This window comes from Streptomyces sp. NPDC026575, from assembly GCF_055567415.1.
Genome location: NZ_JBVHQM010000030.1, coordinates 1 through 57671, shown reverse-complemented (window position 1 = coordinate 57671; position 57671 = coordinate 1). Strand labels below are relative to the sequence as shown.

Annotated in this window: 42 protein-coding genes and 4 pseudogenes (1 of these 46 running past the window's edge); 15 read left to right on the top strand and 31 right to left on the bottom strand. The window is 68.7% G+C overall.

Annotated features, from left to right (window positions below; all coding sequences use genetic code 11):
• The 14 genes and pseudogenes from ACZ4NB_RS31935 to ACZ4NB_RS31870 form a co-directional block, all read right to left on the bottom strand.
• A protein-coding gene (locus ACZ4NB_RS31935; protein ID WP_467666528.1) for a serine hydrolase domain-containing protein crosses the window boundary here: on the bottom strand, positions 1 to 422 show its 5' portion. 772 nt of this gene lie to the left of the window's left edge; only the first 422 of its 1194 coding nucleotides appear in the window; its start codon is at positions 420 to 422; its stop codon lies beyond the left edge, outside the window.
• A 20-nt stretch (positions 423 to 442) separates the two neighbouring features.
• Positions 443 to 1663, bottom strand: a complete 1221-nt coding sequence (locus tag ACZ4NB_RS31930; protein WP_467666527.1) for a cytochrome P450 family protein — start codon at positions 1661 to 1663, stop codon at positions 443 to 445.
• Complete coding sequence (locus tag ACZ4NB_RS31925; RefSeq protein ID WP_467666526.1) at positions 1656 to 6266, bottom strand: beta-ketoacyl synthase N-terminal-like domain-containing protein; 4611 nt, start codon at positions 6264 to 6266, stop codon at positions 1656 to 1658. The genes ACZ4NB_RS31930 and ACZ4NB_RS31925 overlap by 8 nt, the downstream gene beginning before the upstream one ends.
• Before the next feature lie 36 nt (positions 6267 to 6302).
• Positions 6303 to 12221, bottom strand: coding sequence for an SDR family NAD(P)-dependent oxidoreductase (locus ACZ4NB_RS31920; protein ID WP_467666525.1), 5919 nt, complete (start codon positions 12219 to 12221; stop codon positions 6303 to 6305).
• 9 nt (positions 12222 to 12230) lie between these two features.
• Complete coding sequence (locus tag ACZ4NB_RS31915) at positions 12231 to 13841, bottom strand: PfaD family polyunsaturated fatty acid/polyketide biosynthesis protein (RefSeq protein ID WP_467666561.1); 1611 nt, start codon at positions 13839 to 13841, stop codon at positions 12231 to 12233.
• Between the two features lie 166 nt (positions 13842 to 14007).
• A complete protein-coding gene (locus tag ACZ4NB_RS31910) occupies positions 14008 to 15609 on the bottom strand; it encodes an acyl-CoA carboxylase subunit beta (RefSeq protein ID WP_467666524.1) in 1602 nt (533 codons plus the stop codon).
• Positions 15610 to 16546: 937 nt separating this feature from the next.
• Positions 16547 to 18002 (bottom strand): annotated as a pseudogene (locus tag ACZ4NB_RS31905) (UvrD-helicase domain-containing protein).
• A 212-nt stretch (positions 18003 to 18214) separates the two neighbouring features.
• On the bottom strand, positions 18215 to 18913 hold the full coding sequence (locus ACZ4NB_RS31900; protein WP_467666560.1) for a DUF5655 domain-containing protein: 699 nt from the start codon (positions 18911 to 18913) through the stop codon (positions 18215 to 18217).
• 566 nt (positions 18914 to 19479) lie between these two features.
• On the bottom strand, positions 19480 to 19962 hold the full coding sequence (locus ACZ4NB_RS31895) for a WapI family immunity protein (RefSeq protein WP_467666523.1): 483 nt from the start codon (positions 19960 to 19962) through the stop codon (positions 19480 to 19482).
• Positions 19963 to 20017: 55 nt separating this feature from the next.
• Entirely contained in the window at positions 20018 to 20386 is a 369-nt protein-coding gene (locus ACZ4NB_RS31890; RefSeq protein ID WP_467666559.1) for an ISL3 family transposase, read from the bottom strand.
• Entirely contained in the window at positions 20362 to 21300 is a 939-nt protein-coding gene (locus tag ACZ4NB_RS31885; protein WP_467666522.1) for an ISL3 family transposase, read from the bottom strand. Before ACZ4NB_RS31885 ends, ACZ4NB_RS31890 begins: the two co-directional genes overlap by 25 nt.
• A 97-nt stretch (positions 21301 to 21397) precedes the next feature.
• A pseudogene (locus ACZ4NB_RS31880) lies at positions 21398 to 21643 on the bottom strand (transposase family protein); the annotation flags it as partial.
• Positions 21644 to 21925: 282 nt separating this feature from the next.
• Complete coding sequence (locus ACZ4NB_RS31875) at positions 21926 to 22318, bottom strand: hypothetical protein (RefSeq protein ID WP_467666521.1); 393 nt, start codon at positions 22316 to 22318, stop codon at positions 21926 to 21928.
• 2 nt (positions 22319 to 22320) lie between these two features.
• A complete protein-coding gene (locus ACZ4NB_RS31870; RefSeq protein WP_467666520.1) occupies positions 22321 to 25701 on the bottom strand; it encodes a CHAT domain-containing tetratricopeptide repeat protein in 3381 nt (1126 codons plus the stop codon).
• 632 nt (positions 25702 to 26333) lie between these two features.
• Between ACZ4NB_RS31870 and ACZ4NB_RS31865 the strand changes: the two are divergent.
• Positions 26334 to 27100, top strand: a pseudogene (locus ACZ4NB_RS31865) (transposase).
• Between the two features lie 1667 nt (positions 27101 to 28767).
• On the opposite strand, the gene ACZ4NB_RS31860 reads toward ACZ4NB_RS31865, so the two are convergent.
• Positions 28768 to 29061, bottom strand: coding sequence for a DUF1330 domain-containing protein (locus ACZ4NB_RS31860; RefSeq protein WP_467666519.1), 294 nt, complete (start codon positions 29059 to 29061; stop codon positions 28768 to 28770).
• Between the two features lie 189 nt (positions 29062 to 29250).
• Between ACZ4NB_RS31860 and ACZ4NB_RS31855 the strand changes: the two genes are divergently transcribed.
• Positions 29251 to 29733: a winged helix-turn-helix transcriptional regulator gene (locus tag ACZ4NB_RS31855; protein WP_467666518.1), complete on the top strand. Its 483-nt coding sequence runs from the start codon at positions 29251 to 29253 to the stop codon at positions 29731 to 29733.
• A gap of 35 nt (positions 29734 to 29768) precedes the next feature.
• Positions 29769 to 30206 (top strand): hypothetical protein, encoded by a 438-nt coding sequence (locus ACZ4NB_RS31850; protein WP_467666517.1) that lies wholly within the window; start codon positions 29769 to 29771, stop codon positions 30204 to 30206.
• 40 nt (positions 30207 to 30246) lie between these two features.
• Here ACZ4NB_RS31850 and ACZ4NB_RS31845 read toward each other — a convergent pair whose 3' ends face one another.
• The 4 genes from ACZ4NB_RS31845 to ACZ4NB_RS31830 all read right to left on the bottom strand — a co-directional run bounded on the left by ACZ4NB_RS31845 (position 30247) and on the right by ACZ4NB_RS31830 (position 35100).
• Complete coding sequence (locus ACZ4NB_RS31845) at positions 30247 to 30600, bottom strand: hypothetical protein (RefSeq protein WP_467666516.1); 354 nt, start codon at positions 30598 to 30600, stop codon at positions 30247 to 30249.
• Between the two features lie 539 nt (positions 30601 to 31139).
• Positions 31140 to 32264, bottom strand: coding sequence for an alkene reductase (locus ACZ4NB_RS31840; protein WP_467666515.1), 1125 nt, complete (start codon positions 32262 to 32264; stop codon positions 31140 to 31142).
• Between the two features lie 303 nt (positions 32265 to 32567).
• A complete protein-coding gene (gene asnB / locus ACZ4NB_RS31835; protein ID WP_467666514.1) occupies positions 32568 to 34430 on the bottom strand; it encodes an asparagine synthase (glutamine-hydrolyzing) in 1863 nt (620 codons plus the stop codon).
• Positions 34431 to 34659: 229 nt separating this feature from the next.
• Complete coding sequence (locus ACZ4NB_RS31830) at positions 34660 to 35100, bottom strand: nuclear transport factor 2 family protein (RefSeq protein WP_467666513.1); 441 nt, start codon at positions 35098 to 35100, stop codon at positions 34660 to 34662.
• 126 nt (positions 35101 to 35226) lie between these two features.
• Here ACZ4NB_RS31830 and ACZ4NB_RS31825 point away from each other — a divergent pair.
• Positions 35227 to 35463: pseudogene (locus tag ACZ4NB_RS31825) on the top strand (PadR family transcriptional regulator); the annotation flags it as partial.
• A 174-nt stretch (positions 35464 to 35637) separates the two neighbouring features.
• On the opposite strand, the gene ACZ4NB_RS31820 reads toward ACZ4NB_RS31825, so the two are convergent.
• The gene (locus ACZ4NB_RS31820) at positions 35638 to 36039 is read right to left on the bottom strand and encodes a winged helix-turn-helix transcriptional regulator (RefSeq protein WP_467666512.1); all 402 of its coding nucleotides are present in this window, start codon (positions 36037 to 36039) and stop codon (positions 35638 to 35640) included.
• Positions 36040 to 36103: 64 nt separating this feature from the next.
• Here ACZ4NB_RS31820 and ACZ4NB_RS31815 point away from each other — a divergent pair, with 64 nt between their 5' ends.
• A complete protein-coding gene (locus ACZ4NB_RS31815; protein WP_467666511.1) occupies positions 36104 to 36859 on the top strand; it encodes an NADPH-dependent F420 reductase in 756 nt (251 codons plus the stop codon).
• A gap of 78 nt (positions 36860 to 36937) precedes the next feature.
• Here ACZ4NB_RS31815 and ACZ4NB_RS31810 read toward each other — a convergent pair whose 3' ends face one another.
• From ACZ4NB_RS31810 to ACZ4NB_RS31800, 3 genes are all read right to left on the bottom strand, one after another.
• Entirely contained in the window at positions 36938 to 37837 is a 900-nt protein-coding gene (locus ACZ4NB_RS31810) for a zinc metalloprotease (RefSeq protein ID WP_467666510.1), read from the bottom strand.
• A 234-nt stretch (positions 37838 to 38071) separates the two neighbouring features.
• Positions 38072 to 38890, bottom strand: coding sequence for a hypothetical protein (locus ACZ4NB_RS31805; protein WP_467666509.1), 819 nt, complete (start codon positions 38888 to 38890; stop codon positions 38072 to 38074).
• A gap of 575 nt (positions 38891 to 39465) precedes the next feature.
• Positions 39466 to 40125, bottom strand: coding sequence for a TetR/AcrR family transcriptional regulator (locus ACZ4NB_RS31800; RefSeq protein ID WP_467666508.1), 660 nt, complete (start codon positions 40123 to 40125; stop codon positions 39466 to 39468).
• 187 nt (positions 40126 to 40312) lie between these two features.
• Between ACZ4NB_RS31800 and ACZ4NB_RS31795 the strand changes: the two genes are divergently transcribed.
• The 5 genes from ACZ4NB_RS31795 (at position 40313) to ACZ4NB_RS31775 (ending at position 45613) form a co-directional block, all read left to right on the top strand.
• Positions 40313 to 41431 carry a serine hydrolase domain-containing protein gene (locus tag ACZ4NB_RS31795; RefSeq protein WP_467666507.1) on the top strand — a complete coding sequence of 373 codons (1119 nt, stop codon included), beginning with the start codon at positions 40313 to 40315 and terminating at the stop codon, positions 41429 to 41431.
• A gap of 127 nt (positions 41432 to 41558) precedes the next feature.
• Positions 41559 to 41828, top strand: a complete 270-nt coding sequence (locus ACZ4NB_RS31790; protein WP_467666506.1) for a hypothetical protein — start codon at positions 41559 to 41561, stop codon at positions 41826 to 41828.
• 237 nt (positions 41829 to 42065) lie between these two features.
• Positions 42066 to 42737 carry a sensor domain-containing protein gene (locus tag ACZ4NB_RS31785; protein ID WP_467666505.1) on the top strand — a complete coding sequence of 224 codons (672 nt, stop codon included), beginning with the start codon at positions 42066 to 42068 and terminating at the stop codon, positions 42735 to 42737.
• Positions 42734 to 44551 (top strand): DNA/RNA non-specific endonuclease, encoded by a 1818-nt coding sequence (locus tag ACZ4NB_RS31780; protein WP_467666504.1) that lies wholly within the window; start codon positions 42734 to 42736, stop codon positions 44549 to 44551. Before ACZ4NB_RS31785 ends, ACZ4NB_RS31780 begins: the two co-directional genes overlap by 4 nt.
• A 24-nt stretch (positions 44552 to 44575) precedes the next feature.
• The gene (locus ACZ4NB_RS31775; protein WP_467666503.1) at positions 44576 to 45613 is read left to right on the top strand and encodes a hypothetical protein; all 1038 of its coding nucleotides are present in this window, start codon (positions 44576 to 44578) and stop codon (positions 45611 to 45613) included.
• A 45-nt stretch (positions 45614 to 45658) separates the two neighbouring features.
• Here the strand turns inward: ACZ4NB_RS31775 and ACZ4NB_RS31770 are convergent, their stop codons facing one another.
• From ACZ4NB_RS31770 to ACZ4NB_RS31760, 3 genes are all read right to left on the bottom strand, one after another.
• Positions 45659 to 46726 carry a radical SAM protein gene (locus ACZ4NB_RS31770; protein WP_467666502.1) on the bottom strand — a complete coding sequence of 356 codons (1068 nt, stop codon included), beginning with the start codon at positions 46724 to 46726 and terminating at the stop codon, positions 45659 to 45661.
• A 108-nt stretch (positions 46727 to 46834) separates the two neighbouring features.
• Positions 46835 to 47032, bottom strand: coding sequence for a hypothetical protein (locus ACZ4NB_RS31765; protein ID WP_467666501.1), 198 nt, complete (start codon positions 47030 to 47032; stop codon positions 46835 to 46837).
• A 207-nt stretch (positions 47033 to 47239) separates the two neighbouring features.
• On the bottom strand, positions 47240 to 48217 hold the full coding sequence (locus tag ACZ4NB_RS31760) for a quinone oxidoreductase family protein (protein WP_467666500.1): 978 nt from the start codon (positions 48215 to 48217) through the stop codon (positions 47240 to 47242).
• Between the two features lie 88 nt (positions 48218 to 48305).
• On the opposite strand from ACZ4NB_RS31760, the gene ACZ4NB_RS31755 reads away from it, so the two are divergent.
• The 3 genes from ACZ4NB_RS31755 (at position 48306) to ACZ4NB_RS31745 (ending at position 50813) form a co-directional block, all read left to right on the top strand.
• Positions 48306 to 48650, top strand: coding sequence for an ArsR/SmtB family transcription factor (locus ACZ4NB_RS31755; protein WP_467666499.1), 345 nt, complete (start codon positions 48306 to 48308; stop codon positions 48648 to 48650).
• Between the two features lie 737 nt (positions 48651 to 49387).
• Positions 49388 to 50092 carry a hypothetical protein gene (locus ACZ4NB_RS31750; protein WP_467666498.1) on the top strand — a complete coding sequence of 235 codons (705 nt, stop codon included), beginning with the start codon at positions 49388 to 49390 and terminating at the stop codon, positions 50090 to 50092.
• Positions 50093 to 50210: 118 nt separating this feature from the next.
• Positions 50211 to 50813, top strand: coding sequence for a hypothetical protein (locus tag ACZ4NB_RS31745; protein WP_467666497.1), 603 nt, complete (start codon positions 50211 to 50213; stop codon positions 50811 to 50813).
• 236 nt (positions 50814 to 51049) lie between these two features.
• Here ACZ4NB_RS31745 and ACZ4NB_RS31740 read toward each other — a convergent pair whose 3' ends face one another.
• On the bottom strand, positions 51050 to 51787 hold the full coding sequence (locus ACZ4NB_RS31740) for a DUF6193 family natural product biosynthesis protein (protein WP_467666496.1): 738 nt from the start codon (positions 51785 to 51787) through the stop codon (positions 51050 to 51052).
• A gap of 274 nt (positions 51788 to 52061) precedes the next feature.
• Here ACZ4NB_RS31740 and ACZ4NB_RS31735 point away from each other — a divergent pair, with 274 nt between their 5' ends.
• Positions 52062 to 52886: a M55 family metallopeptidase gene (locus ACZ4NB_RS31735; protein ID WP_467666495.1), complete on the top strand. Its 825-nt coding sequence runs from the start codon at positions 52062 to 52064 to the stop codon at positions 52884 to 52886.
• 82 nt (positions 52887 to 52968) lie between these two features.
• Here ACZ4NB_RS31735 and ACZ4NB_RS31730 read toward each other — a convergent pair whose 3' ends face one another.
• Both ACZ4NB_RS31730 and ACZ4NB_RS31725 read right to left on the bottom strand, forming a co-directional pair.
• On the bottom strand, positions 52969 to 53709 hold the full coding sequence (locus tag ACZ4NB_RS31730; RefSeq protein WP_467666494.1) for a (2Fe-2S)-binding protein: 741 nt from the start codon (positions 53707 to 53709) through the stop codon (positions 52969 to 52971).
• Between the two features lie 168 nt (positions 53710 to 53877).
• Positions 53878 to 54456 carry a TetR/AcrR family transcriptional regulator gene (locus ACZ4NB_RS31725; protein ID WP_467666493.1) on the bottom strand — a complete coding sequence of 193 codons (579 nt, stop codon included), beginning with the start codon at positions 54454 to 54456 and terminating at the stop codon, positions 53878 to 53880.
• A gap of 69 nt (positions 54457 to 54525) precedes the next feature.
• Here ACZ4NB_RS31725 and ACZ4NB_RS31720 point away from each other — a divergent pair, with 69 nt between their 5' ends.
• Entirely contained in the window at positions 54526 to 55899 is a 1374-nt protein-coding gene (locus tag ACZ4NB_RS31720; RefSeq protein WP_467666492.1) for an alpha/beta hydrolase, read from the top strand.
• Positions 55900 to 56034: 135 nt separating this feature from the next.
• On the opposite strand, the gene ACZ4NB_RS31715 is transcribed toward ACZ4NB_RS31720, so the two are convergent.
• The gene (locus ACZ4NB_RS31715; RefSeq protein WP_467666558.1) at positions 56035 to 56310 is read right to left on the bottom strand and encodes a WCX domain-containing protein; all 276 of its coding nucleotides are present in this window, start codon (positions 56308 to 56310) and stop codon (positions 56035 to 56037) included.
• Between the two features lie 357 nt (positions 56311 to 56667).
• Positions 56668 to 57423 (bottom strand): glycosyltransferase family 2 protein, encoded by a 756-nt coding sequence (locus tag ACZ4NB_RS31710; RefSeq protein ID WP_467666491.1) that lies wholly within the window; start codon positions 57421 to 57423, stop codon positions 56668 to 56670.
• Between the last annotated feature and the right edge of the window lie 248 nt (positions 57424 to 57671).

Sequence of the window (57671 nt, the reverse complement as noted above, 5' to 3'; positions counted from 1 at the left end):
CCCGTGAGCATGTCCAGGACCGGCTCGCGCTCAATTTGGTCGGACAGGGTCACGGGCCGGGGGAAGACGGGAATGCCCGCGCGGTGTGAGAGTGCGGTGGTGAGGGTGATCCTGGCCTTGCCCGCGGCGCCGAACTCCGGCCAGTGCTCGGTGACTGGGGCGTCCAGGTCGAGCACGCCGCGCTGCGCGGTTATCAGGGTCACGGCGGCCAGCACGGCCTTGGTCACCGAGGTCAGGGCGACGAGTGTGTCGTGCCGCCACGGCGTGCCGGAGACCGGGTCGGCTACCCCGCCGTAGAGATCGGCCACCGGTTGACCCCGGTGGTATACGCACAGGCCGGCTCCTGCCTCTGCGCCCGTCTCGAAGTGTCGCTGGAAGACCGCGCGCACCTCATCGAAGCCCGGTTCGGTGGTGCCGTGCACGGCAGTGGTGATCGACGTGTTCATCGCTCCCCTTCGTCTGTGCACAGCACCGGAAGCCGTTCGAGGCCGCGCATGAGCAGGCCAGGTCGTATGGTCAGTTCCTCGGGAGCCACGGCAAGGCGTAAGCCCGGCAGTCGATGCAGCAAGGTCTCGAAGGCAATCCGTCCCTCCAGACGTGCCAGCGGAGCCCCGAGGCAGTAATGCGCACCGTGTCCGAACGCCAGGTGCCCGGTGGCATCACGGCGGATGTCCAGGTCGTCTGGGCAGGGGAATCGCGTCGGATCGTGCCCCGCCGCGCCGAGCACGACGTATACGGTGTGGCCCTGCTCGATCCGCACTCCGCCGATGTCGATGTCCTCCTTGGCGAATCGCGGGGTGGCCACCTCCAGTGAGCCCGCGAGGCGCAGGAACTCCTCGACGGCTCCGGGGACAAGGGCTGGGTCCGCCCGTAGTTCGGTCATTTGTCTGGGCTCGGTGAGTAACGCGGCCATGCCGTTCCCGACCAGGTTGACGGTGGTGTCGTGCCCGGCGACCAGGAGCAGAAAGCCCATCGAGACCACGTCCTCGACGCTGAGCTCGCCTTGGCGGTAGGAGTCGCCGAGCGCGGAGTACAGCGTTCCGTCGGGCTTGGCGAGTTTGCGCTCCAAGAGGTCGGATAGGTAGCGGCGCATCGATCCCGCGGCGTCGAGCACGGCTTGGGCGTCGGCCTGTTCGCTGGCCACCAGGACGGCCGACCAGGCCCGGAACGCCGCACGGTCCTCGAAGGGCACGCCCAGTAGAAGGCAGATGACCTGCAGTGCCATGGGGAATGCGAAGTCGTCGATCAGGTCACCGCGGCCCTCGGCTACGAGACCGTCGATCAGCTCGTCGGCGATCTGCTGGATTGTTGGCCGCATGTGCCGCACCCTGCCGGCCGTGAACTCGCGCTGTACGGTGGCTCGTAGTCGGGTGTGCTCCGGTGCGTCCAGAGTGAGCAGGTTGCGGAAGAGCGGACGTGAGTGGTCGCCCTCGCGCTGCGGTTGCCGCTCGTGCCAGGAGGGTCCGCCATACGCGGAGTTTTTCGACAGCCTCGGGTCGCTCAGCAGTGTCCGCGCGTGCTCGTAGTCGGTGACGAACCAGCCGGGCGCCCCGTTGGGCACATCGAGCCAGCGTAGGCCGCCGTCATCCCTGATCTCGTCGTACAGCCGGTATGGGCAGCGTTTGAACTCCCTGTCGAACACCGGGATGACGGCGTCATTCACTGGCTGGCTCCTTCGAGTGGTCCGGTGGCACCAGATGGATGCCGGCCCGCCTGACGTGGAATGCGGGCAATCCGTCGGCGACGCACAACAGGTCCGCGTAGACGGTGGGTTCGGGCCCGTTGATGACCTCACTTACGAACACCTGATAGGTCAGTGAACGGGTGTCTGGGGTGACCTGCCCCCTGCAGCGCAGGTCGTAGGGGATCCCCGGCACCGGTTCGAAGTGCCAGCCGTCGCGGTCCACGGTGTGGCCCAGTGCGGCAAGGTAGAAAGCAAGCGCCTGCAGGCCGGCCTCGAACATCAGGGTGCCTGGCATGCACGGGTCATTGAGGAAGTGCCCGGCGAAGTACCAGTCGTCGGCGGCTACGGTCGTCTTTGCGCAAAGGTAGCCCCGACCCCACGGCCCGCCTCGCGGGTCGAACTCGCTGACTTCGTGTAGTAGTTGCAGGTTGCCGCCTGGCAGGTGGGGCGTGGCTCGGTGCGTCTTGGTCGGTTCCCATCCCGGTCCGAAGCAGTCGGCTGGACGGCCCTCGGTGAATGCGCGCAGCGCGTCCCGGTCGAAGTTGCGGAGCTCGGTGGGGACCGTGGGCGGGTCGAGTCGCGCGGGTGGTGGCGGGTGGGCTTCGGGGGTCCAGGTGATGCCGCCGGAGCCGTCCAGTTCCTCGGTGGTGAAGTGCCCGGCTTGGCCTTCGCTCAGGGTGAGCCGGAGTCGGTTGCCGGTGTAGCAGTCGTAGCGGAAGAAAAGCAGCCGTACTCCGTCGTGTTCCACGTGCCGGTCGATGCTGATCTCGTATCGCAGTCGTTCGCCGGGGGTCGGTAGCGGGCCATGGAAGGTGACCCGGCAGCCGAGGAGCCGGTACACCCGGTCTTGCGGGTTGTCCAGGTCCACGCCGAGCCAGCTGATCAGCAGCAGGTCCGCCTGCCCGGCCTCGACGAAGGGTCCGGGTGCCATCCGGCCGGCCGGATCGAGGTACCACGCGTTAGCGGTCACGTCGGTCTCAGTGTGGATCGAGCCGGTGCCCATGCTGCCCTGTTCCCCCTCGATCCGGGTGACCCGGTCGGCCAGCAGCATCGGGGGACCCGGCATCCGTGTTTGCCGCGGCCGATCGTCCTGAACGGCGAAGGCCGGGCCGAAAAGGTCAGAGATGCGGCCTGAGGCCAGATGCTCCAGGTCCTTTCGGGTCCACACCGGGCGGTCGCCTCGCGGGGCGGGTGCGGGGAGGCCGATGTGCACGGGCGCCTTGGCTTGGGAGCCGGCCATCGATGCCAGCGCGCTCGCGCGGCCGGTGAGGAACCGCCGGTGCGTCTCGGCCTGCACGCCGAGGTATGTACGGTGTGCGGCGCAGAGCGTGTCGTGGAACGCGGCCAAGGGGGACGGAGGTGGGCCAATGAGCACCGGCTCAGGTACCGCAGCGGGCGCGCCGGTCTGGGAGAGGCTGGACTCGGGCAGTGTTTCGGGCCTGGTGACCTTGGGGAGTTCGGGCGCACGTGGCATCCGCGCCGCTTCGGGCCGGATTCCGGGCAGGAGTAAGGGCTTCTGGGTCAGCGGAAGTGTGATAACTGGTTTCGGCGCCTTGTTGAACAGCGCGCGGTGGTCGACTTCGACACCGGCTGCCATCAACTCGGCCACGGCGGTGCGCAGTTGTCCAAGGGGGTTCACCGGCGAGTCCAGCGCAATGGCGATGTGTTCGCGCCCGGCCAGGGTCCGGCTGATCCAGCCCGTGCACAGGCCCTGCGGCCCGTGTTCGATGAACACACGGGCACCGTCCGCCCAGGCGTTGTCGATCGTGCGCACCCAGTCCAGGGAACTCACGGCCTGTGTTGCGACCGCTTGTGCGGCCGTGTCGGGGTCGGGCTCGGTGTAATGGTCACCGGTGGCACCACGGTAGAAGCGGATCCCGGGCAGGGGGCTCGTGGGCAGGCGGTGCACATCGGTCAGCCGCTCACGGGCTGCGGCCAGCTCGGGGACGTGCGCTGCGATGTCGTAGCTCAAGGGCATGCCGGTGGTACCGAGCCTGTGCAGTGCGGCTTCGCAGGCCTTAGGGTCCCCGCCGATCACGCACACGCCCGGTGCGTTACGGGCCATCAGGTGTGCGCGCGGTCCGAGTGCCCCGAGCACTCGGTCGGCGTCCGCCAGTACGACGTACGCGCCCCAGGCGCCCGGTCTTCCCCAGGCGTCGGCAAGTACGCGGTGTGCGCCGGTGATCCCGTCCCGGAACAGTCCGTCGGCGCGCGCCCTTTCGATCAGTGCCGAGAGGTCTGGCCAAACGCCTAAGGCAGCCAGCGCACTGACCTCGCCGGAGGAGTATCCGATCGCGGCGGACGGCCTGATGCCGAGTAGGTCACGAGTGAGCCTGGTGTGCAGGGTGGCGAGCGCGCTCACCCCGTGGATCTGGCCCAGAACATCCGTGGCGGCGTCCGGCGCCGCGCCCAGGACCGGGAACGCCTTGGCCAGCTCGCACCCCATGCCGGGGTAGGCGGCCGAGCCGTTGGTGTACACGAACGCGATCTCGCCGCGGACCGGCTCGTCCCGGTACGCCACGCCGTTCGGGCGGGTCCCCTCGCCTGCCAGCCAGTCGCGGGCAGCCGCGCGGTCGGCCCCCACCACGGCCAGTCTCGCTGGGCCCGCGCCCGGTTCGTCGGCGTCGAGGGCGGCCAGCACGCCGTCCCGGTCTGCACCGGCGAACACCGAGACCTCGGTGTCGTCCAAGGCATCGGTCAGGGACGCGAGGCGTACGTCCGCGGGAAGCGGGCGTGCAGTGTCGCCGTCCCGCACGGCGTCTGCGAGCCTCTTGAGGACGACGACGTGTCCGGCCCAGTCACCCACGAGAGCTGCGTCCGCCTCACCGTTGCGCAGAGCGCGCTCGGCCAGGCTGAGCGCGACTCGCCCGGAGTCATTGTCGTAGACCACCAGGCCCTGGCCGCCCAGATCGCACTGGGCGTTGATGCGATGCGCCAGCAGGTTCGGCATGGTGCCGAGTACGGCCGCCAGATCGAAGGGCCCCGCGCAGGCGTCACGGATCTCGGCCACCCGTTCTGCGGGCACGTCCGGGCCGAGCCTGCCGGGCAGCCGCCAGCGCAGGCCGTAGCGGGCCACTTCTTCGTCGTCGGTACCGCCGATCACGACCATCGTGCGCTCGCGGGGCAGTGCGACGCGTTGGACCGCCCGTCGCGCGGCGGCGAGCAGGCGTCGCTGTGCCGTTGTCGCCCTGGCCAGGTCGTTGGGCGGCACGGCCAATCCGGCCGGAGAGAGCTCTGTACGGTCCCCCGTCGTTGCGGCGCTGCTGACGACTGCCAGCAGTGCCGGAGGCGGGGGCAACGGAGCAGGGGTGGGGTGGTCTGTTTCCGTGAAGGCGTCGACCACGAGATGGGCGTTGGTTCCTCCGAAGCCGAAGGCGCTGACCGCTGCCCGGCGTTGGCCCGGCCACTCCTCGGCCTCGGTCAGTGGCCGTAGCGGCGTGCCACGCAGGATGTCCAGAGGTTCGCTCACACCCAGCGTCGGCGGCCGGACGGCGGCGCGCAGGGCGCCGAGGACCTTCATGAGGCCGGCGAGTCCGCCGACGGCGAGCGGGTGGCCCAGATTGGACTTCACCGAACCGATGGGCAGATCCGTGGCGCCGGAGAACATCCGGACCGAGCTTCGGGCCTCCACCAGATCGCCCACCGGGGTGCCGGTGGCGTGGCACTCCAGTAGGGAGACCGATTCCGGGGCGACCCCGGCTTCGGCGTACGCCGCCCGCATGGCTCTTAGCTGGCCTTCCTCGCCGGGGGCCAGCGGCCCACCGGTCCGGCCGTCGTTGGACAGCCCGATGCCTCGAATGACGCCGAGCACCTCAGCGCCTTCGCGCAGGGCATCGGACAGACGCATCAGCGCCACGGCCGCGGCACCCTCGGCGGGCACCAGCCCATCGGCGGACCGGTCGAGCGGACGGCTCGTTCCCTGGGCGCTGAGCGCGGACAGCGCGTGGAAGGCGTTGTGCACCAGCAGGTTGTCCGCACGGTTCACGGCAGCGGCCAGCATCAGGTCGGCGCTGCCGTCTCGCAGCCGGTCCATGGCTGCCTTGACTGCGACCAGCCCGGATGCGCATGCGGAGTCCAGCGCGAACCCGCCGAGGCCCAGGTCCAGTTCCGCAGCGGCGAATCGCGCTGGCAGGGTGGCGAAATGCCGGTTCCGCTCGTCACCCGGCGGCGGCTCGGGCAGGGCCAGCTCCTTCCGCAGGGGTGCGAGCAGCCAGTCCTCGGCGAGTGCCGCGGCGCTCGCCGAGGGGTAGGCCAGCGTTCCGAGGACGAGACCGGCTCTGGGCTGCGGTCCCGAACGCCCGGATTCGGCGAGTGCCTCCCGCAGCACATGCAGCACCCACTGCGTCAAAGGGTCCAGGGTGGACGGCGGCGCTTCGAAGCCCTGTACGTATCCGCCGACCCGTGGGCCTTGGACCCCCTGTACGGCGTGTGAGTCCTCGTGCCCGTTGAGCCTCCACCTGTGTTCGGGCACCCGGGTGATCGCACACCGTCCGGCGAGTACTGCGTCCCACAGCTGCGTGGGGTCTAGAGCGCCTGGCAGGACGCAGGCATGGCCGACGATCGCAATCGGTTCGGCGGGCACGGCGTTTCCCGTGGCCACAGTCTCCTCCAGTCCAGTTCAGGCGGGGCGGGTGACGAGTTCGACGTCGAGCAGCTCGGCTGCCACGGCGCCGTCCGCGTCGATCAGCGCGATGTCGCATGTGGCAAGTGGGGCAGCGACGCGGCCGGCCCTCAGCACGGCATGCAGCGGACCGGACAGCGGTCCCGGCCGGTGTATCCGTACCTGTCCGACAGCCATCGGCAGCGTCGGCTCGCCGATCACTTCCTGCGCCCACAGCAGCGCCAGTTGCAGGCAGCCGTCGAGGGCGGCCGGGTCGAGCCGCCAGTGCTGGTCCGGCCAGTCCAGCTCGCGCAACCCCCGTACATCGGCCGTAGCACCGGTCATACCCACCCGTGCCTGGTCGCCCAGCACGTGAAAACGCGGTCCGTGGAAGAGCGGTTCACCGTCGTAGCAGACCTCCCGGGGAGCCAGCCCGGGAGATGCGGTCCAGGTCCCGGCAGCCGAGTCCGTTCCCGTACGGGCACGGAAGTGCACGTCCTCGCCGCAGCGCAGCTCCAGTGCGTCCTCTGTCGCCCGCAGTCGCAGCTGGTGGCCGTCAGCCTGCAGCTCGGGCAGCGGAAGGGCCTTGAGCACGCGGAACTCGGTCAGGGTGTCAGCCCCGGCGAGGCGGATGAGCCATTCCAGCGCGAATACGACGGGCAGCACCGGACGGCCGCCGACCTCGTGGTCGGCCAACTGAGACAGGCAACACGCGTCGACGTGGACCAGGCCCTCCGAGCGTCGGCCGGCCGCCGCGCCGAGTCCGCGCCCGGCTTCGATGACGACGCGGACCGGACCCGCCGTGGCAACCTCCTCGGCCAGCGCGCGTGCGCCTGCGTCCAGACTGATGGTGCGGATGCCGGCCTGGGCGAACCGCTCGGCGAGGTCCTCGTTGACCATGCCGCCTTCCCACGGGCCCCAGGCGACAGAACGCACAAGCGCCTGGGGGCGGCGCGCCTGCTCTGCGACGAGGGCATGGTCGAGAACCGTGTTGGCCATCGCGTAGTCGCTCTGTCCTGCATTGCCGAAAACCCCGGCGACAGAGGAGAACCCGAGCACCATGCTCAGCGGGTCGTTCTCTGTGGCTCTCAGCAGTGTGGCCAGGCCGAGCACCTTGGGCCCGAGCACCGCCCTGGCCTGCTGCTCGTCCTTGTCGGAGATCTTGCCGTCGGCGAGTACGCCCGCGCCGTGTACGAGAGCGGTCACCGGTCCCCAGTTGGCCCTCACCCATGCCAGTTCGGCCTCGACTGCGGACGTGTCCTGGATGTCCACGGCGGCGTAACGGACCTGTGCCCCGCACACGGTGATCCGGTCCAGGGTTCGGCGGATCTCTCGGGTCGCGAGGATCTGCTTGGCTTCCGAGATCGGAGCGGCGGCGCCCCGCTCGGCCAGCAGCCGTACCAGCTCCCGCTTGTCGGCAGCCCCGGAGAGGCCGGCGGGCTCCTCGGTAAGCTGTGTGCGACCCAGGAGCAGCAATTTCGGCTGGTAGGTCTCGGCCAGCTCGCAGACCGCTGCGGCGGTGATCCCCCGCCCGCCGCCGGTCACGACGACCACCGATTCGGGGCCCAGGCACGCCGGGGTCGGTTGCCTTTCGGCAGCATCGACACGCGGTACGAGCCTGGTGCCATCCGCCCTCAGGCCGACCTCGGGGTCACTGCCGCCGTTGAGCAGCTCGGACACCACTCGTGCAGCCGTCTCCTGCGGCGGCCGGCCCGCCGCGTCGCAGTCGATCGCCTTGACCGAGACCATTGGCCATTCGTGTGCGGCGGTCCGGGCGAGCCCGGCAAGTCCGGCCGTCCATGCCCGCTCCGGTGCCGCGCCGGTGAGACCGAAGTCACCGCCGGTGTCCTGAACGGTGACGAACAGCCGCGCCTGCGGCCCGGCGAGTGCCTTCGCCGCGGCGAGCGCCGCCACGTTCAGGTCCACCGCCGCCTGTGGTGACGAGGGCTGGGACAAGCCGAGGAACAACACCGCGGATGCGTCGTCCGGCACCTCCCTCGCGGCGACCGCACGCACTCCGGCCGTGGCTAACTCAGTTACCACGAACTCCGCCACACCAGTGTCGTCCTCGATGACGGCGACAAGGCCGTCACCCAGGCCATCGAGGGCGAGGCCAGGCGCGGGTGCGGCCTCGGCAATCAGCTCACTGCGCGTCAGAGATTCCGGCGCGGGCGAGTCAGCCAACTCGGGTGCTGGCGATAACTCCGAGACCTCTGTCCCCGCGTCAGACTCCGCTCCAGCAACACCCTCATACGCTTCGGTGATCTCCGCGATCGTACGCAGCCGGTGCAGCTCCACATCGACAGGGCCCAACTGCCCCGATACCGATGCGAAAATCTCCACCCGCTTGATCGAATCGATACCGAGATCAGCCTCAAGGCTCATCTCAGGCGTAATGATGTCCACGGGGTAACCCGTACGCTCCGCGACCGCCGCACAAATGACCGCCGCAACATCACCACCGGCGGAAGGCGAGTCGGCCAACTCGGGTGCTGCCGATAACTCCGAGACCTCTGTCCCCGCGTCAGACTCCGCTCCAGCAACACCCTCATACGCTTCGGTGATCTCCGCGATCGTACGCAGCCGATGCAGCTCCACATCGACAGGGCCCAACTGCCCCGATACCGACGCGAAAATCTCCACCCGCTTGATCGAATCGATACCGAGATCAGCCTCAAGGCTCATCTCAGGCGTAATGATGTCGACGGGGTAACCCGTACGCTCCGCGACCGCCGCACAAATGACCGCCGCAACATCACCACCGGCGGAAGGCGCATGCTCAGGCGGCGCCTCCGGCGCGGACTGGGTCACCCGTTCGGGACGCTCCGCAGGCTTCGGGCGTACCACCGGCTCGGGAGCGACAGCTGGTTCCGAAGTAATGGTCCCGGACAAGCCGTTGCGCGGTTCGTGCTGGCTGGTCTGCTCCAACGCCAGCTGAGCTGTAAGGACGGCCGGTGCATCCGCCGCTTGCACCGCATACTCGTCCGGAGACCGACCGAGCAGAGCGGCGAGCGAGGACTCGGCCACCCGGAGGAACTCCACGTGCGAGGTCGCGAGCTGGCGCTGGAACTCCGTGTGGACTTCGGCGGTCTGCCGCTGCACTTCCTGTGCGGCACGCAGGACAGCGTCCTGTCCCTGTACAGCCGGCACGCTCTCAGGCGCCGGCTCTGGGGCAGGCGCCGACTCTGAAGCGGCGGCCGCTGTCACGGGATGCGCCGGCTGCTCCAGGGGGTAGGGCTGGCGGTGGTTCTTACCGTTGATCTGCACAGTCGCCTTCCCGGTCGGTTGTTTCTCGGTAGGGGCAGGCCCTGCCAGGGCCGCCCCGTCGAACGGCACGCCCCGCACCGCCAGCTGAGCCAGCCCGTCGAGCAGCCCGCGTAGTCCCGTCCGCCCGGGCGGGTCGAGCGGGATGGCGGCCGCGTCGGTGACGGTCAACCGCACCAGCCCGCTGAGCCGTGCTCCGGAGCCGACCTCGATGAAGGTGCGTACGCCTGCCGAGCGCATCGCGAGGGTCATCTCCCGGAAGCGCACGGGCGCGGCCAGGTGCCGGGCTGCCCGGGCCGCGATGTCGGCGGGTTCAGCTGGATACGTTTCGGCGTCGGTGTTGGCGTAGACGGGCCGGGTCGGCGCCGAGATCTGGAGTTGTTCCAGGAATTCATGCAGTCCGTCGGCGGCGGGGGCGACCAGAGGGCTGTGGAAGGCGGTTGCCACACGCAGCGGTTTGGCCTGCAGGCCACGACCGGAGAAGCGTTTCTTCAGAGTGTCAAGCGCCTGCGCCGTGCCGGCGACGACCACCTGCTCGGGGGCGTTGTCGTTCACCAGCCAAGCGCGTACGTCCACCTCGGCGAGCGCGGCGGCAACCTCGGCATAGCCGGCCGGGATCGCCAGCATTCCGGCGGGTTCCGTCGCCGCATCCCGCATCAGCTCGCCTCGCCGACGTGCCAGCCGCAGTAGGTCGTCCGCGTCTAGTGTGCCGGCCGCGTGAAGTGCGACCAGTTCGCCGAAGCTGTGGCCCGCGAAACAGTCCGCATTAAGCCCCAGTTCATCCAGTATTGCGAGCATCGACAGGCTGTGCGCGGCGAGGGCGGGCTGTGCCCACTCCGCCTCCGCGAGCCGCTCCCGCTGCATGTCACTGATCGGCCCCGCCGGAGAGGCCACGGTGTGTAAGGGAACCTCGCCGAGTGTAAGCTCTGCAGCCCGGTCCCATACCTGCCGCGCGGCCCCGAACCAGCAGGCCAGGTCCGCGCCCATCCCGGGATACTGCGCACCCTGCCCGGGGAACAGGAATGCCACGCCACCAGGATCGGTGGGACCGCACGCGTACCAGCAGCCCTGTGGCAGGCCAAATGGCTGGTCGGGCTGCTGGTTGATCCGGTCCGCGGCGAGGGCTTTGAGCGGTGAGGGATCACCGTCGTGCACGAGGGATAGCCGAGCATGGTGCCGTGGATCGAAGCCGGTGTCAGCGCCCGACCGCAGCGCCCTCACCAGCTCACCGGGGGTCGGCGCGCTCAGCAGCGCAAGTTGCCACGGCCTGGGCACACCGCGGGCGGGCGAGGCATATTCCTCCAGTGTGACGTGGAAGTCGCTGCCTCCGAAGCCGAAACCGGATACCGACGCGCGCCGTGGATGGTCCCCAGCCCTGATCCATGGCCTGGTCTCTGTATTGAGGTAGAAGGGGCTGTCCGTCACCGCGAGCTCTGGGTGGGGCCGGTCCGCCTTGAGCGTCGGCGGCAGTACCCGGTGGTGCAGCGCCAGCGCGGTCTTCACCAAACTCGCCGCACCCGCAGCGTACTTGGTATGACCGATCTGCGACTTGACCGAGCCGAGTGCACACCATTGCCGGTCTGTGCGACCGGACTGGTCGAAGATCTCGCGCAGTGCGGCGAATTCGGCGGCGTCTCCAGCCTTCGTACCGGTGCCGTGCGCTTCGACGAGCTCGACTGTCTCTGGACCGTAACCCGCGCGCTCATAGGCCCTGCGCAGGGCGCGGACCTGGCCCTCGGGGCGCGGCGCGTAGATCGCGCCGCCGTGTCCGTCGGAAGAGCTGCCCACGCCGCGAACCACCGCATAGATCCGGTCATTGTCGCGTTCCGCGTCGGACAGCCGCTTGAGGACCACCATGGCCAGCCCCTCGCCGAGCACCGTGCCGTCGGCCGCCTCAGAGAACGGACGGCAATCGCCGGTCTTCGACAGCGCCGGGGTCTTTGAGAAGCACAGAAACATCGTCGGGTCGTTCATCGTGTCGACCCCACCAGTGAGCACGAGGTCCGACCGGCCGGTCTGCAGCTCGGTGACGGCTGCGTTGAGCGCAGCCAGTGAGCTAGCACAGGCAGCGTCGACGGTCAGATTGGTGCCGTGCAGGTCGAACCGGTTCGCGATCCGTCCAGCAACTACGTTGCTGAGCACGCCAGGGAAGGTGTCCTCCTGCCACGGCACGAACTGTTCGGCGATCGACTCGCAGATCTTGTGCGCGGTTTCGTCGTCGATGCCGTGGGTGCGCAAGGCGTTCAGCCACAGCGGCCGCTGGAGCCGCCCGGCCATGTGGTTCATCAGTTCCAGGGAGCCGCAGCCGAGCAGGACCCCGGCCCGTTCGCGGTTCGCGTCGGACAGTTTGGCCATGCCGTAGTCGGCGAGTGCCTGTTCTGCCACGACCAGGGCGAGCAGCTGCGTGGTGTCGATGGCGCTCAATGAGTGCGGTGGTATGCCGAAGGCGATCGGGTCAAAGTCGACATCTGGGATGAAGGCGCCACGTCGCGCGTACGTCCGGTCCGCGGCGGCCGGGTCGGGGTCGTGGTGGTCGGCGAGCAGCCAGCGGTCCGCCGGCACCTCAGTGATCAGATCCTTCCGTGCGAGTACGTTTGTCCAGAACGCGCCCGCGTCCGTCGCGCCGGGCACCACGGCGCCAATACCGACGATGGCGATGGGGGTGTCGGTCATCTCGCTTCCTTACGTCAACGGTCGTGGAGCGAAGCGGAACGCCGCCGCGGGTACCTGGACGCCGTAGCTGCGCAATTGCTGGGCCCGGGTCACCACGCTGGCTCCTTCCATCAGGTTTCGGGCGATCTGTACGACGGAGCAGCCATCGCTGCCGTCGAGGAACGAGCCCGCACGCCACTGGTTGAATGCGCCGATCGCGGGACCGCACCAGATCTGGAAATCGGAACGCCGCTCTGCGACGCCAGTGGTTGCCCAGCCTCCGGCCCGGCCCAGGTAGGACCGGAACACCAGCGCCATCCGGTGCTTCGGGTCACGCTCCGCCTTGGCCAGCTCACGCGGGTCACGCGCCGCCCAGAATTCGGTGGTGTCCGCCCAGACCTCATCGAGCGGCTGGCCGAAGACCTCGCGTTCGAGCTTGTTCCTCAGGCCGGCGGCGAGTTGGTCGAGCCCCTCGTGGTCACGGTAGGTCTGGTGCAGTAGGTCTGCACGCGAGGCGAACAACGTTCCCCGGCGGAGCACTTGTACCCGTACGCCCATCTCGAACATGTCGGCCGCCGGGGCCATGGTCACATCAGCCACGCCGGCGTCACTGAGCAGTTGTCGGGCGGCGGTGGAGGTGCCCGCCTCGGCGGCGATCTGGTTGATGGAGCCGGTGACGACGTAGTCTGCGCCCGCGGCGAACGCGGAAGCTACCGCGGTGGGGGTGCCGAGTCCTCCCGCCGCGCCGATCCGGATCGGGCGGTCGTATCCGAACTGCTGCACGGCCCGGTCCCGGAGTGCCTGCACCACTGGGAGAAGAGCGCCGAGCGGGCGGTTGTCGGTGTGGCCGCCACTGTCGGACTCCACGGTGATGTCCTCGGCCACCGGGATCCGCGCGGCCAACGCGGCCTCTTGCTCGGACAGTTCGCCGCGTTCGACCAGAGTGCGCACCAGTTCCGGCGGGCTGGGAGCAAGGAACCGCTCGGCCACCTCGGGCCGGGACAACTTGGCGATCACGCGACGGGGGCGGACCATGTTGCCCTGCGGGTCGAGCCTGATTCCGGCGACGGCGACGCGTACGGCAGCCGGTGTCAGGCCCAGGTAGGCAGAGAGCGACACGCAGGGTACGTCGCGTGCCACCAAGAGCCTGGCGGTGCGGTCCTCGGCGTCCGGCTCGGCGGGCGAATGTAGCAGGTTGACACCCCAGTTCCGCCGGCCGGCGAGACGCCTGCCGAGTTCCGTCACGGCGTGCTCGACATCCGTCGGGCCAAGGCCGCCCGCGCCAAACAGCGACAACATCTCCGCTTCGGCCATGGCTGCAACCATGTCCACGGAGGAGATGCCATGCGCCATCTCCCCTGCGATGTACGGGAAACGGACGCCGTGCGCCTCGGTGAAACTGCGGTTGCCCAGCCATTCCGGGTACAACGGTGGCAGCGTGCCGTGCCAACGCAGGTCACCGAGGCCGTCGTGCCGCACCTCACCGCCGGTGGCCACGCCGAGCGGGCCACCGTCCGACTGACTCACGATGTGCAAGTGCTCCCGGGCCCGCCGGGTTGCGGTGGCAATGCCCGCCGCGTCGAAAGCGACGGATCCCGCAGACCACCTCGCTGGTGTCTGTTGAGGCAGCAATGTGACGATGTTGGACAAGTACGCCTCCATGAGGTGAGCGAAGAGGGCTCGCCGCACACGGCGGGGCCGCACTGCATAGTCGGATGTGAGAGTCGGCGGCTCTTCGCGATCCGCGGCACACTTGTGTCCCGTCAGTCGCGGGAGCAGTGGCGCGCGAGCGGTCCGCCGGATGCGGCTATAGAGGGATGTTCCCGTGCCGCCGACGGGGTGGATCGGATTCGCGTTTGCTGAACAGTGCCCGAAGGGCCCTGGATACCTGGATCCGTGTCTCACTGGGCATGATGACCCCATCGATGTAGCCGCGTTCGGCTGCTGCGTATGGGTTCATGAGCTTCTGCTCGTACTCGGCGATGAGCTGCCGCCGCAGTTCCGGCGCGCTGTCCCCCGCTTCGGACAGCTGTTTGCGGTGCAGTACCTCCACCGCAGCGTCACCACCCATCACCGCGATTTGCGCCGTGGGCCAAGCGATGTTGATGTCCGCGCCGAGATGTTTGGATCCCATCACCGCGTAGGCTCCTCCGTACGCCTTGCGCAGCACGACAGTCAACAACGGGACGGTGGCCTCGGCGTAGGCGTGCAGAAGTTTGGCGCCACGGCGGATGATGCCATCGCGTTCCTGGCCGACGCCGGGCATGTACCCGGGCACGTCGACGAAGGTGAGGACGGGGATGTTGAATGCGTCGCAGAAACGCACGAACCTCGCCGCCTTCTCGCTGGCGTCGATGTCGAGCGTCCCCGCCCGGTGCATAGGCTGATTAGCCACCACGCCCACTGCATGCCCGTCCATCCTGGCTAGGCCGCAGATTATGTTGGGCGCGAATAGAGCGTGGACTTCAAGCAACTCACCATCATCCACCACCCGCGCAATGACCTCGCGCACGTCGTAGCCCTGCCGGGGGGAGTCAGGGATTATTGAATTGAGCACCAAGTCATCAGCGGTGACCTCAGGGTAGCCGGCGGGTTCCAGTGCCGGCGGTCGACTATAGCTATTCGAGGGGAGATATGACAGCAGGTTCTGGATCCAGTTCAGTGCATCCTTCTCATCCTCTGCAACGTAGTGGCAGTTCCCGGAGACGGCCGCGTTCTGCTGCGGGCCGCCCAATTCCTCTCTACTGACTGATTCTCCTGTGACCGAGCGGAGCACGTCGGGACCGGTGACGAACATATAGGAGGACCTGTCCACCATGACTACGAAATCCATCAGCGCGGGGGAATACACCGCGCCGCCCGCGCACGGGCCGGCAATCAACGCGATTTGCGGTACGACACCGGATGCCAGCGAGTTCCTGCGACCGAGCTCGGCGTAGTAGGCAAGGGAGGCTACGCCCTCCTGAATCCGCGCGCCGCCGGATTCGTTGATACTGATCACAGGGCAGCCGATTTTGGTTGCCTGATCCATAGCTTTGAGTATCTTGCGGCCGTGGGTCTCACCCATGCTTCCACCGAGCACAGTGAAGTCCTGGGAGATCACACAGACCTCGCGACCGTCGACCAGGCCGGTGCCGGTGATCACCCCGTCACCGTAAGGGCCTGGCCCGGAGGCCCCGTTACCGTGTCGTGCGAGCTGGTCGAACTCGTCGAAGGAGTCCGGATCCAGTAGATTTTCGATTCGTTCCCGAGCGCTGAGCTTTCCGGCAGCACGGCGTTTCTCCATGCTTCTCGCTGACCCGGCTTCCAATGCGGCTCTGGTCCGCGCTTCAAGGTCAGTCGATGCCAGTGCGGTTCGAGAGACCGCGCTTGATAAGTCAGGCATCCAAACAACTCCCCCGTCTTTCATACGAATTCTTCATAGTGCAGTGATCTACAGCGTCAGGTCAGCACACTGGACAGACATGGGCGAACCAAGCACTCCGAGTTGACTAACAAAAACTTCCCTTCAGCTCGGACGACTGCGCACTCTGGCGCACGTTTCCCGTTCACCTAGCCGAAAACCTGCCAGCAGGTCGAGAATGCGCGCATCGCGTCCTGATCACGGTGCCATGGAACTTGATGGCATGCACACGAGTCAAGGAACTTCGAGCTGCCCCGGCTCTCGGCGACTCGAATCAAGCCGCGCTTTCGTGCACCATGCGTAGTCGGCTCGGCAGATGGGACCGCCGCGACCAGCGGGGGCGCGCCCCTCGGCCATGCACATCACGACGGGGAGCGTCGATTTTCGGAAGGAAAACAAACCAGGCTGTCATGTTCGCCGTTACGAGGTGCGCGCTGCAGAGCAAGGAAGCGGGCGAGGCAGGAAGAGACCGGCCTGCACGACAGTGAGTAAAGTGAGATTAATGGTCTCGCCAAGCATTTCCCAGGACACCTACACCCCGGGAGGAACATCACACGGTTCTCCAAGACGTGGAGCTGTTCAAACGAGGTCGAACTCTGCCACTGGAAGAACCTGGGATCACATAAGCCAAGCGGGAGTTCATCAGCGGCAAGATGACCGCAGCCAGCCTTCAGCCCTGGACTCCATGCTGGCCCCGCACAGCCGCCAGCTTGAGGATCCGTCCGCGCGACAACCGGATGTTCACCCCCGACCCACCAGTCACGCAGACGGGTTGACTTCAGCATTGAGCGGCGTCTGGTACCCGCTCAAGGGCTCCCTCCTGGCTCATCCGCCACTGCGATGCCAAGGCCCGCCGCCCCATTCCTCCGAGCCTTTCGCCGATCGAGTTCCGGTGAAGACGAGCCGCATCTGGCATGCCAGTTGGGGGCCGCGATGCTGGGCGTCAAGAGTCCGGGGCAGCCGGGTTGGGAGGTCGGATTCCATCGGGGTGGTGGTCGATCCAGGCGAGGCCGCCGATGTCGAGGCGGGTGCGGGTTCGGGTGACGGCGACGTAGGCGAGGCGGGCTTCAGCGTCGTCGATCGGGTGAGGAATGGGGCGGCCGGAGTCGTCCTGCTGGTTGCTGTCGCGGGGCGGTATTCGCGGCCTTTGGCCTTGTGCGCGGTCGAGACAGTGATCTGTGCCTGGTCTTCGTGGGTGAGTTGGTTGACTGCGGCGAGGATGGCGTCCGTACCGTGTTGGTCGACGAGGTCGACCAGTGGCTGCAGGTCACGGCCTGCTGGGTCATGGCCGGCGTAGTCCTGCAGGTCCCCCCAGGAGGTGAACAGTACGAGTTCGGGATGGTTTGTGCGGCGGCCTTCCTTGAGGTCGCGGGCGGCCAGGGCCAGAGCGCGCAGGCTCTCCCCTCCCCCGACCAGGGCGACTCTGTAGTCGGCGGCCAGGAGTTGGACTACTTCGGTGATGGCTCCGACGTTGGTGCGGCACAGCACGGCATCGGGCTGTGCGACGAGGCCGAGTTCGGTGGGGACTTGAGGGCTGCCTTGCAGCCGGATCGGTGCGTCGGCGATCGCAAGCCAGCGGTTGGCTTCGTCGGCGAGGCGGGGGCCGAAGCGGAAGGATTTCGACAGGGCCAGGGCGGTGCCGTCGAATCCGGTCATGACGTCTTTGGCGCCTCGCCACTGGTAGATGGCCTGGGCGGAGTCGCCGACCATAACGAGCTGGGCGTGGCTGCGCTGGTTGTTGAAGATCTGCTCGACGACGGGGTTGGTGTCCTGGGCCTCGTCCAGGAGAAGGAAGTCGGCCGCGATTTTCGGATCTGTGAGGGACCAGATCTTGAGGTAGTGATCGTGCTCGAAACGAACCTTGCCGTCATCGGGGCCCTGAAGGTCGGCCCATGTTTTGCGGGCGAAGCGTGCAATGAACTGGGCCAGTTGGTTGTGCAGGGGCTGGTCCTCGAGGCCACGGAGGCGGGGGACGTGGCGGTGGGTGATCGTGGAGTCGGCGGAGTGGCAGAAGCGGGTGACGGTGCGCAGGACGGCGTTGGACAGGGTGCGTTGTGACATCTCGCGTTCGCCGATGCGGACGGGTTTGGTGACGCCCATGTCTTGCCGGTCTGCCAGGCGGGACGGCGGGGGGCGTTCAGGCGGCGGGTGTAGCGGTGGCCGATGACGGCGAAGGCCAGGGCGTGGGCGGTTTTGCAGGTGACGGTGGTGGGGAAGCGGGTGCTGGCGTCGCGGGCGATCGCCCGGTTGTAGGCGAAGTAGCGGCCGCGGCGTTTGGTTCCCTGGGCGAGCAGGGCGAGGGGGGTTGTCTTCCCTGTGCCGGCCCCGGCTTGGAGGGCGAGGTGATCACCAGCGTGAAAGTGGTCGGCAGCAGCAGTTTGTTCGTCGGTGGGATTCAGCACGTGGATTCCGTATGTGCGAGGTGGGACATCCGGGAGCATGGATTGTGGTCGTTGTGATGCGGCGCAGTCCGCCTTCGGTGGCGCGCGGCGTGCGGAGGAAAGGCCGGCCCACCTCCTGGGCCGGCCGATGGCGGTTAGGGGTGTCGTATCAATGCGCTACTGATCCAGGTCGTGTGACTGGTCGTAGACGCTGTGAACCGCCCCGGCAATCACGCCGCCGCGTAGCTCGCTCGGAAAAGATCCTGCGCCCGCTCCACGTCTCGCGGCGTACGCAGTTGCACCTCCAGATCACCCGTCCCGTGGTGACCGAGACCGGACACGTCACGGGTGAAACCCGGAACGAGGTCGACGTCCTGCGGGTCGACCTTCAGGTAGACCAGCAGCTTGCTGCGCTGCGGCAGGCAGAGGCAGGCGAAGTTCCGCAACCGCTGATACGCCCGGTACTGCTTGCGCTCGACGCGGTTCACGCCGTCCCCGAGCCCGAGCAGTGCCTCGTCGACAGCATCCGCCACCTCCACCATCGACGCGCCCTGGACGTCGGCCGCTCCCCGGGCAACCGCCTGGCGGCGCGCCCGACGTACTACCTGCATGCCGCCGCTCACAGACGCCACGGTCTCAAGGCCGAGCAGGTCGCTGCCGAAGAGTCGGTAGCGGACCAGATCGATCGACCGCCGGTGCTCGCGCACTGCATGCACGTCGTAGCGCGTGAAGTCGCCGGCGATACAGATCAGGCGAGGGCCGCTCCACAGGACCTGGGACGCGGCCGTCACCCCGAGCCGGTCGCGGACCACGTGCTCGAACTCGGCGCGATGGTCCATCAGCCATGCCAGGTAGAACAGGCCCTGGTTGATGACGCCGGCATCGACGCCGCGCTTGTACTCGACTTTACCGACTGCAGGAGCTCGGATACCGGCTCTGAACTGCGACGATTCATAGACTACATGTCCGTGACGGTGGATGAGTGCCGTTTGGTGTCGCTCATCCGAGTGACTGTCAGGGAGGCCGGGTGCGGCTGTCGGTTGGGGTGCCGGTCGAGGGCCGCCGCGTCTCCGGATGGATGGTGGTGCCTGGAGATCCGCGTTCTTGAGGCGACCGGCAGAGGAGTGTGCGTCCCTGCGGACTAGGTGCATGAGGTAGTGGCAGGAAATCGCTATCCGGGGCGGGGCGTGCTGTGGGCGAGGTCCTGGGTGGCGCGTTGTGCGGCGGCTACTTCCTCACCGGACGTAGCGCCGCCTCCAAGGCCCGCGTCCTGCGCCGGGGGACGAAAGTTGATTCGTCGCGCCGACTGGCGAGTTGGCTCACGATCCGATCCGGCACTATGTCGCGGCTCGTGAGCGGGGTGGCTGGCTGGTCTTCGGCAACGGAGAGCAGGTCGCCGTGGTGTCGGACCGGCTGCAGGAAGGGCGAACTGATGAGGATCTGCGAAATTGGCTGTGGCGGATATTTCGTGATGCCCGCTGTCACACGATGCTGGTCAGCGGGGCGGGAAGGACGCCAGAGCAAGATCCCACTGCTCAGCGGCGTGAAGCAGAGCATCCTTATCCACCCGTACCTCCACGGCGTACTGGTAAATGCCCGTGCTCTCGGCGCCCTGCTGCCATGGGGGTGCAGCCTCCAAGGACAGGTGAACGCGAATCACCGCCACGCCCTCGATTTGATCGGCGAGGCTGAAGGCGAGGACCGGCTCGACGAACCAGGTGTCCGGACACAACTCGCCTTCGGTGTCCCGACCGGTCGCGGGCACTGTGCCAGCGGCCACCGCGCGCAGCCAGGCGGTCACCTCACGGGCCTCGTCGGTCAGCAGACATGGGTCAGTGAACGACCAACTGCCCTCGTGAGTCGTCACCTTTCCACCGATGACCAGCCAGTTGTCGTCGTATGAGTCTCCCGGGGCGGCGGGGAACTGGTAGCGCAGAGGCCAGAGCTCGACGCTGCTCGCATGATCACTCAAAAGCACTGTCGCAGGATGTCACATGCAGCCTGATAACCCCAGGTCAGGAGACTGTCCCGGGTCATGGAGGCTGAGCGAGGACGAGGGTCCGCAGGAGCGCGAAGGAGGCCCGGACGTATGACCGGCGTTTGATCAGCTTGATGCGTGTGACCTGGCCTTCGACGGCGCCGGAGCTCCAGGGCAGGGTGAGGCCGTTGACAACAGCGTCCCAGTCGTTCTGGAGGAAAGCGGCGAAGCCCTGGACTGGTGAGGGGCCCTGGTCGAGAGCTCGGGTCATCCAGCTTGTGAGGTTCTGGCCTCGGCGTTCTCGGGCGATGGCGCTGAACTCGTGGGCAAGGTCGCGGGCGGTGGCCAGGTCCGGGCAGGCGTCCAGGATGCTGTCGAGCTGGTCGCGCTGGCTGTCGGTCAGGGTGTCGGGGTGGCGCATGATCCAGGTGGTGATCCGGCGTGGCTGGGAATCGGCCGTGCGGGTTCGGGGGTGGCGGTGCCGGCGCGGAGGGTAGCGATGTACTTGGTGACCACGACGCGGCTGCCGCGGTAGCCGCGTTCACGGATCTCCCGGAAGAGGGCGGAGGCGTTGGTCGCGCCGCCGCGGAAGCGGTGTTGCAGGTAGGGCTTGAAGCGGTTGATGTGGCCGTTGGGGCGGCGTTCGCGAGCCGAGGCGAGGATCTGGTCGAGGTCGGTGGTGAGATAGTGGCGGACGGTCTTGCGGTCCCGGCCCAGGCGGTCGGCGATTCGACTGACCGTCCAGCCGCGTTCGCGCAGTTGGTGGATCTCGCTGTGCCATTGGCGGACGCGGGCCAGGAGCTGGCCGTCCGGTGGGTCGCTCGGATCGGGTGGTCCGATCAGCGCGGCCAAGGACGCCGGGTCTGAAGGCTCCTGCGGCTGGTCCGTCTCGGCGTCTTTACGCAGGCAGACGCGGTGTTGGTGGGCGGTTCGTTCGACGGCGCGGGCCAGCGAGTGGAGCAAGTGCCACCTGTCTGCGACCTGGATCGCGTTGGGTGCCGCGCGGGCGGCGGCCTGGCTGAAGGTGCTTGACCGGTCCCGGCAGATGACCTCGATCTCGGGGTGGTCGGCGAGCCAGGAGATGACGGTGTCCGCGGTGCGGTCGGGCAGGAGGTCGATGGGCCGGCGTGTTTCGACGTCGATGAGGACGGTGCCGTAGGTGGCGCCCTTGCGGAACGCGAACTCGTCGATCCCTAGCACCCTGACCTGGGCGGACGCTGGGTCCGGAAGTCGCCAGAGTTCCCCGAGAATCACGTCCCGGCTCGTCCGCACCGGCAGGTAGCCGGCGAGCCGGGCACCGGCCCGGCCGCCGACGGCCAGCCCGATCGCCTGCACCATCCGGGCCAGGGCCGTCGTCCGACGTCCGGTACCGCGCGGTCAGGCTCGGCACCTGTTCCGCCATCGTCCGGCGGGAGCACAGGCCGTTGTCGCAGAAGAACCGGCGGACCCGCAGACGCAGCAACACCCGCCGACCGCCCAGCGGACGGTCGGCCAGGCGCCTCATGTACGTGCTGTGCACGCGTAAGGCGGTCACACCGCACGAGGGACATGCCCCCGCCGGCTGCCGAGCATGCAGATCAATCCGTACCGCATCCCCAACAACGCCCACCGCGTCGATGACCAGCCCCTCAACGTCAGGCCACACCAGATCCCAGAACTGTTCGTCCCCCACGAACACCATGCTGATGAAGGGACATTGCCGGGCACGACGGATGTTTGGAACTGGCCTTCACGAAATATCCGTCACAGCCGCGAAATTCCCCAGGCGCGATCGGGTTCCCCACTTGCTGACTAGGTCAACGGTGTGGGGAGGGTGGGGATCGGTAGAGCGTGCGTGGGCCCCGCCGACCTCCGGTCGGCGGGGCTCGATGGTTGACGGCGAACCAGGTGTCCAGGTCGGGGAGCCCGTCGCAGCGAGGGCACTTCGCGGCCAGCGTCCGGTTCCCCGAGAGCCTCCCGACAATTACGAGTGCAGGGGCTCGTCGTGCTCCTCTGGGTGGTCGAGCTGAGCGGTATTCAGGGTCTCGGTGACAACAATGTGGATGACCTGTTCGAGGTCGGCGCGGCTCATGGCCAGGGCCGTTCCGTCTGCGGTGTCCAGCCGGCTCGTCACGTCACGCTCCACGGCATCGGGCTCTGGCGCGTGACCGCGGGGCTTCAGATCGTTGTAAATCTGCCAGGTCAGGCTCGCAACGCTCACGACGAGGGAAGCGAGCGAGACGACGTCAACGTACTGGTCCGGGCGTCTGGTGGCGCCTCCCTGCAGGGCTTCCTCTACGTCATACGTTAGGCCGGGGTAGCGGTCCCGCAGGCGCCTCGCGGCGACCCGGGCCCCCCGGATCGTCGTAACATCCATGGTCACTCCTCTTCGAACGATGGTGGTGCGAGGTCCTCGACGTGGCGACGCACAGTGGGCGGCAACGGATCTCCTGTGACGGATCGCCAGACCTCCTCCAGAGGCCCGATCCCCAACACGTCGGCCAGCCGCACGAGATGTACGGGCGCCGGCCCGGAATCCGGGTGCGGGAAGTCGTCGAAGAGAGTCACGGCCCGCACCGTCCATGCCAGCGCTTCGCGCAGCTGACCGCGTCTTTCGGTCAGGAGACCGAGTGCCCCGTAGGTGTGGGCCATGCCCTGCAGGTCAGCGAGGGCTTCCCTGATGATGAGCGCCTTTTGGTACCCGATTTCGGCTGCTTCCAGCTCTCCCCGGTGCGCTGCGACGACGCCGAGGTGGTGGTAGGTACGGGCCATGCCGGGCTGGTCGCCGAGGTGCGTTTGGATGGTGAGGGCCTCGTAGTACCAGTCTTCGGCCTCGTCGAGGTCGTCCCGGGCACGGGCGAGCATTCCCAGCTGATGGTAGGCAGCGGCCATGCCCGGCCGGTCGCCCAGGTCCTTCTCGAGCCAGAGGACCTCGCGGAACAAGTTTTCGGCCTCCTCTACACGGCCTTGCTCGTGAACCAGCTGACCCAGCTGATGACAGGTGAGGGCCATGCCCGACCGGTCACTGAGGGCTATTTCGATCTTGAGGGCGTCGCGATACCACTCTTCGGCCTCGTCGAGCGCGCCTGCGCCGTGAGCGATGACGCCCAGCTGGTGGCAGCAGACGGCGAGATCCGAATCCCGACGGGGAGACGCGGGTTGGTGAGTCAACCTCTCACGGAGCTCGAGGTACGTGTCTTCGGCTTGGTCGAGCTGGCTGGCCATGATCTGCCGGCCGGTGTGGGAGCCGACTGCGAATCGCCACAGCCCACCGGCAGGGGTGTCCAGGTCGAGCGAGGTGCCATCGCCTGCGTCGAGGGCACCAAGGACACGGTCGGTCCAGGCCCGTGCTTCCTCGGTGAGTCCCTGGAGCTCGCAGTACGTCGCCAGCGGTGCGACGAGCGCCTGGGCCGCCTCCCATTGTTCGTGGTCGAGGGCGTGGCCGAGGAGTGCGCCCATGGTCCGCCGCTGGTGGCCGAGGAGGGCGACGGCGAGCTCGGCCTTTCCTGCGCGGATGTGCCTGTGGAACCAGGCGCCGAACCCGCCGTAGGCCATCAGCAGCGCGTGGGTGGCTGCGGGGCGTGTGCCGGGTTCCTCGGCGCGCCAGCGGGCGCCCAGGTAGGAGGGAAGGGCGGGGTGGACGCGATAGAGACTCGCACCCCAGCCGTTCGCCAGGCCCGCCCGCTCCACCTTCACCAGCAGCCCCACCCGGGCCGCCCGTGCCAGCAGCTCGTCCCAGTCCTGTGCCGTGCGTCCGCGGAAGCGTTCGGGGACCTCCGGCTCGTCCGAGAACAACCCCAGCACCAGACAGGAGGCGACGTCGTGGACAAGGGCGAGGACGACGAGTGCGCGCTGGTCCGCGGACGGAAGGCAGTTGAAGGAGTAGCCGATGCTCGCGGACAGGGAGAGGGTCCGGCCGCCCCTGTCGGGGCCGGGGAGGGGGGCGGACCCCTGGAGGCCGTTGAGGAGTGCGCGGGGTTCGGTGGTGTCCAGGTGGGGCAGGACCAGGCGCATGCTGAGCGGGTGGCCGTCCAGCCACTGCAGGAGCTCCCCGAAGTCCCGTGTCTCCCGGCGTCGGTGGGCGAGGGGGTAGCGGGCAAGGATCTTGTCGGCGTACTGATGTGCCTCTTCGGGCTCCAGTCCGGGCACCGCGACCCGGCACACGTCCCCCAACCAGTCCTCCTCGGTGCGGCTGGTGACGATGACCGCACTGCGGCCGCCTGCGGCGACACGCCCGAGGAACTCGCGCAGTTCGTCCCGCTCATGGTCGGTCAGCGGCGGGGTGGCCTGGGCAGGGTCGGGCATCGAGTGCGCGGACTCGATGTTGTCCAGGATCAGCAGCAGCTGACGGGTCCGCATGGCGTCCTCGACGGCGATCCGGCGCCCATCGGGGTTCAACTTCGCGAAGTCGGTGCCGATCGACTGCAGCCCGATGGCATTGATCACCCCGTCGAGACCGGATGTGGCAACGCCGGGTTCGAAGGAGTGCCAGATCACGCCGTCGGGATCGTCCACAGAGTCGGTGTCGCGGACCCATCGCCCGAATGCTTTCGCGAGTTCAGTCTTGCCGACACCGGCAGGCCCGTGGAGGACGACGACACGTTCCAGTCGGGTGGCGGTTTCCAGGGTGTGGAACAGGGTGTCGCGCCCGACGAACTCGTGCTCCGCCGACATGTCCTCGTCCCCGCCCCGGGACTCGCCGGTCTCGCGAGCGGGACTGCGGGTGCGGAGGTTCGGGAAACGTGCCTCGCCGCGGGCGTACAGGACGGGAACCATCCAGTCGGCCAGCGGCACCGGCCCCCTCGGGGAGGGCCTGCCGTTGGCGCTCGCGAGTTGCGCGCGCCCCGCCGTGACGGCCTCCGCGACACTGCCCCCGGAGAGCAGGCGTTCGTAGAACGCCGTCATGAACTCTGCGGCCGCGACAGCGTAGACGCTGTAGGCCATCGCCACGACGGCTGTGGTGCCCTCCTTGAGCAGCCGGGTGGCGACGGCGGCTTCCACCCGGGAACCCACCACCGCAGATTGGCAGGCGTTGAGGACGACCATGGACACTTGCGCCTGCCCGAGGACCCGGGCTATCTGACCAGCGGTTACCAGATGCTGGCCGCCGGCGACACCTTCGAACACGAGCATGCCCTCGGGGTCGGGACCATCTCCGGAGTCGCTGCGGCCCGCGACACCTGCATCGGGGGCCTCACCGAAGACGCCGTGGCCGTCGAAGTGCACGATCTGGAAGGGCTCACCGGCGTCGCGAGCCTCGCTGAGGACTTCCTCGAGGCGCCGCAGCGTGGGCGGACGCAGCACGACCAAGTCGACTGTGCCACGGACGGCCTCCAGGCACCGCAACAGCGGCCGGGCAATCATCCGGTAGGCCACGTCGTTCGGCCCGGCCGGCCGGGAGATCACCATCAGGACTCGCAGGCGTGAGCCGGAAGCTCGTCTCGCTTCGACGGTGGCGGGAAGACTGCGCAGGATCGCCACTTTGTCCAGCGCGACCGGAGTGGGCCTGGCGGGGTCGGCCATGAGCTCCCAGGGCAGCCCCAGCGGTCCGGCTGCCGCGGAGGTGATCACGATTTCGAGTGGCCCGCCTCGGGCCCGGGCCCGAACGTAGGCGTCACGGGCCGGACCGACGCCGAATGCGGCCGCGAAGATCTTGGCGCCCCACTGCGGCAGCCGAGCTTCCACTTCTCGTCCGCGGTCGGTGTAGACACCGAAAGGGGTGTGCAGGTACTGCTCCAGGTACCAGCGCAGCTCTTCCAAGTCGTGCTCGTCCAGAGGCCATGCGAACGGAGCCGACGGGGCGACTTCCGTTGAGTTCGGCTCCCCCGCCGGCCACTCCCGCACCGCAACCCGACCGTCACCGTCCAGATCGATCAGCAGACGCCCCGCCACAAGCCGCCCCCAGAGACCAGGAGTGACCCCCAAGGCACCCCATACCGAGCTAAAGAATAGACATCAGGCTGCCCAACTGTCCGGGAAACGGGACCGTAAGATCGCGTCCTACGTGCCTCGCCGGGTCTGTAACTGATCGTTTCAGAATGAGATCGGCGTGTCGGCCGGAGTCGGTGATCTTCGTTGGCAGAGTCTGCGGGGGATCTGAGGATCTTGTCCCTGATGACCCGTGGAAGCGCATAGCCCGATCCGACGGGCCTCAGGAAGTCAGGGGGCGCACACACCACGGCGTCCTAACCCATTTCCTTCAACTGCATGGCCAGCGCCACCACTGGCTGGACTTCTCCACGTGACCCGATCGTGGACAACAGAAAACGCATCTCGCTCCCGTCTCGCGCCAGACCCCCGGCGCGCGGGAAGCGATTTTCGCCCCTTATGGGGGCCTTGTGGCAAGGCCCCCTGTCCGCTATATGTTTAAAATGGCAACAGCCGATCTTGGTGTGACTGGTGTGATCACGGCGTTGGAGCCGTCCTGGATAGCCCCGTTCACCGGGATAAGCCCGCGGTGCTTCGCCAAGTTGGTGACCTCAATGCAGCGCGAGCAAGCGACCGACGTGCGTCGCGGACGGCCGTGGAGCCTGTCACTGGAGGACCGCATCCTGTTGGTCGCAGCGTACGGCGCACGAACTTGACGATGCGCCAACTGGCACCGCTCTTCGGGATCTCCAAGTCGGCCGCCGATCGAATCATCGATCACCTCGGGCCGATGCTCGCCGTGCAACCACGCAGGCGGTTCCGTAAGGACACCCTCCTCATCGTCGACGGCACGCTGGTACCCACTCGGGACCACACCGTCGCTGAGCAGTCGAAGAACTACCGCTATTCCACAGCCCACCAGGTCGTCATCGACGCCGACACCTGTCTGGTCGTGGTGGTCGGCCGGCCCGTACCGGGCAACCGACACGACTCGCGTGGCTGGGAAGAGTCCGGCGCCAAGGCCGCCGTCGGCAACACGATGACCATCGCCGACGGCCGCTATCAGGGCACCGGACTGGTCATTCCGCACCGCCGCCGCAAGGACGAAGAACTCCCGGACTGGAAAGTGGAACACAATCGGTCCCACAAGCAGGTTCGCGCCCGCGTCGAACACGCCTTCGCCCGGATGAAGACCTGGAAGATCCTTCGTGACTGCCGCCTGAAAGGCGACGGCGTGCACACCGCCATGCTCGGCATCGCCCGGCTGCACAACCTTGCCCTCACGGGGTGACCCCCGCCCCATACGAGGCCGAAGAGACCCAAGGCAGGCGGCTCGCCACCTCCCCGGATCGGGAATGCTCCCGAAAACCTTTCGACACCGCCCGAGACCAACCGGCAACACACCTCTGGCCTGGGCAAATACGCCCCGCCTCACAGATGCGCTCAAGTTACTGGAGAATAGCCAGCCACAGACTACGGGAGCAATGCGTGGGAGGCGGGATCAACGGCAATGACGTCGATGCGGGGAGGATCTGATCGACATTGTCGCCTCGGAGACCGCCACAGATCACCCTGCAAGTTCAGCGGTATCCAGCCTCGTCGCCCGACGGTATCCGCCATCCGCTAATCGGCGTCGGGGCCCTCATTGGAAGCGGGGACCTCGATCGCGACGGGCATGCAAGCATCTCCCGCCAGCATGACGCTTCTCTTGCGCCACCCCAGCACGTCACCCTCAGCCGTTGTGTCTTCGACGACATTCCCTGGACACCGAACAAAACTCAGGACAGACGTTTACATCGGGGCCAACTGTAAAGGTCGAGCCTGCTCAACCGCTCAGACATGCGAGGCTGCCCGCTCCCCGATTCAAGGCGTGAGACCATGGAATTGACATGCCATCACTTTTATCTGACGAACCGTCAGCTAAGTCAGCATTGAGCCAGCATGCACCCTGCCAGAGATGGTGACAGGTGGCGACACATGCACATGCGTCAATCCGCCCTGCACCACCTCTGACCTGCATAGATGCTGGCCAACCCGCTACTCCCGCAACCTTGCCCCAAACCCGGCACCAATGGAAGCCGAAGAGGCACCGCGCTCAGCACATAGCCAGACCGCCGTGCCCACGCACGTTCAGCGGTTCCCGGCCCCTCCCCACGCCTCGCTGATCCTCATCACGCGCCGGCGACCAGACTCCAGGGCCCTTCTTGGCGCTGCCGCCGCCATGGCCTGGCAATCAGGTAGCTGACGCCAAGTTCCGGACCATGCACGGACCGACGCTCCACAGACGGCCACTACAGCAGCCTTTACAGCAGGCCAGCACCACTATGAGCGCTGTACCACCAGCAGACGAAGAACCTGCTGGTGAGCCACTCGCCGAAGAAGCTGGGGTTCTTCTAGGTCCGCGAGAAAAGGCGCCTGAACTGGGCTTTTGCCCGTCAGGCGCCTTTCGCTCGGGCTACTCAGAGCGGAGACCGGTTTGCGTCATAACGGCCAAAATGTCGAGGAACGCGAGAGTCGAGTTGCCTCGGCCGATGCCGAGCATGGCCCGCGCCCAGACCGCCGCGGCCCCCTGGCAACGTCCTGCGCACCGCCGCCCATCTGGCCGCCGACCACGGCCCCTTCGACTACCTCGAAGGACGCTTCACCCGAGCCCTGATCCGCACCACCCTGTCCCGCCTGTGCCGCCCGGAGACACGGTCCGCTTCTCCAACATCGCGACCTCTAACCCGTACGCCGCCCTGATGACCCGCATCGGCCGCTGGAACCACGTGGAACGCACCCCCGCCGACATCGAGGCCGACGTCCGAGCCGCAGCGCCGCCGGGAAGGAACCGTCGCCGGACCGGACATCACCGCCGATGCCACCGGCCTGACGCTTTTCGCGACGGTGTGGCGCGCTGACGAGCCAGGGTGATCCCCGCAGCCGGCATCGTGTTCCTCCCCGACGCGGCATCGGTCGTCAGTCGAGGCCTTCGACGATGCGGAAGTCGCGCTCGACGGCGTCAGCAAGTACGGCCAGCGCCTCCTGGTAGGCCGCACTCTCGCGTGCGGCGACCGCCTGTTCGAAGCTGTCGAACTCGATCAGGACGGTGCGCTCGGCGATTCCGGCGTCGTGTGCGACGACCCGGCTGCCGAGGGAGAGCGTCCGCCCGCCCGCGGCCTCGATGGCTGGACCGGTCAGCTTGTCGTAGGCAGCCACCTTCTCGGGGTCTGCGATGGTGCGGTAGACGCTGACCCAGTAGCCCTTGGCCACGGTACCTCCTGTGTTCGGAATTGATGATCAGAAGCATGCTCAGATCCATGGCCGGCGCGCTGTGGGTCAGCGAGCCGACGGAGACGGCGTCGAAGTCGGACGGCTTCGATCAACCGGCTGGGGCTGCGATCGGATTGGTCTCGGGTGAGCGCCGGCGGGCGAGGACGAGCCAGATTTCCGAAGCGGTCGATGATGCTAGCGTGTCGGAATTCGAAGCGTCAATCCTGGAGGGCTGGACATCCCGACATGGCAACACCCAGACCTGGCAATCCTGTTCGCGGCTCGACCACCGGCCGCCCCCTCATGGCCGCACTCGATCTGTTCGGGCGGCGGTGGAGTCTGCGCATCCTGTGGGAGCTTCGCGCGGGTCCGCTTGGATTCCGCCCCTTGCAGAAGCGGTGCGACGACATGTCCTCCAGCGTGATGCGGCAGCGCCTGACCGAACTGCTGGATGCCCAGGTGATTCACCAACTACCGGACAGCCGCTACGAGCTCACCCCGCTGGGACAGGAGGTGCTCCACACCCTGGACCCCCTCGCCCGCTGGGCGGAACGCTGGGCGGCCACGATCGACCCGCAAGGGACGGACCACACCGGCGACCAGTCCGCCAGCCACGTCTCACATCCGGGCACCGTGGGCGACGGGACGCCGAAGAGGGACTCCGCGGACTGACGCCCCGCCCCGCCCCGCCTCGGATCGGAGGCGGGGTGGGACCGTCGGGTGGCGAAATCGCCCCCGAACTCGTGCTCTTCACCACCTGGAACGCCCTGCGCGAGTACACCGAACACGATCCGGTGGGCCGTGACCTGCGGCCCTTCGTCAACCTGATCGATGAGCACGGGCCAGATGCCATCCTCCAAGCCGTCGACCGGCTCGTCCCTGAGACCGCATCCCAGGCCATCTTCTCCACCGCGCACAAGGCCAAGGGCCGCGAATGGGCCCGGGGGCGCATCGCCTGCGACGTCACCCCGCCTGCCGAAACCGACGAGGTCAACGCCCAGGGCCTGCCTCTTCCCAAGCCCGTTGACGAGGCGGAGGCTCGCCTGGCCTACGGGGCCGTCACACGAGCCCGCCACCACCTCGATGCCACTGGGTTGGCGTGGATCAACAAACATCCCGACAATCCAGAAATGGCGGTGTCCTGAGGCGACGTCACTGCTCGTGGGGCATGACGTCGGCCGCGTTTCAGCAGCCGCCGACCGCAGTCCTCATGGGCGTTGAGATCCAGGCAGCGCGGCACAAGTAGACGCTGAGCGCACGGTCGGCATCGCGAAGTCTGTGAACGAGCGGGGTCATCGACTCTCGCGCTTCGCAGGGATCCGCAGCCCGGAGCAACCGCGTCGCGATCTGCAGAACCGCGCCCGTTGCCAGGGAGGCGGTCGGCGGCGCGGTGCAGGGCTTGGAGGTGTTCTTCTTCCCGGCGGTGTCGAGCAGGGGCTGGGCCTGCGCGGTGCGGGAAGCATGCTCGGCGTCGAGCACGGCGGCCAGGCACGATGTGCCTGCGTACGGGCGGGCTTCGGGCCAGGTCCGGAAGATCATGGCGACCGTCGCGCGCAGATCGGCGAAGTAGTAGGCGACAGGGACCGACGCCCCCGCGCAAGTCGGTCGCCGAGGACCTCGGGGTCAACACCGAGACGCTGCGCAACTGGATCCGCGCCGCTGACGGACGCCGCCCCGGCGCCCACTCGTTGAACCGCTGCGAGTTCGTTGAGGACCACCAGCGCCGCTACGGCCGCAGGCGTGACCAGGAGCATGAGCGCCGTCGGGAGCTCGGCGGCCTCTTCAACGAGCCGTCAACTGCACTTCCCCAAGTCGCATAACCCTGTGTCCAGACTCCGGGGTCAAGGTCCCTGCGGTCACCTTCAAGTCCGCCGCCACACGCGAATTCGGCGCCCCGCTGCGCACGTCGGAATGATGCGTGCCCGCTCGGCGAGACGGGGCTCTACCGCCCCATCCACCCAGCGCGACAACTCAGCTAACTCATGGCCGGACAGCCTGACTTCAACGGCACGAGGGCCCCGAGGCATGAAAACAGGCTACGGACTTGAGCCCGCGATTTCTGGCGCATCACACCGGCCTCAAGCCGTCCGGAGGAAGGGGTAGTCGGTGTAGCCCTCGGCACCCTGTGTGTAGAACAGTTCCGGCCGCAGCTCGTTCTCGGGATGCCCGCCCTGCCAGCGCTCGACCAGGTCGGGGTTGGCTATCAGGGCCCGGCCCACGACCACGGCGTCGGCGTGGTCGGCCTCGATCCGCTGCATCGCCTCCTCACGGGTGGTCTGCCGAAGGAAGGCGCTGTTGACGATCAGCTTGCCGTCGAAGCGCTGTCGCAGCTCCTGCACCAGCTCGCCGCCCGGCTCTCTGTGCAGGACGGACAGGTAGGCCAGGCCCAGCGGGCGCAGCTGGTCCACCAGGGTGCCGTAGGTGGCCAGGACGTCATCCCGGTCGGTCTCGAAGACACCCTGGCGGAGGATCTCGGAGGTCATCTCCGGCGAGATCCGCAGCCCGACCCGCTCGGCACCCACGGCCTCGGCGACCGCCGTGGCCACCTCGACGACGAAGCGAGCCCGGTTCTCGGGGGAGCCGCCGTACTCATCGGTGCGCTGGTTGGCCCCCGGGTAGAGGAACTGGTGCAGCAGGTAGCCGTTGGCGCCGTGGAGTTCCACGCCGTCCGCTCCCGCCTCGACGGCCCGGCGGGCCGCTGCGACGAAGCACTCCAGGGCCTCCCGGATCTCGGCGGTGGTCATCGCTTCCGGCACGGGGAAGGGCTGCTCGCCCTTCTCCGTGAACGGAGTGTTGGCGTCGATGGCGATCGCGCTGGGGGCGAGGATGCGGCGGCCGCCGTTGATGTCGGGGTGTGTGGCGCGGCCGGCGTGCTGGATCTGCATGACGATGTGACAGCCCTCGGCGTGCACCGCCTCGAACACCTTCTGCCAGCCGGCCGCCTGCTCGTCGGTGGCGATGCCCGGCCCGCCGACCCATCCCTGCGACGCATGGTCGGGGAAGGTGCCCTCGGTGATGATCATTCCGACGCTCGCCCGCTGCCGGTAGTACTCGACCATCAGGTCCCCGGGGATGCCGGAGGAACCGGCCCGCACCCGGGTCAGCGGTGCCATGACGATGCGGTTGGCGAGCGTCATCTTCCCGAGGGAGACCGGGGAGAAAAGCGATGGAGCAGGCGAGAGTTCAGATGTGCTGACAGACATGGGTCTCCTTGCGGGATTCGGCGGATATCGGGATGAAGGTCATCCGTCCCTCCGTTGGAGCGGGTCGCGCGCACTTCGCGCAGCAGGATCGGTGCGAAGACCAGGAAAAGGGCGATGACGGGCAGGTTGATCAGGAAGACCGAGCCCCACCAGAACCGTTCGAGCAGGAATCCCCCGGTCGAGGGACTGGTCTCGCGCGGCTCACCGGGGCGGCCCAGGCTCACCGATGCCCAATTCGCCGTTCTGGAATGCGAGGTGGCCAAGGGTGCGCGTGCGTGGTCGGGTGCGCGTGCGTGGTGGGGTTCAGAGGCTGATTGCGGGCGCGGTCCTTCGCAGCCACAGGTCGAGCGAGAGGACGAGCTCGATGGCTGAGCGTCCGGTGTTCACGTGCTCGCCCTCGGGTGGGGAAACGGCGCGGCGGACGGCGTCCCGGTCGAGGAGCTGATGCACCGGGGCCGTGGAGTCGGAGACGACGTCCGCAAGGTTCCGGCGGAGTTCCGACATGTAGGCGGGGCTCTGCGTGACGGCGTAACTGGCCTTCTTGCGCTGGATGATGGCGTCGGGCACCAAGTCCCGCGCGGCCAGGCGGAGCAGGCTCTTCTCGCGCCCGTCGAAGCTCTTCATCGACCAGGGGATGTTGAACGCGTACTCCACGAGCCGGTGGTCGCAGAACGGCACGCGCACTTCGAGGCCGACGGCCATGCTCATCCTGTCCTTCCGGTCGAGCATCTCCGGAAGCCAGCGGGTGATGTGCATATGGCCGATCTCCCGCATTCTGCGTTCCAGGCGGCTTTCGCCCGGCAGCTTGGGCACCTCGGCCAGCGCTTCTTGGTAGGAGTTCTTGGCGTGCGCTTCCATGTCGAGGTCGGCCCGCAGCTCCGGCGAGAGCAGGGTGAGGCGACTGGTGGCGGGATCCGCCAGGCTGAAGGTTTCGAGGCCCGCCCACGGGAACTGCGCGGCGTTCACGGCCTCGGGCCGGTGGAACCACGGGTAACCGCCGAAGAATTCGTCGGCGCCCTCGCCGGAGAGGGCGACGGTCGACTTGCCCCGGATGGCTCGGAACAGCAGGTACAGGGAGGTGTCGAGATCGCCCCAGCCGGCCGGGACGTCGCGGGCGGCCGCGACGGCCGCACGGGTGCGCGGGTCCATTAGCTCGGCGTCATTCAGGACGAGGTCTGCATGGTCCGCGCCGACCTGGGCGGCGAGCAGCCGGGCGTACGGAGCGTCGGGCTCTCCGCGCAGTTCCGATGCCTCGAACTCCGCCTCGCTTTCGAAGTCCACAGCGAAGGACGGGATACGGGCGCCCTGCGCCTGCATCGCGCGGGCCGCGATGGACGTGATGAGACTGGAGTCCAGGCCGCCGGAGAGCAGGACGCACTGCGGTACGTCGGCGACGAGCTGCCTGCGGGTGGCGTCCTCCAGAAGGCCGCGGACCGTTGCGGCCGTGGCGTCCAGGCTGTCGGTGTGTTCCTGTGCGGTGAGCGACCAGTACCGGTGGACCCGGCTCCCGGTGTCACGAATGCGTACGAACGTGCCCGGTTCGACCTCGTGCAGATGTGCGTAAGGGGTCCTTCCTGGCGTCCTGGTCAGCGAGAAGATCTCGCGCAGGCCGTCGATGCCGACGTCGCGACGGACGTCAGGGTGCGCGAGGACGGCTTTGGGCTCGGAGCCGAACAGCGCGCCCGCCGGAGTCGGTTGCCAGTAGAGGGGCTTGACTCCGAGCCGGTCGCGCACCAGCAGCAGTTCTTCCTTCCGCCCGTCCCACAGGGCGAAGGCGAACATGCCGTTGAGACGTTCGACGAACGCGTCACCCCACTGTAGGTACGCGCACAGGACGACTTCGGTGTCGCTCCTCGTCTCGAAACGATGTCCCTGCTGTGTGAGCTCGGTGCGCAGTTCCTGAAAGTTGTAGATCTCGCCGCTGTACGAGAGCGCGACCGTGGCCGCGGCGCCGTGGCCGGCGACGTCGCGCCGCATGGGCTGATGGCCGCCGGGCAGATCGATGATCGCCAGGCGCCGGTGCCCCAGGAGGGCGTGCCGGCCCTGCCAGATGTCACCGGCGTCCGGCCCCCGGCAGCTCATCGTCTCGGTCATCGCGGCCACGGCCGTTCGGTCCGCCGCCCCGAGGTCCCGGTCGAATCGAACTAACCCGGCGACACCACACATGACTTGTCCTTCCGTAAGGCGAGTACTAGATCCTCAAGAGGATGTGGCCTGCACCGGCAACCGGGCAGGTGTGGATCCGAGCGTGGGCTCGGAGCTGAACAGGGTGCCGCGGTGACCGGTGTGGGACCGGGCCTCGTACGCCGGACCGGCCAGTCGTCGGCGCGCCCGGCGCCGCACCGGCCAGTCGTTGGCGTGCCCGGCGCCGCACCGGCCCGCGGCCGATCCCGCGCTACTGGGCGGCCGGCCCCGGCACGAGCCCCGCCTCCGCCAGCCCGGCGAGCACCGCCTCGCTCAGCGCCTGCGCGGCGGACAGCGGCCGGACAAAGACGCTGAACTCCTTGACCCGGCCGTCGTCCCCGAAGTGAAGCTGATCGATCCCGTGGATCTCCTCGCCGCCCACGGTGCCGCGGAAGACCAGCACCTCCGAGGGAGCCTCGGTGCCATCGGCGCTCGTCGCAGCGGCGCCGGTGTACTGGGCGACGTAACGGAAGTCCTCGAAGGTGCGCATCAGGACACCGAAGAGGCCGAGGATCGCCTGCTTGTCCTCAAGGGGCTTGGACTTCGCGAGGCTGTAGAGGCGCATGTCGTCGGCGAACAGGTCCTCCAGGGCCGCGAGGTCGCTCTGTTCGATGGCGACTCGGAAAGCCTCGGCGGTGGTCTTGGCGGTCACAGCTCATCCCCCAGGTACGGACGCGTACTACCCATGAATATGGCTACTCCCGTTGAGGAATATCATCACCGCAGGCTCCGGCAGCAGAAGATCGCAGGTTCCTGCAACAGCGGAGCAGGGTGGCCGATGGCGCTACGGCATGTGGTGCCGGCGGCGATGCTCGAAGGGGAGCTGAGCGGCTACGAGTTGGCGAAGTCCTCCGACCTCGGAGTGGCCGACTTCTGGCGCGCGCGGCCCCAGCAGGTCTATGCGGAGCCGACCCGGCTGGAGAAGGACGGGCTGATCGCCGGACGCGAAGTGCTCCAGGAGGCACGGCCCGACAAGCGGCTGTTCGAGGTGACGGATGCCGGTCTCGTGGAGCTGGTGAATCCGATACGCGCTGTGCGGCGGTCCCGGCAAAGCGTCGGGGTGCCCTGGTCGGCGCTCGCTGCCGAGGTGCGCCATCTGCGCCGAGGGGTAGCGCTCGCCCGCCGCGGCCCCGGCCGGTCCCCCTGATCGGTCGGGTTCGGGCTGCGCACGGGAACCACCGGACCGTCCTCAGGGGCGGCCGAAGCGGTCCTGGGCCGCCAGGACGGTGTCCGCGTGGGCCGCGGCCCACGCACCCAGCGCCCGGATCGGGGCGAGCAGGGCGGCGCCGGCCTCGGTGAGGGAGTAGTCGACGCGGGGCGGGGCCTCGGCGTAACGGCGGCGCTCCACCAGGCCGTTGTACTCCAGCCGCCGCAGTGCCTCGTTCAGCACTTTGGGGCTGATCCCGCCGATCCGGGCCAGCAGGGCGCGCGGCCGCATCGGGCCCCCCTCGCCGAGGACGAAGACCACCACGCTGTCCCAGCGGTTGGCCAGCACCTCGAAGGCGATCCGGGCCCGGCAGTCCGCCGCGAACGGATCCCCGCCCAGGTCGTCCGTCCCATCCGGCTCTCGCTGCTCTCCGAGCTCTCCCATGCGGACATCCTGCCCTGCCGATACCTACCGAGCGGTGCGCATCGGACCGCCTAGCGTCCCCGGCATGACATCCCACAACGCACACGATGCCCACGATGCACACCACGCACACGACGTGAACAGCACGATGACGAGCAGGCCGAGGCGCATCGGCATTCTCGGTACGGGCGCCATGGCCGCGGCACTGGGCGGGGCCTGGGTACGGGCCGGACACGAGGTCATCGTGGGTGGCCGGAACACCGCGGCAGCGGCCAGGATCACGGCCGGTATCGGTGCCGCCGGCAACGGCAGCCTGGCCGAGGCGGCGCGGTTCGGCGAGGCGGTACTGGTCGCCGTACCCGCGGACGTCGCACCGCAGGTGGCCAGTGAGCTGGCCCCGGCCCTCGCCGGACGGACCCTGCTCGACTGCACGGTGCCGATGGTCCCCGCCACCGACGGGCCCGCCCTGACCACGGCCGGCGGCACGGACTCTGTCGCCGCACGCCTCGCGGTCGCCGCACCGGAAGCCCACGTCGCCAAGGTCTTCGGCCTCCCGCACGAGAGCATCTGGACCCTGCCCCGGCCGGCCTTCGAGGGTGCGCCGCTGGCCGTACCCTTCTGCGCGGACGCCCCGCCCGCCGCCGCGCTGACGGCAGAGCTGATCGCGTCGATGGGCTGCACCCCGCTGCCCTGCGGCGGTCTGCGACGCGCGGCGCTGCTGGAGGCGGTCGCGGTCTTCGCGATCGGGGTGTGGTGGTCCGGCGGCGAGGCCCGCCACGCCTTCCCCGCCCCCGCGCTCGCCCCCGGCGCCGTCGACGACGACGAGCCCCGAGGACTCTGATGGGGCTCGTCGAATCCGACCACGGTTACGCGATCCGGCGCCTTGCTCGGCCGCTGTCCGGTCCGGGCTGCCTGCCCGTCAGCCACCGCCGTTGAAGGACGACCGGGCGCTGTCGAGGGTGGCCTCCATGCGGGCCACCTGGCCCTTGGTGAACATGAACATGGCCTTGTCGTCGGTGTAGTCCATGTAGTTGACGAACATGTCGCCGTGGGGCCCGTTGCTGCAGGACAGCCGAGGGAAGGTCGGCGTCTGGAAGTTGGGACCGCTGGAGTTCGGGGTGTCCGCGACGAGGTCGCTGCCATTGCAGCCGCCGTCGTCGTCGCCCCAGATGTGCAGCAGGTTGAGCCAGTGCCCCACCTCGTGGGTCGCCGTACGCCCGCCGTTGAAGGGAGCGGAGGCGGTGCCGGTCGTGCCGAAGAACCGGTGGCCGATGACCACCCCGTCGGTCTTCGCGGGACCACCCGGGAGCTGGGCATAGCCGAGTACCTCGTTGGGGTCCGCGGGGTCGAAGATGCGCGGACAGACCCAGAGGTTGAGGTAGCGGTCGGCGGGCCAGGCGTCGTGGCCGCCGCTCGACGCGCCCTTGACGGCGTTGGTGCGTATGTTGAATTTCGTGCTCTGGGTCTGTGTGCGGGTGATGCCGTCGGTGGGCTGTCCCTGCGGATCCAGCGTGGCGAGGTGGAACTCGATGCGGCTGTCGGCCACGAGCGGTTTCCAGACGTCCGGGACCCGGTCGATATCCGGATTGAGGGCCCGGAAGTCCTGGTTCAGCACGTCGATCTGGCTGGTGACCTGGTCCGCACCGATGTTCTCTGCGGCAGTGTGGAACACCACGTGCACAACGACCGGGATACGGGTCAGGCCGACCCGTGCCGTTGACTCGGCGCCGGTCTCATAGGCGAAGGCTTGATTCTCGATCTGGACACGGTTCGCGGCGTATGCCGGGTTCTCGGCCATCAGCAGGTGGTGTACCGGCATTGTCCCGCAACCTCGGCGCACGGGGGCGGTGGTCGCATCATTCTCAGACAATTGGCACCTCCAGGTTCGGCCGCTGGGCGCGGCTGCGGCCGGTGAGGCATTACCGAATTCCGGCGGGAAGCCAAGGCGACAGGAAGGCGACAGGAATGACCCCGGAAATGGGGACGAGGAATGGACTCGGTCCACTAAAAGGTTAGCATTTCTTGCGAATCGGGGCAAAAGATGCTCCCGCCGCTACCGGGTCAGGTACGCGCGGGCAAGGACGGTGAGAACACTGCGGGTCTTCGACATCTGAGGCGAGGGGGACGGGAGGCCCAGGTCCAGGAGGGCCCGTTCCAGCAGGGCCTGTGCGCCCGAGGCTTCCGCGGGATGCGCCCGGAGCGACAGCTCCAGGAATCGCAGGTCGGGGCCGACGCTCCAGAATTCCGCGGTGAGCGGGTGGATCAGATCGCGACGGGAGGGCTTCCATTTGACGGCCTGGACCGGGCCGAGCGGCACGACGTCCGCCAGTTCGTCGTCGGTGACCTCGACGCTCGCCAACAGCGCTTTCTGGTCTCGGGTCAGCCTGGGCCGACGCGAGTTCCCGGCGCCTCCGCCACCGTCCCCGTTCCCGACGGTGGGCCGGTCGAAGTCGTCTTCCACCTTCAGTGACGCCGCCCAGGCGCGGTTGCGGCCGGCCCAGTCCTCCTCGATCTTGAACTCCCAGTCCTTCCCGTCACGACTCGCCCGCCAGTCGGCAGGCAGTACGTCCGGGACGCACGGCCGCAGTTTCACGGTCAGGTCGTCCGCATCGCCCTTCTCGGACTTCCGTAGCCGAATGACAACTCCCGCCTCCGACAGGGGGAGACGGATATCGTCACCGTTCGTCCACGGTTTGTCCCAGAAGTAGATCGCGAGGCCCTTTCCGTCATCGGCCTCCAGCCCGAGTAACCGGCATGCGGACTCGGCCGCCTCGCCAGGAATCATGATCTTGACTTCGATATCGGCGTTCTTCAGTGCATCCGCCATATTCCCTTTATCGCACGGGGATACCCGGGGTGCATCCTTGCCCATTCGAGAAAAAGCACGGGCACGCCCGCCCCGGCGCGGGACCGGGACGGACGTCGGGGCAGGGCTGTCGATCGGCTTCGTGTGCACGGCGATGGCCTCCTCGATGGTGTCGTAGCTCAGTACGTGGCGGAGGGGGCGAAGGTCTCCTCCCGGACGACGTCGGTCTGTTCGTCGACGCGGACCGGCCACGCCGCATCAGCTTGCCGCCCTGCTCTGTTGCATCGACGCGTCGGCGACCGTCACCTCGGGGCACAGGACAGCCTTGATCTGGCCTCCTCCGCCGCTCTCCGTCCATGGTCATGACTCCATGGGCGTTCACCAGGTGCAGGACGGAGCGGGAGAGCCGGTCGAGCCGGGGTTATCGCCGACACTCCCGAGCCAGTCGGCTAAGGGCTGTCCCGTAATCCCTGGTGGATCAGCGGACGGCGTCAGATGCGGTGCATCGCAAGGCGGAGGGGCGTCCGGATACTGGGCGTATCCGGGCGTTCCGACAACGCGGCGAGGTGCCGTAGCTGTCGTCGTGCGCCCGCCAGGGATTGCGGGACAGCCCTTAGGTGTGCTGTCCGATGGGTCAGGTCCTAGCTCGGGCGGATTGCGGCCTCGATGTGGGCGAGTTGGGCAGCGAGGATCTCTTCGAACGCGGCGCGGCGGTCCGCCCCGAGGGGGCGAACGTCGCGGGCGAAGTGGGCCAGGGCCGGGAAGTGTGCGGGGTCGGCGCCGAGTACCGCGACGCGAAACAGCTCCATGCCCTGTTCGTGCTCTCCGGGCGTGACGGTACTGACCCCAGCTTCGGAGGCGATCAACGCGGCGATGAGGACCGCGATCCGGTGGTAGCGCGCCGGGATCTCCTCGTCGGGCAGCCCCGACGCGCGCAGAGCCTGCAGCACCTCTTCCATGACCAGCCGGGAACCGGTGCCGCTTGACGCGTAGCGTCCCCAGACCGCGGCGAGCTGGGGCTGCCGGCCGAATGCCTCCCTCACCCGCAGGGCAAGGGCCGTGATGCGCTGCTTCCAGTCGCCCTCGGGGCGGTGGCCGTCCATGGCAGCCAGGAGGATCCGGTCGGCGACCGCCCGCAGCAGTTCGGTCTTGCTGCGGAAGTGCCGGTAGAGGCTGGAGGAATCGGTCCCGAGCACCGCGGCGAGCTTGCGCACGCTGAACGAATCGGCGTCGCCCGTGCGCAGCAACTCCGCCGCCGCATCAAGGATCTCCTCGGTCGACCAGCGCCTTCTGCCTGCCATCTCACCCCTCTCGCCGAGGCTCAGTCTAACCTATGCACTTGGTGTTGCACGCACCGCGTGCATAATGAGTCGTGAGAGTGCCGAACGGCCCCGGCAGCAGGCGGGCCGGCGTGCCACTCGTGCCCTGTGACCCGGGTCAGGCGGCCGGCGTGCAGCTCGCCCCGGGGACTACGAAAGGACGCATGTCGTGAGGAACCCGCTGGATCCCGCGGAGCTGAACGCCGCCATGGAGAACGTCCACCGCGCCGGAATGCCGGGCCTGTTCGCCGAGGTGCGCGACGGCGACCAGGTCTGGCGCGGCGCCGCCGGGGTCGCCGATGTCGCCACCGGTCGCTGCGTCACCGCCGACATGCGGCACCGCGTCGGCAGCATCACCAAGACCTTCACCGCCGCCGCGGTTCTGCGGCTGGTCGAGAGTGGGCAGGTCGGTCTCGACACGCCGATCGGCCGGTACCTTCCGCGGCTGGTTCCCGGAGAGCGCGGTGACGCGATCACTGTCCGGATGCTGCTCAACCACACAAGTGGCTTCCCCGAGTACCTCCCGTACGCCTACGCCTCCCTCAGGGCGTACCCCGTCATCGCGGACACCCGACCCCAGAGCCTGGACGACCACCGGTTCACGCGGTTCGACCCCACCGAACTGATCGAGATGGGGGTCACCGCACCTGCCGTCGGCGCCCCGGGCGGTACACCGGGGGTGTACTCCAACACCAACTACCTGCTGCTCGGCCAACTCCTGGAGGAGGTGACCGGCACCACGGCCGAGCAGTACATCACCCGGAACGTCATCGAACGTGCCGGTCTCCGCGACACCGGATTTCCCTCCGGACTGTGCGTCGACGGGCCGCACTCGCAGATCTACGAGGCGTGGTTCGGCATGATCGACCCGCCGCGCGACTACAGCGTCTACGACATGTCATGGGTGGGGCCCACGGCCTCGTTGATATCGACCGTCACGGACCTCAACCGCTTCTTCGGCATGCTGCTGGCCGGCGAGATCGTCAGCCCGGCGTCGCTGGCGCAGATGCAACGCACCGTCCCCGTCGTCTCCCAAGAGGGAAAGACGATCGACTACGGACTCGGCCTGCACCCGATGGAGTCTCCAGGGCAGGGCACCTTCTGGGGCCACGGCGGCACGGTCTGGGGTGCTGGAGCACTAGCCATGATCCGTGCCGACGGCAAGCGGCAGATGGCCGTCGCGGTGAACCTGCAGAGGTGGAACAGGCTCGACTGCTTGGGCAAGCCGCAGCCCCATCCCATCGACGACGCGCTTGCGGCTCTGTACCGCGTAGCGATGTACGGCTGACCAGAACGGAAAGGGTCGCCTTGGCCGAACCGGCAAGTATGCCGAGACGGGAGAGTGGAGAGCGCAGCAGGGATGACCGCAGCACGTTCGGCACGGCGACGCCGCAGGCTCCCGACGGGCGACGGCCATGACAGGCGGCGAAACTGCCCCGACGGCCTTGCTGCTGACCGGTACTGAGATCACCCGGTACCTCGACCTCGACGCCGCGCTGGTCGCCCACACGCTGGGCGAACTCGCCCTCCTCCTCGGCCGGGACGACGCGGCCGCCGCCCACTTCGCCCGGGCCGCCGCCCTCGCCGACCAGTGGAACGCCCCCCACTGGTCCGCCGACGCCCGTACAGGCGCCTCTCTTGCGCTCCGCGCCCATGCCCTCCCATCAGTGGATTCATGGCTGTAAGCGGGATTTCATCGGCCGTGCCTAGCGTCGTCGGCATCTGATGCAGGCAGGTCTCATCCAGGGGGAATCCTGCGTGTCCACGGACAGGTGACTAAACGGGGGTTGAAGATGTCCGGTGACCTAGACGCGGCCGAGTCGAGCGACACGCTGGGCTTGAGAGAGGGCGGTCCGGGCGGGGCCCTCAGTACCGACAGGAGGTGGGGGCGGCAGTGGCCGCCCGATGGGCTGCGTCGGCTGATGCCGACGGGGCGCCGCCGATGGACGGCGCTCGGGGTGGTGGTCTGTCTGCTGCTGGCCGGCGTCGGGTGGGCACTCTGGCCGCACCAGCAGAAGGTGATCCCCCTGCACCTGGTCGAAGGGACGGTCCAAGCGGATCTCCTCACCCCCGACAGGGTCAGCCGACTGGCCAGGACGACAGTGGTCTCCGGCCCCCGGTCGAATCAGCCGCACGCCCCGATCACGGCTTCTCCGAAGCAATGCGCCGTGGCGGTCGGGCCGGCGACCCAGTCCGTCTACGGGCATGCCTGGAGCGCCTTCGTGTCGGCTACCTACGAAGACCCTGCCGGCACCGGCTCCTACACCGTGAACCAGGTCGTCGGGGTATTCCCCGACAGCGGTAAGGCCGGTACGGCCTTCGAGACCCTCTCCGCCGGTCTCGCCCGGTGCCCGTCCTCCACACGCACCGACCAGGCCGGGCGCACCTCGAAGTGGGCCTACACCAGCGGGCCGCCCACCCCGGTCGCCATGGCCTGGGCCGCGACGCAGGACTCCGGCGCGGGATGGACCTGCTACCACCAGGCGCGCCTGAAGGGCGCCGCCCTTGTGCAGGTCGCCGTCTGCCAGGGCGGCAACGGCCAGCCGACCGCCGCCAAGCTCGCCGACGCACTCACCAGAAAGGTGAGCGGATGACCAGGGCACCGCGGAAGACGACCGCTCGCATCCGGCGCGGCGCACTGCGCGTCGCCTGCCTGCTCCTGGTGGCGGCGTTGGCGCCGATCGCGAACCCGGGAGCGCGGGCGAATGCGGCCACCAGCGCTCCGGCCGTCGCGGCCGGGCCCGGCGCCGTGACGGCCCTGGCTCCGCCCTCGGACATCGGCGCCGCCTCAGCGAGGCTCGTCCAGCAGGTCGAGGAATTCAACCGGCAGGAAGCGGAAATAGCCCGACAGGCGCAGAAGTTGATCGCGGCGGCAGAGGCGATCACCAAGGAGTCCGCGGCCTACAACAAGGACGCCGCCGCGTACAACAGCAAGGACGCCGCCGCCGGCAAGGAGGTCGGCGACTTCAATTCACGCTCGCAGGCCCTGAGCGCCAGGATCAGAGCCCACAACAGCAAACCGCATACCTTCCAACTGCCCAGGCAGGCCGCCGCGGCCAACGCGTACGCCAACGAGGCCGGCCAGCTCAACTCCGAGAAGGCCCAGCTGGAGGCCCAGAAGAGCTCCATCCAGCGCACGAAGGCCCAACTCGACGCGGAGAAGGCCAAGCTCGGCACCGAGAAGCAGCAGCTCTCCTCCGCCATCACGGCGCACGACCAGCAGGTGAGCGCGCTGCGGAGCAGAGAGCAGCAGCTGAAGTCCCGGGGGCAGGAGCTGCTCCGGCAGATAGCCGCGGCCATGCAGAGCCTCGCCGACAATCCGCCGGACGCGGCGGCGGCGATGGACCAGGGCGGTGACGCGGCCAACCCACCAGGGCAGATCGACCGGTCCGCGGACCAGGGGATCGACGCCGGCGGTAGCGACGTTCCGTCGAGGCAGCCGCAGAACTCCGCGCTGGAGGCGTACGCCAGGCGGAGCGGCACCACAGTGGACATGCGGCCGGGCACGGCGTACCTGTCGCCCAGCGCCGTCGATTCCCTCCCCGCCTCTCAGGCGGCGCAGCTCGCCAGCCCGGTCGGCACCTACGACGGGCTGGTCCGCAAGCCGAACGGCAACTACACGGCACTGAAAGTCCAAACGCCCGGGGCCGCACCCGCGGGGCAGGCGGCCTTCGTCGCCGCCATCAAGCGCGGTGGCCAGGCCACCGTCACGGTCGGCGGCAGGAAGATGGTCATCGACCAGGTCATCGCCGTCCCGCAGGCGCCGGTCTCCCCCTCGCCCGGCGGCGGTACACCGTCCCCGTCCCCGTCCTCCGGCGGCAAGGCCGCCTGCTTGACCAAGAAGCCTGCCCTGGCGGGCGCCAGCGGCGGCGGCTGGATCCTCAACACCACCCAGCCGGTGCCGGAGCGCAACAAGAAGACCACCCCGCCGGGCCCGCCCGGCACCCGGTCCGGCCCGGCCAAGGCATGCCTGGCGAATCCCCTGGCGAAGGATGGATCCGTGGCCAGTGGCGATATCACCGGCTATCAGGACGCGCAGATACAGGCCCCCGGCGCCAACCTCGCTCGCTGCCACCTGATCGCCAGGAAGCTCGGCGGGAGGGGCAACAGCCAGAAGTCCTGGGCGAACCTCTTCCCGTGCTGGCAGGTCGGGCTGAACACCACCCGAGGCAGCATGCGGACGTACGAAGTCATCGTCCAGGAAGCCGTGGAGTCCCTCCCCCTGGGAGCGGGAGACGCGGTGTACTACGAGGTGACGCCCCAATACCAGGACGCCACCAGTACGATCCCCAAGGCCGTCACGATGAGTGCCACGGTCCAGCGACCTGACGGTTCGTCATGGCCGGTCTTCTACACGGTCACTCTCATGAACGTCGCGCGCGTCGGCGGACCCAACCTGGGAAACTGACACCCGCACCGCCAGGAGGCCGACGTGCCCCGCACCACTCCGTCACGCCCCGCCGACATCGCCGCCGTCTTCCCCGAGCTGGCCCCGCTGGCCCGGACGGCGACCCGGTTGCACCCGCGACCCGGGTCGCCGTCCCCCGGGGACAGCTCGGTCGGCGGGCCGCTGTTGTGGCCGGCCGGTGAGCCGTGGCCGCACTGCGAGGGTCCGCACCAGGTGTCGGCCCTGCTGCCGGCGCGGTCCCCGGCTGATGTGCGGCAGCTGCGACGGATCCAAGCGGCCGCCCGGAGCCGACCGCCGGGCGGCCCGCCGTACACCCCCGCGGAGCAGGCCGAGGTGCACCGGATCAAGCGCGGCCGCCCGACCCCCACCGGGCCGATCGCCATGCTGGCCCTCGCCCAGCTGTATGTGCGCGACGTGCCCGCGCTGCGCCCGCCCGAGGGGGCGGATCTGCTCCAGGTGCTGTGGTGTCCCTTCGACCATCGGGAAGAGAACATGCCCGGGGTCGCGCTGTTCTGGCGCTCCGCCAGCGAGGTCGCCGACGTCCTCACGGCGCCCCCGGAGCCGGCGGCGGTCCAGTACGGCGACTACGTGCCCGAGCCCTGCCTCCTCGCCCCCGAGCAGATCATCGAGTACCCCGCCGCCATGGAGCTGGACGAGGAACTGCGTGTGCGGGTGAGGGAGTGGAGTGCCCGGCAGCAGGCCGCCGCCGAGTCGGACGGCTTTGACGACAGCGCCGAGGATGCCTTCTACGACCGCGCGTTGTCCGTCGCGCCCGGTTGGAAGGCCGGGGGCTGGGCACCGTGGAGTGTCACCGATCCCCATCCCCAGCACTGCGCCGTCTGCGGTAGCCGGATGCAGCCGATGCTGACCATCGCCTCCAGCGAATGGGATCCGGACCGCCTCAGCTGGGTCCCGTACGAGGACCAGGCCGCCGCCGCTTCGCTCACCGCCCACCCCCATCCGGCGACACCGACCATGGCCTCCCTCGCCGGCGGCTACCACCAGCAGATCTACGCCTGTCCGGCGTCGCCGGAGCATCCGCACACCGCGCTGCTGCAGTAGCGGCCGCACAGCGGTGGCTGCGCCACAGGCCACATGAGGTGCCGTCTAACTCCGCACGTCGGCTCGTGATCGAGGGCCGGAACTGATCTGGAGGAGTGGCGGTGCCGAACGCGGCATACCGACGTACGGGCAGCGCACGGAGTCCCGGTCGCGACGTGCCCACCCGCGCACCCACGGCATCAGGTGCTCGTCGTCGATCCGGAGCGTGCCGTCCGACAGCAGCTGTCCGATGCTGTTCGCCGGATCGTTGAGCGCCACGGTGCACTTCGCGATGCTGCCGTCGGCCCGAATGACGAACGAGTTCGGGCGTGCGGCATAGCAGACATCCATTGTTCCGGCTTCTCGCGAGGTACCCCGCCCGGCATGGAGTACCGCCTCAAGGTCCTCAATGACCTTGGACCGCACGCTCCCTGAGAGAACGTCAATGGACTCGTCGTTGGGTCCGCCCATTCGCTCGATCGGCCTGAGGCTGACAGCGAAGCGTTCATCATCGAGGAACGTGTCACGGACCTGGGCGAGGAAGTCCGGCATACCTGGCAGTGTGGCGGGCGCGAGATGAATTCGCAGGATGACGCGCACCGCAATCCCGCTGGACCGGATCGACAGCAGATTGTTCCAGATGCGTTGAAATGAGCCGCTGCCGTTGACTCTGACGCGAGTGGCGTCGTGTACGGCTTCCGGTCCGTCCAGGGAAACCTGGTAGGAACGGATGCCGAGCGCCGCCAGCTTCTCCGCCATCGCGAGGTCGAGGAGATAGCCGTTGGTGGTCATATCGGCCTCGTACTGCAGCCCCGGCCTGCGGGCCACCGCCTCGGTGATGTGGGCCGATACGTCTTCCACCACTCCACGGCCCAAAAGGGGCTCGCCGCCGAACCACGAGATGTTCACGCGCTGAAGCCCATCCAGCCGCTGATCCAGCAGCCGCTTGATGCCCTGCACAACGGACGAATCCATCTGGCCGATCGCAAAATCCTCGTAGCAATAGGTGCAACGGAAATTGCATTGCTCCGTAGGCAGAATGATCAAGTGCAGGGCTTCATTTGTGAAAGATGCGACGAGTTCTTCCCGAAAGGCTTCTTGCGCGCGACTGGACGAGTCGGCAGAAATTGTCATGGGTCACGCCCCGATGTTTTGACGAAAGGGAACGGCGCTCGACAGAGAGCTGCCAGAATCGCCTTCGGCCAGCCCCGGCCGCAGGCAAGCGTCGCGACTGGCCGCTGGCTACCTCGGCGGGCCACCCGATCCGCAGCCGGGAACGAGATTGCAGCCGTTGTTGACCACGGTTCGCGCGACGGCAGGCGAGGAAGAGCAGGCTTCTCGTAGCTGCGCTGCAATCTCCGGCGCATTGACGATAATGCGGCCCGCGTCGTCCACCTGGACGTCGACCGAGCACTGGGATGTGCCCTTCTGGGAATCCATAACGGCCTCCTCTGGCGATAGAAAGGCGGTGACCATCACCTTCCTCACCCACTGTCGGGCGAGGCATCTCCCCCCGCTACTCGCGACGGCCAGACGAGGGATGGGCGACAACGTCAGCGCTGATCACCCTCCGGCATGCCGCGGAGTACGTAGCCGATTCCAGCCTGCCGCCTGCCCGGGTAGCTCGCCGTCCGGGCGTGTGGGTGGTCAGTCCGCGATGCGCAGCAGCAGCTTTCCCATGGAGCCGCGCCCCCCGATGAGCTGGTGTGCACCGGCCGCCTCCGACAAGGGGAATTCTGCGCTGACGGGGAGGACGACCGCTCCGTCGGAGACGGTGCGCAGGGCGCGTTCGGTCAGCGTGCGCAGGGCGTCGGGTGCGGTCTGCGCAAGGGCGAGCACGGAGAAGCCCCCGATGGAGCGGCCCTGTGCGTACAGTTCGGGCTGCCCGGCCCGCCAGGGTTCGGCGCCGCTGGCGTTGCCGAAGGACACCAGGCGCCCGAAGACGGCCAGCGCATCCAGGCCGCGGCGCAGCGTGTCGCCGCCCACCGGGTCCAGGACCAGATCGACGCCCTTGCCGCCGGTCGCCCGGCGGACGTCCGTCTCGAAGGTGCCGGGCCGGAACACCTGGTCGTAGCCGTGCTTGAGCGCGTAGTCGGCCTTGGCGTCGGTGGAGGCCACCCCGTACACCGCGCCGGCGCCCGCCGCCCGGGCCATCTGCCCGGCCACCGTACCGATGCCTCCCGCCGCGCCGTGGACCAGCACGCTCTCCCCGGTACGCAGCCGGCCCACCTCGTGGATCAGGGCGTACGCGGTCGGCAGCACGGTAGGCAGCGTGGCCGCGGTCCGCAGGTCCAGCCCCGCGGGCAGCGGGAAGACGGTCGCGGCCTCGGCGAGGACCACTTCGGCGTAGCCGCCGCCGTCGACGAGCGCGGCGACCTCCTGCCCCACCTCAAGCCCTTCCACTCCCTCCCCGACCGCCCGGATGCGCCCGGAGACCTCCAAGCCGGGACGGCAGGGCAGCGACGCCACCCGGTATCCCTCGGCGCGCGCCTTGACGTCCGCGAAGTTCACCCCGGCCCAGACGGCGTCGACGGTCACCTGGCCAGGCCCCGGCTCGGGCGTCGGGGCCTCGACGATCCGCAGCACCTCGGGACCGCCGTACTCCTGGAACTCGACTGCGCGCATAGGTAGAACCGCCCTTCTCTGAGTGTTCAATCAGAAGCGAACACTAGCAGTGTACGATGGACATCGAACACTGGCACGGAGGAGGAAAATGTCAGACCAAGCTGGAGGCGGGGGGCACCGCCCGGCACCCGTCCACACGCACCCCGACGACGTCCCCCTGCTCACCGCCCTGTCCGCGCTCGCGGACCCCGTGCGCATCCAGCTGGTCCGCGATCTGGCGAGCCACCCCGACTGGACGCTCAGCTGCAGCAACTTCGACGTACCGGTCGGCAGGGCCGCCAAGAGCCACCACTTCTCGGTCCTGCGCGACGCAGGTCTCGTCGAACAGCGCGACCAAGGCCCCAAACGCCTCAACCGCCTTCGCCGCCAGGAGTTCGACGCCCGTTTCCCCGGCCTCCTCGACCTGACCCTGCGCGCCGACGACAGCGAGTAACGGCGGCTGAGTCAGCCCCGCCGCCGCGAGCCGACACGAATCCGTGCAGGACCAGCTGGCCGCCGGAGTGGTGACTTCGGCTCCCATGACGAGCCCGTTGCCGTCCCAGCGGTTACCGTCGGCCGCTGGTCGCCGGTACCGGAGCGGCCGCAGACCGATGCCGCCCGCTCGATCGGTGAGTCGCAGTGCCGAAGCGGCACCCCACGCGAACGCTCGCCCAGTACGTCCCGGACAAGACGGAAATCCCAGCAAACCTCCCCCTTATGCGTCACTTCAGCGACTTGAGCGCGCAACCTTTTCGCCGTGCGAGTCCTCTTGCAGGAGGCGCAGGTGTGCGCGGGTACGCAAGTCTGCGAGCGCGCTCGGACACACCATGCGTCATGCATGGCCTGAACTGACGAACGTCAACCTGTGCTGCCCAGGCGGCACTTGGGATGATCCGAGAGGTCTGCTGGATGAAGATTCGCCGCGCCCTGACAGCCGCCGCGGCGGCTGCCGTGATAGCTCCCGCCGCCGTACTGGCCGCGCCCGCCGCCGCGTTCGCAACGGAACCGGTGTCCGAGGCCGGGCCCCGCACGCCCGCCTCCCCCGACTTACCCGATGCCGCAACACCGGCGGACCGGCCAGCGGATTCCGCCACGAGCGGCGGCGGAACGGGTAGCCCGGACGGGCCTCAGCGGCCGGGCGAGGCCGCTGCCCCGGGTCAGTCCTGCGCGTTCGAGTCCGACCAGTTGCACGTGGCCGTCCACGAGCTGCCGCCCCAGCTGACCGCCGGCGGCGCCTGGACCCCCTTCTCCATGACGCTCACCAACACCACCGGCAAGCCCCTGGCGGAGGTCCAGCCCTTCCTGCTCGTGTCCTCCGCCGAAGACGTCGACCGGCCGTACTGGGAGCTGGAGACCGAGTACCGCGATGCCAAGACGGGGCAGTGGAAGACCTTCCATGACGCGGCGCCCGACGACCTGTTCGGCTCGTTCGCCATCGGCCCGCGCAGCACCCTCACGCTCCAGCTGCGCACCCGCGCGGTCAAGGACGCCGAGCCCGGCGCCGGATACGCGCTCGCCGCCGGTGACTACCGCAACCGCGACGGTTCCTGCGGTTCGGCCAAGGAAGCCTGGTACGACTTCACCATCCTCCCCGTGGGCGCGAAGCCGACGCAGCCCCCGAGCACCAAGCCGGGTGAGCCGGGCGAGGGCAAGCCGGGTGGCACGGCCGAGCCCAGCCAGAGCGCCGCGTCCGGCGGCGGTACGGGTGGTTCCGATTCCACCGGCGGCGTCGGCCCGCAGGGCGGCGCCCACCTCGCCGCGACCGGCTCCTCGTCCGCGCTCCCGACGATCGCTCTCACCGGCGGAGCCGCGATGGTGCTCGGCGCGGGTGCGGTCATCGGCGTACGCCGCCGGAAGGGCGCGACCGGGCCGGACGCCACGGACGTCGCCGCGTAAGCCGAACCACTTCTCCAAGAGTCTGACAACCCAAGGATCCCCGGCCTGAGAACTTGTGAACTCAATGGCACTGGACGCAAAGGCCCCGAGGATCCGAAGAACCGGGAAAGAGATCTTCATGAAACTGCGCCGCGCCCTGTCGATCTCGGCCGCGACGGCCGCCCTGCTCCCCCTGGCGGTGGCCACCGCGCCCGCCACCCAGGCGGCCCCTGCCGAGGAGATCCCGACGTGCTACGACCTCGACACCGCCTACGGGCAGTACCACAACAACACCTTCGTGGGCCGCGTGTTCGGCATACCCAAGTCGATCACTCTCGGCACTCGCTGGACGACCTACACCGCCACGCTCACCAACGCCTCGGCGAAGGAGCTGAAGTCGTTCGAACTCAGCGCCAAGCTGGGCAGTTACGTCTACAACGAGGGCGAACGCGACCTGAGCCCGTACGGCGATCTGCAGTACTGGGACACCTCGCAGCGCGCCTGGAAGATGCTGCGCAAGCCCGGTGGAGACGCCGGCGGCACCCTCCCCGGCCCGAAGACGCTGAAGCCCCGCGAGTCCGTCCACGTGCAGCTGCGGTTCAGGGTGAGCAAAGACCTGCCCCTGGACCATTCTTACGACGCGTTCACCGGCCTCACCGGCACCTTCGTCGACCGCTACCGCGACATGGACTGCACGGCCCACGGCGACGCCGACGGCGGTTTCTCCCCCCGCAAGGGCTGAACCCTGCGAGGCGGGCTGCCGCCGTCACGGCCCGACGGCGGCAGCCCGCCATGGTCCACCACTCGCTCTTCGTCGTCGGCTGCCGACACCGGGCCACCGGCGGGCCTGCTGCGGCGAGTACGACGGTCAGGGCGCCGGTGGCCATGGACGAGCCAGCACCCGCTGCGCGGTGGTCCGGTCAGGGCGCCACGTGCGCGTCCGCGGCCGGGCACCATCGGGCTCTGGTGCCGGGCGGGTCATCCGCCGAGCGAGACCGCACCGAGGTCGGACGGCAGCTGGTCCACGGCCAGTGCCACGGCCTCGTGCGCTGTGGCGAATTGGCCGAGGTCCTGGCTGATGAAACCCTTGCCCACTCCGTACGTGCCGTCGCTGTTCGCGGACAGGCACGGTCCGACAATGGTCAGGCGTGGGCGAGTGGTGGTCGAGAAGCGCAGCACCCAGTGGCTCGTGAACGGATAGAGGGCGCGCAGCGCCGGCTCGGCGTACGCCGCCTCGATCAGGGCCTGGTACGTCTCCTGCCAGCACTCCAGCTCTCCGGCCTTGTGGCGCATGCCCTGCCACTCGGATTCCGTCAGGCGCACGGGATCGTGGTCAGGCACCTCGAACCGGCCGGTCAGGTGCACGAAGTGGGCCGCCCGGCGGATGTCGTTCAGGGCCGCCCCGTCGTGCCAGGCCCTGGCGGCCCTGGCGACCTCCGCCAGATCGTCCGTCCCTCCGTCGATGAGGGCCAGGCTCTGGAACGGTTCCTCGCCGCGGATCGACCACCGCCGCTCGTGCCGCCATGCGCTGATCTGCAGCGGCGCGCGGTGCGGCAGGGTGCTCGCGACGGTCGCGTACAGCAGCGGAGCGGAGTCGGGCGAGGTGACGGGCACGGGGCCGATACGGGCTTCCGCCTCGGCCCGGAGCGCTGCGGCGAGGCTGCCGCAGGCCGCAACGTCGGGGTACAGGACGGCGGGATCAGGAGCGGTGGACATGCTCCTGATCATGCCCGAGCCGCCGAATCCCGGGGCGGGTGGCCCCAATTGATGACGGCGGGGAGCGGTGATCGGTCGTCCACGACGGTGAGTCGCCTCGTTCCTCCTCGGAGGCCGGGCAGTGCCGATGATGACGATGTGGCGGGCGGGCGTCCGACTGGCTGAAAGGACGCTCTGGCCGTGCTCCGGCCGACTCCCCCATAACTGGAGGGGCCATCACCGGCAACGGGCGCGGGCATCGGCCCGGTTCGCACTGCACCAGGGAGCGTGTGCCGTGAAAATCTTCGTCTCCTCTGACATGGAAGGCACCGCAGGCGTGGTGGACTGGTCGCAGTGCCGACCCTCGGAGCCTGAATACGCCTACTTCCGCGGCCTGTTGCAGGACGAGGTCAACGCCGCGATCGAGGGAGCGCGGGCCGGCGGCGCGACCGAGTTCCTGGTGAATGACGCACACTCGACGATGGCCAATCTCCGGCCGGACGCCCTCGCGGGCCGCAGCCGCTATCTGTCCGGACGGCACAAGCCGCTGTACATGATGCAGGGCCTGGACGACTCGTTCGACGCGGTCTTCTTCGTCTCCTACCACGGCTCGATGTCCGGCACCCCGGCCACGCTGTCGCACACCTACAACCCACGGGCCGTGAGCGAGGTACGTCTGGGCGGAGTGGTCGCCGGGGAGAGCGGCATCAACGCCCTGGTCGCGCTCGGCCACGGCGTGCCCGTGGTGCTGATCACCGGTGACGACACGACGGCCGCGGAGATCGAGCCCTTCTGCCCCGGGATCCGCAGCGCCGTGGTCAAGTCCTCGGTGTCCCGGTTCGCGGCGGACAGCCTCCACCCCCTCGACGCACGGGAGACGATTCGCAAGGCCGCGTACGAGGCCGTACGGGCCCTGCCGCAGGCCGCCCCGCCGCGTATCGCGCTCCCGGCCACGCTGACCGTACGACTGCGCAATCCGGACCTGGCCGAGATGGCCACCTGGATCACCGGCGTCGAACGTCTCGACGCGGTGACCGTGCGGCTGACCGACGACGACCCGATCCGGCTCTACCGCAGGTTCGTCACCGTCGTGGTCCTCACCCGCGGGATCGCCGAGTGAGCGGAGGGACCGGCTGACCGAGTCCCTCGATTCATCGGACGGGCCCCACGTACGTGTTTCTGCACTCGACTGCCCGCCGCGCTCAGCGGCTGGGCCCTTCCTGTCGCCGAGCCCGCCGCAGCACGCAGTCTCCGCACAGTCCGCCGCCGGGTACGCGGTAGTACAGGCAGCAGCTGCGTCGTGAGAATGCCGGAAGGGTGGGATCCAGGGTTCCGGTGTCGCGCAGATGCGGGTCTTCGAGCAGGCAGACGGTGAGCGCCACGGCGCGATCCGCCGCATCCGGTCGGCTCGATCTGCGACACCAGTCGTGCAGCACACGGAGGGTGCCGACCAGCGCCGAGGCGGCGTTGCCCCACAGCACCTGGGGGGAGAGCCGGGCCTCGGCACTGATGGCGTGGTGCAACGGCACCAGATGAGCGTGCAGGACCGCCGCTTGCAGCCGGCTCGCGAGGCTCTGCTCGAAGCCCGGCGTCAAGGAGGTCGGCGCGGGCAGCCAGAGTTCGTCCGGTGTGCTCCGGTCCGGATGCCACCACAACGCGTCGCTGTCGAGATCGGGGAGGTCTCCGGCCACCGCCGCGGGTGCCAGAGCGATCGACCACAGTCGCCCGGCGAGTCCCTGGTAGGCAAGGGAGGCGGCGACCCGACGGTCCGCTGTGCCGAGCTGTGTGGCGACCGTGTTCAGACGATGGCGCAGTGCCGACGGGTGTCCTCCTCGGTACAGCTCCGACAGGGGGAGAAAGCCCTGCTCGCGGGGTGTTCCGGGGCCGGTCCGCACGGAGAAGAACGGTCCCGCGGCGGCGGTGCGACCGAGCGTTGCGGTCATCGGCTCCTGCGGCACCGTTCCTCCTCGGCTGGGGCTCGCTCAAACCCGGAGCTTCGCGCACCATACCGGTCGCGAACCCGGCGACCGCACCGACACCGTCGGGCCTCTCAGCGGTCCACTATGCGCAGAAGGTACCTGTTCCACGATGCACTCAGGTGCCCTTGCCCGTCAGGGGGTCGCCCAGCCGCGCAGTACGGCGTGAATCGTCGAGCGGAACGCGGTCTCGGCTGCGGTGCCGTCGAGGGCGCCGGCGAGTTCGAGGGTGACGAGTCCGTGCAGGGCGACCCACAGCGAGACGGCGATCAGTGTGGTGTCGCCCGTGAGGGTGCGGTCCGCCACGGCGCGGTCGATCGCCGCGAGGAGCGGTCGTACGGGGTCGTGGTCGCCGACCCCGCCCGATGGGTCGAAGGTCTGCGCGCCGCCGAAGAGCACGGTGTAAAGGTGGCGGTGCTCGCGCCCCCAACGGCGATACGCGGCGGCCAGCGCGTACACGTCCTCAAGGGCGGCCTCGGAGGTGGGCACCGCCGTCAGGTCCTGGAACAGGCCGGCGACCGCCCGGTCGCGCACCTCGCGGACCAGTCCGTCCTTGCCCTGGAACAGCGTGTACACCGCCGCGGTCGATGTTCCGGCGGCGGTGGCCAGCGCGCGGACCGTGACCGACTCCCGGGGACGGGTGGCGAACATCTCGGTCGCGCATGCCACGAGCCGCTCTTTGACGGCGGCGTCGTTCGTTCTCGGCCTTCCCACGAGGAGCAGTCTACCCATGCTGATAACATCGTTTTGAAACGCCGTTTTAAAACGTTGGGGGAGATCGCCATGCCACCGTCCACCGCACGCCCCGCACGTCCCTTGCGCATAAGTCCCTTCCGCAGACGGCCCGTCCGCTTCCTCGGCCGTCTGCTGGCGGCTATCGCCGCGGTGGTGGGGCTGGTCGCCGTCTTCCTGGCGCTGCTCGTCGCCACCGACGGCGCGGGATCGGGGTTCGCCGCGTGGTCCGCGACCACCGGGATCGCGGTCGTCGCGGCACTGTGGCGGGGCCGCCGCCGGTCCTGGCGGGGGCGGCTGGCGCCGTTACTGCCGGTGTTCGTCGCGGCGGCCCTGACCCTGTCGGTGTGCGTCCCCACCGTTCCCACGACGCGTCGCCAGCCGCCCGCCCTGCCGTTCGTGACCACCGAGCACTGGGGCCTGTCCACCGGCAGCCGGGTCGCGGTCTACCACTACCCGCCCACCGGCAACGGCCCCCGGCACCGCGTTCCGCTCGTCTACCTCAACGGCGGGCCGGTGCGCGGCATCTCGGTGCTCGACCACCGCTTCCTGCAACGGCTCACGCGGGAGGGCTACGACGTGTACACCTACGAGCAGGCCGGTGGCGGACGCAGCGACCTGCTGCCCATGGACCAGTACTCGATCACCCGGTCCGTCCGCGACCTCGGCGCCTTCGTCGACAGGCTCGGCAGGGGCCGCGTCGACGTGCTGGGATTCTCCTCGGGCGCAGTCCTGCTCACCCGCGCGCTGACCGATCCGGCCGTCGCCGCACACCTGCACCGCGCGATCATCGCCGAGCCGGGCCCGATGGACGGCCCCACCGCGCGGATCGCGGGGCAGAAGGGCCGACCGTCGGCTCGCGGCATCGCGCCTCCGATGGCCGGACCGCGCTCCACAGACGTCCCGCGGTACGCCGTCGCGTTCGGCTTCACCCAGCTCGGACTACTCAGCCCGGACAACGGGCTGTTGGGGCAGGCCGAGGGCGACAACGCCTTCACCGCCGCCGATCTCGGCAGCGACACCGCCTCCGCCTACTGCGCGAAGGACGCGCAGCGCATCCCGGTCGAGGACACGGCGCAGAACTTCTCCTTCAGCGCCGCCGCCAGCCTCCGCGTTCAGCAGACGCTCAAGGACTCCCCCGCCATCGCCCCGCAGTTGAGGCGCTCCCGGACACCCGCGATGCTGATGATCGCCGAGTGCTCCTCCCAGGTCCGACAGTGGGCGACAGCCGTTCTCGCCGACGACCCTGCCATCCGGCGCACCCAGTACATGCCCGGCGTCGGCCACCACATGTGGAACGGCCTGGGTGACAACGACCGACGGGCGGCCGCCGTCATCACCGCGTTCCTCCAGGACAAGCCCGCACCGCTGCCCGACTACCCGACCCGAGCCGACATCCCGGCCTTCCTCCATGACCACAAGTAAGCGGGCACGGAAGACGCCTGGCCACCGGGTTCTGCGGCCGGCCGGCCCTCACCGGCCGCACCCGACGGCGCAACGCGAACCGTTGCGCCAGCCGTTGCGCGAACTGTTGGGCGCGAAACCCTTGTGTGTCCGGTCTCATCCGATCGTGCCGGTGGATGGGCCGGTCCTCTCCATCGCGCAGGCGGATCCGTAGGCCCTGGCGAGTACGCCTACGGTGTCGGCCATGGCCCGGCGCAGTTCGGCCGGCCCGACGACCTCGACGTCGATGCCGAGCCGCAGCAGCAGCAGCTCACCGCACGCGTGCGCGGTGCTCTCGGTCGGGATGACCGCCTCTGTCCATCCGTCGTCGCCGACGGCGGTCGCGGTGGAGTCCACAGCCCGCACCAGCTCCGGAGGGACGTTGTCGGGCAGACGACGGCGTCCCTGCGGGGACAGGCGGATGGTGGCTGTGCCGGTGTAGCGGCGGGTGAGGAAATCGTCGAGACACGAGGTCCAGTAGGCGCCCAGGTCGAAGTCCGCAGGCCGGTCGAACCGCGCGCAGTTCCGTCGGCAGTGCGGCCGGCAGCTTCAGCCGTGCCGCCGTCACCTCCGGTGCGAGCCCGAGGTCGGCGGCCGGGCCGGGCAGCCAGGCGAACAACAGCGCCCGCGCCTCGCCCTCGCTCATCCCGGTCAGGCGGGTGCGATAGCCGCCCAGCAGCCCGGCACGTCACGGAAGCGGGCGAGGGCCCTCGTGCACCGACGGGCCCGGCGCACCAAGGGCATCCGCCCTCACCCGCTCACATGCTGGCGTATCTGCTGCCACTCCCACCCCGACTCCCGCAGGGCGCGGGCCCGCTGCACCAGCGCGTCGGTCCGCGTGGCCGCTTCGGTCGGTTCCCAGTAGTGATCGGAGGCGGTCGTCTGGTGGGGATGCTTACGGTAGAAGACGCTCGGCTCCGCTATGAACTCACCGGGCGCCACGGCCTCCGCGGCAAGGAGCAGAGCGACCGTCTCGGCTCCGGACAGCGCCTGCCAGCCTCCGAGCGCCATCACCAGGCGACGGTGAGCGGCGAATGTGGTCGCCTGAACGGACAGCCGTCGCTCCAGCACCTCGTGATAGAAGCGCGCGGGTTCCAAGCGCCCACCCGGAGGGTCGCACGGACCGGGTGCCGTCTTCCCGTCCTCGTGCAGGTCGATGCAGGCGGATACGCACCAGGGCACACGCTCCAGGGTCTCGATGTCCCGCTCCAGCGCACCGGGCAGCAGCACATCATCCGCGTCCAGCGTCCGTATCAGGTCTCCCGTCGCGCGCGCGAGGGCGTGGGTGCGCGTCACCGCTATGCGTGCCCGCAGCCCGGTCCCGTAGGTGATCCTGGGGTCACTGGGCAGGCTGTTCGCGGGGATACCCGAGGTACCGTCCTCTTGCACGCACCACTCCCACTGCCAGTCATCGGGGAGCTTTTGCTCACGCAGGGACTCATAGGTGTCACCGATGAAGTGGTGGCCGCCTTCGTGTACGGCGGTGATGACGCTGATGGTTCGCATGGGATGGTCCTGTCGGAGAGGGGTTGGCCCGTCCGCGATCATGACATGGAGCAATGGCCAAGGCTCACTCTCGGTGCCCAGTGCGTCCACTCCGCTACAAACCTGAAAACGTCTGACCAACGGGCGCCCCCGGGGTCAGGCGCGCTGGTCGCTGCTAGGGCCTGTCCGATGGGTCGGGGTCGGAAAGGCCGCGGCGTCTGGTGCGGTGCATCGCAAGGCGCCGGAGCGTCTCGATAGCGGAGCTATCG

Excerpts from the sequence above, each read along its gene's own strand:
- ACZ4NB_RS31920 (WP_467666525.1), bottom strand. The coding sequence starts at position 12,221 with ATGACCGACACCCCCATCGCCATCGTCGGTATTGGCGCCGTGGTGCCC.
- ACZ4NB_RS31910 (WP_467666524.1), bottom strand. The coding sequence starts at position 15,609 with ATGAAAGACGGGGGAGTTGTTTGGATGCCTGACTTATCAAGCGCGGTC.
- ACZ4NB_RS31885 (WP_467666522.1), bottom strand. The coding sequence starts at position 21,300 with ATGGTGCAGGCGATCGGGCTGGCCGTCGGCGGCCGGGCCGGTGCCCGG.
- ACZ4NB_RS31875 (WP_467666521.1), bottom strand. The coding sequence starts at position 22,318 with ATGGATGTTACGACGATCCGGGGGGCCCGGGTCGCCGCGAGGCGCCTG.
- ACZ4NB_RS31855 (WP_467666518.1), top strand. The coding sequence starts at position 29,251 with ATGATGCTAGCGTGTCGGAATTCGAAGCGTCAATCCTGGAGGGCTGGA.
- ACZ4NB_RS31845 (WP_467666516.1), bottom strand. The coding sequence starts at position 30,600 with ATGATCTTCCGGACCTGGCCCGAAGCCCGCCCGTACGCAGGCACATCG.
- ACZ4NB_RS31840 (WP_467666515.1), bottom strand. The coding sequence starts at position 32,264 with ATGTCTGTCAGCACATCTGAACTCTCGCCTGCTCCATCGCTTTTCTCC.
- asnB (WP_467666514.1), bottom strand. The coding sequence starts at position 34,430 with ATGTGTGGTGTCGCCGGGTTAGTTCGATTCGACCGGGACCTCGGGGCG.
- ACZ4NB_RS31820 (WP_467666512.1), bottom strand. The coding sequence starts at position 36,039 with ATGGGAGAGCTCGGAGAGCAGCGAGAGCCGGATGGGACGGACGACCTG.
- ACZ4NB_RS31815 (WP_467666511.1), top strand. The coding sequence starts at position 36,104 with ATGACATCCCACAACGCACACGATGCCCACGATGCACACCACGCACAC.
- ACZ4NB_RS31810 (WP_467666510.1), bottom strand. The coding sequence starts at position 37,837 with ATGCCGGTACACCACCTGCTGATGGCCGAGAACCCGGCATACGCCGCG.
- ACZ4NB_RS31805 (WP_467666509.1), bottom strand. The coding sequence starts at position 38,890 with ATGGGCAAGGATGCACCCCGGGTATCCCCGTGCGATAAAGGGAATATG.
- ACZ4NB_RS31800 (WP_467666508.1), bottom strand. The coding sequence starts at position 40,125 with ATGGCAGGCAGAAGGCGCTGGTCGACCGAGGAGATCCTTGATGCGGCG.
- ACZ4NB_RS31790 (WP_467666506.1), top strand. The coding sequence starts at position 41,559 with ATGACAGGCGGCGAAACTGCCCCGACGGCCTTGCTGCTGACCGGTACT.
- ACZ4NB_RS31785 (WP_467666505.1), top strand. The coding sequence starts at position 42,066 with ATGCCGACGGGGCGCCGCCGATGGACGGCGCTCGGGGTGGTGGTCTGT.
- ACZ4NB_RS31780 (WP_467666504.1), top strand. The coding sequence starts at position 42,734 with ATGACCAGGGCACCGCGGAAGACGACCGCTCGCATCCGGCGCGGCGCA.
- ACZ4NB_RS31770 (WP_467666502.1), bottom strand. The coding sequence starts at position 46,726 with ATGACAATTTCTGCCGACTCGTCCAGTCGCGCGCAAGAAGCCTTTCGG.
- ACZ4NB_RS31765 (WP_467666501.1), bottom strand. The coding sequence starts at position 47,032 with ATGGATTCCCAGAAGGGCACATCCCAGTGCTCGGTCGACGTCCAGGTG.
- ACZ4NB_RS31760 (WP_467666500.1), bottom strand. The coding sequence starts at position 48,217 with ATGCGCGCAGTCGAGTTCCAGGAGTACGGCGGTCCCGAGGTGCTGCGG.
- ACZ4NB_RS31755 (WP_467666499.1), top strand. The coding sequence starts at position 48,306 with ATGTCAGACCAAGCTGGAGGCGGGGGGCACCGCCCGGCACCCGTCCAC.
- ACZ4NB_RS31745 (WP_467666497.1), top strand. The coding sequence starts at position 50,211 with ATGAAACTGCGCCGCGCCCTGTCGATCTCGGCCGCGACGGCCGCCCTG.
- ACZ4NB_RS31740 (WP_467666496.1), bottom strand. The coding sequence starts at position 51,787 with ATGTCCACCGCTCCTGATCCCGCCGTCCTGTACCCCGACGTTGCGGCC.
- ACZ4NB_RS31730 (WP_467666494.1), bottom strand. The coding sequence starts at position 53,709 with ATGACCGCAACGCTCGGTCGCACCGCCGCCGCGGGACCGTTCTTCTCC.
- ACZ4NB_RS31720 (WP_467666492.1), top strand. The coding sequence starts at position 54,526 with ATGCCACCGTCCACCGCACGCCCCGCACGTCCCTTGCGCATAAGTCCC.
- ACZ4NB_RS31710 (WP_467666491.1), bottom strand. The coding sequence starts at position 57,423 with ATGCGAACCATCAGCGTCATCACCGCCGTACACGAAGGCGGCCACCAC.